Raw genomic sequence first — 57,332 nt, 5'->3', positions numbered from 1 at the left:
CCGTACACGCTGTTCATGACCGGCAAGCTGGGCGTGAGCCTGTGCCCGGAGCACGCCACCGGTGTCTCGCGCCTGCTCGACCACGCCGAAGACGCGCTGTACCAGGCCGCCCGCGAAGGCGGCAATGCGGTGCGCATCCACGCCGTGGATACGCCGTCCAGCGCGCACAGCGAGAGCATCATCGCGCGCCAGATTGTCGACGCGATCCCCAATGGCGAGCTCAAGCTGCGTTACCAGCCGCTGGTCAGCGCCCGCGACGGCCACGTGGTCGGCATGGAAGCACTGCTGCGCTGGCAATCGCCCACGCTGGGCATGCTGGTGCCGGAGCGCTTCATGCGCACCGCCGAACGCCTGGGCATCATCGTGCAGATCGGCACGTGGGTGCTGGAAGGCGCCTTGAAGCAGGCCAAGCTGTGGCGCGACCAGGGCTTCGACGATTTCACCATCGCGGTCAACGTCTCCACGCTGCAGCTGCTGCGCCCGAACTTCTTCGCCGAGGTGATGTCGCTGCTGCAGGCCGCCGGCGTGCCGGCGCACATGCTCACGCTGGAGATCAACGAAAGCGCGCTGACCAACAACGTCAACTTCGTCCACGAGACGCTGGTCAACCTGCGCAACGAAGGCATCAGCCTGAGCCTGGACAACTTCGGCACCGGTGATTCCAGCCTCAGCGCGCTGGTCCGCTACCCGGTGGACAAGCTCAAGATCGACCGCAGCTTCATCAAGAGCGCGCCGGCCGGCAACCGCGAGGCCGCTATCGCCCGCGCGATCATCGCCATGGGCCACCAACTGGGCATGACCGTGATCGCCAACGGCGTGGAATCGCAGGCCCAGCTCGGCTTCCTGCGCCGCAACGACTGCGATGTGTTCCAGGGCTATCTGTTCGGTGAGCCGATGTCGGCCGATGCAGCCGGCATGACCCTGCGCCGCCGTTACCTGCGTCCGGAGGCCTTCGCAGAAACCCGTCCGGACCGCACGCTGCTGCTGCTGGACGACGAAGAAAACGTGCTGCGTTCGCTGGTGCGCCTGTTCCGCCGCGACGGTTACCGCATCCTGGCTGCCGGCAACGTGCGCGATGCCTTTGATCTACTGGCCATCAACGACGTGCAGGTGATCCTGTCCGATCAGCGCATGAGCGACATGAGCGGCACCGAGTTCCTGGGCCGGGTGAAGATGCTCTACCCGGATACGATCCGCCTGGTGCTGTCCGGCTACACCGACCTCAACACCGTGACCGACGCGATCAACCGTGGCGCGATCTACCGGTTCCTGACCAAGCCGTGGAACGATGATGAGCTGCGCAAGCACATCCACCAGGCATTCCGCACGCATGAGGAGCAGCGCCGGGCGAACACGGCACCGGCGCCAGCGCTGCCGGCAGTCGACGCGGATTGAGGCTGCCTGAAAGCCCGCGACTGCGGGCCAGCGGCCGGCGCGACCGCTGCCGGCTCAGCGCGGCTGCTTGATCGGCAGCACCAGCCGGAACTTGGAGCCCACGCCCGGCGTGCTCTCCAGATCGATGCGGCCATGGTGCTTGTTGATGATGCTGTAGGAGATCGACAGCCCCAGCCCGGTGCCGCTGCCGACCGGCTTGGTGGTGAAGAACGGATCGAAGATGCGCTGGCGCAGGTCCGGCGAGATGCCGCCGCCGGTGTCTTCGAACTCCACCCAGACCGTGTCGCCGTCCACGCCGGTGCGCACATGGATCGTGCCGCGGTCGGCAATGGCGTGGCCGGCGTTGAGCAGCAGGTTCATGTACACCTGGTTCAACTCCGACGGCAGGCACTCCACCAGCGGCAGCTGGCCGAACTCGCGGTGCAGGGTCACCTTGTATTTGAGCTCGTTCCAGATGATGTTGATCGTGGATTCCAGGCCCGCGTGCAGGTCCACCAGCTTCCACGACTCATCCCGGCCGGAATACGAGAAGTCCTTCAGATCGCGCACGATCCGGGTCACCCGCTCGATGCCCTCGCGTGATTCGGCCATCAGCTGCGGCAGATCACGGCTGATGAAATCGATGTCGAAGCGTTGGCGGATGTCATCGATTTCCGGGATCAACGCCTTCGGATCTGGTGCCCGCAGGGCGCGCTCGTAGGCTTCGATCACGGTGAACAGGCTGCGCAGGTATTCCTGCAGGCTGCCGAGGTTGGAGTGCACATAACCGATCGGGTTGTTGATCTCGTGCGCCACACCAGCGGCGAGCTGACCGATCGAGGCCATCTTCTCCGACTGCAGCAGCTTTTCCTGGGTGCCGTTGAGGCGCAGGTACGCCTGGCGCAGTTCGGCATGTCGCTGCTGCAGCTCGCGCTCGTAATCCTCTTGGCCTTCGATGCGGCGGAACAAGGCCAGATAGTGTCGCTGGCCGCCATCGTCGTGATGGTAGACATGGGCGATGACCATGCGCTCGCCGACCGGCAGGCTGCCGTTCCAGTGGCCGTTGAGGCGCGCCTGTTCCAGCGCATCCGGTGGCAGCAACTGGCGCAGCCATTGCGCTGGGGTCAGTTCGGCATCGCGCTCGGCCTGGCCGAGGATCTCGCTGACGGCGGCATTGGCCAGGGCCACGCTGCCATCCTCGCGGAACAGCAGCACGCCCTCCTTGATCCGTTCAAACAGGGCAAGCAGGACCGGATGCGGGGGCAACGGGGCGGTGACAAGGGCGGAAGTTACGGTCACGGTCACATCGAGGCGGCGGGAAACAGGCGCTCAATATACGCGGTGACGTTCACATCGGCAGCCTGGGGCCGCCAGATGGGGAGATCAGGCGACCGCGAGCGGCCGCCGGGTGTTGAGCGTGTGCGACTGGCCCTTGGCATCGTACGACGCGGCATCTTCGCTGCGGCCGAGCTGGCGCAATGCCCAGTTGACCTCGCGGCGGCGCCGTGAAAGCAGTACACCATTGGCACGGTTGCGCTCTGCCAGTTCCTGCACACGCTCGGCCTGGCCAAGCGGCAGCGCGGCTTCGAGTGCCCGCAACGCCTCCAGCTTGGCGCCGGTCGCGCGGATCAGGGCCTGCACGTCATGCTCGACCAATGCCTGGCGTTCGACGTCCAAGGCATCGCTGAGGCGCTGCAGCGGCTCGCTCATCGCCAGCTTCATCCCTGCAGCTGCTGGTCCAGCTCAAGCATGCGCGAGGCGATCGCGTCGGGATTGATCTTGTAGGTGCCGTTCTGCAGCGAGTCGCGCACGGCCTGGACACGGGCCGCGTCGATCGCCGGAGCCGTGGACAGTTCGCGCTGCATCGCCTGCAGGCTGGTGGCTTCGCCGGTCAGGCGCAGGCTGTCAGCGGCTTCCACCGGGCGGGCCGGGGCATCGGTGCTGACGCTCGGCTTGTTGCCGGGAGCGACGCTGCGCAGATGGGCGGTGGCCTGCAGGTTGCCGTCGATTTTCTGGCTCATGGAGTTGTCCTGGGAATGCGGTTCACAAGGGATAACGGCCGGTCGGGCGCCATCTTTAGGGGAATATTGCAGGTTTTACGGGAAATGTGGCCCGTATTCACAATCGTGTTCAGCGCGTCACTAAAACGTCACCGCTGGCTGCGACGGTGCCTTGCACGATCTTGCGGGACGACAGGTTCTCGACCGAGACCCGCTCATTCTCGCCGGCATCGGCCATGGCGCGCCCGGCCACCCGGACCTCCACCCCGCCCCGCCGCGACACCAGCGCGACACTGTCGCCCCGGCGCACCAGCCGCTGCGCGACCAGGTCATTGGCCGAGATCAGACTGCCAGCACTGAGGGTCCTGCGCGCCACGCGGCCGACGGCGGCGGCCGGATCGGCCAATGCAGCGCCGGCGATCCGGGCCGCATCACGCTGGCCAGTAGTGATATCGGCCGCCGACAGGGTTTCTCCAGCGGCCACGCCCCGATTGAGGATCAGCACGGTCTGGTTGCGACGCACCTTTACCGGCACGAACAGGCGCCAGCCGCCTGCATCCGGGCAGCTGACTTCCACGGTACTGGTGCCGGTCGGCTGGGCCGCCAGCGGCTGACCGCAGGCAGGCAGGCGCAGCGCCGAATCCAGGGTGGTGTCGCCCTCGCTGCCGGCCGGCAAGGTGCCGAGCGCGGCCTGGCGGATGCTATCCACCGGCTGCCAACCACCGGCCGCCCAGGCGGGCGCCGCCAGCAGCAGCGCGGCAAAGACAAGAGATCGCATGGGCACTCCATGGGCAAGGAACATGCGCAGCACGATGCAAGCCCCATGCCGAACCGCCCTCTACGCGGCGCTCAAGTCACCGCGGCTCCCGCCGATACCAAGCCCATGTCTCATGACCTGCTCAACCGCATCGACCAGCGTACGCGCCTGGCCGGCCACAATCGTCTGGCCCTGCTGCTGTTCCGGCTGGGGGGACGTCAGCTTTTTGGCGTGAATGTGTTCAAGGTGCAGGAAGTCCTGCGGCGCCCGGATCTGTTCCAGGTGCCCGGGCTGCCCAGCCAGTTCGCCGGTGTGGCCGATGTGCGTGGCCGCTCGGTGCCGGTGCTGGACCTGGGCCTGGCGATCGGACATCCCGAGCGTGAGCCCGATGCCGACAAGGCGCCGGGCTACCTGGTGGTGACCGAGTTCAACCGCTCCATCCAGGGCTTCCTGGTCAGCGGTGTGGAACGCATCGTCAACATCGCGGTGGAAGACATCCACCCGCCACCGGAACTGGGCGCCGAATCGAGCTACCTGACGGCGGTGACCCGCTTCCAGGGTGAGCTTATCCAGGTGATCGACGTGGAAAGCGTGCTGGCCGACATCGCCGAGATCCGTGGCGAAGCGGTGCTGGACCCCTCCATGGCCTTGCCTCCCGATGCCCCGCCGATGCAGGTGCTGGTGGTGGACGATTCGCGCGTGGCCCGCCAGCAGATCCGCAGCGTGCTGGACCAGCTGGGGGTCGGGGCGACCCTGCTTTCAGACGGCAAGCAGGCGCTGGACCACCTGCTGCAGATCCACGCCTCGGGCGAAAACCCGGCCGAGCGCTACGCCATGGTGATCTCCGATATCGAGATGCCGGCGATGGACGGCTACACCCTGACGACGGAAATCCGGCGTCACCCGGGCCTGGCCGGCCTGTACGTGCTGCTGCACACGTCCTTGTCGGGCGTGTTCAACAACGCGATGGTCGAACGGGTCGGCGCGAACGCCTTCGTGGCCAAGTACTCCCCGCATGAGCTGGCGGACTTCCTGCTGGACCGCCTGCGCAAGGTCGCAATGGCGGCGTAAGGGGCGGCCGGCCCTGGTGTCGGCGCCCTTCCTCCGGTGGGTTGACGGCATCCACGCATGGCGTCGATCTACCCGGCCCTGCGGGTCGGTGGATTTTCCCGGCGTGAATGATGCCGCCGGGCACCGGCTCCTCCCCTCTGGCGCCCCTCTGGCACGCCGCTTGCACTGCCCCAGGCATCGTCCCGTGGGAGTGCGTCATGCCCAATCTGATTTCGAACTATCTGGGTGTCCATGCCCAGGCCATGCCGTTGCGCGAGCAGCGGATGAAGCTGATCGCCAGCAACCTGAGCAATGCCGACACCCCCGGGTACAAGGCCCAGGACCTGGACTTCGATGCCGCCCTGCGCAATGCCCAGGGGCTGGATGGCAACGGCCTGCTGAAGACCACCAGTGAAAAGCACTATGAGATCGGCGGCGGGTTGAACCCGTTCCAGATCGCCAAGGAAGGCGTGCAGCCGAGCATCGACGGCAACACCGTCGACCCGGATGCCGAACGTGCCGCCTACGGCCGCGCCGCGCTGGAGTACCGCGCCTCGCTGAGCTTCGTCGAATCCAAGGTGCGCTCCATGCTCACCGCGATCACGGGGCAATAAGCCATGAGCAATCTGCCCATTTTCGATATCGCCGGTTCCGCGCTGCAGGCGCAGTCCGTGCGCATGAGCACCATCGCCTCCAACCTCTCCAACGCCGACACCGTCGCCGGTTCGGCCGATGCGGTCTACAAGCCGCTGGAGCCGATCTTCCAGTCGGTGACCAGCCGCACCGACCCGAACATCACCACGGTGCAGGTCAAGGAAATCAGCCAGAGCAACGCCGCGCCGATCCAGCGCTACGAGCCGGGCCACCCGCTGGCCGATGCCGATGGCTACATCTACCAGCCCGACGTGGACCCGGTCGCGCAGATGGTCAACCTGATCTCGACCTCGCGCAATTACCAGGCCGGCGTGGAGATGCTGACCACCGCCAAGGAACTGGCGCTGGCCACGCTGACCATGGGTCGCTGACCCTCTTACCGCAGGAATCCTCTCCCATGAGCAGCACCAACGGCGTTGGCCAGAACAGCAGCGACATCTACAGCGCGCTGGGCCTGAACGCGCCCAACAGCGACACCAGCAAGAAAAAGAGCACCCTGGACCAGGCCGATTTCATGCGCCTGATGACCGAGCAGCTGCGTCACCAGGATCCGCTCAAGCCGATGGACAACACCCAGATGGTCGCGCAGATGGCGCAGCTGTCGCAGGTCCAGGGCATCACCGACCTCAACAACACGGTCAAGGGCTTCCAGGATTCGATGTCCAGCGACCAGATCCTGCGCGGCGCGGCCCTGGTCGGCCACGAAGTGCTGGTGCCGTCGGAGAAGCTCGCGCTGGAGAAGGACGGCGATGTCACCGGCATGGTCGCCGCCCCCGGCGCCGGCTTCGTGACGGTGGACATCACCGATGCCAACGGCGTCAAGGTCAACCAGATCAGCGTGGAAGCCAAGGCCTCCGGCGAAGTCACCTTCGACTGGGACGGCAAGGACGCCAACGGCAACCGCATGGCCGAAGGCACCTACACCATCGCCGCCTCGCATACCGATACCGCCGGCACCAAGACCAAGCTCAACACCTACGTGCAGGCCCCGGTGGAGAGCGTCACGGTCGGCACGGACGGCCTGTACCTCAACCTCAAGGGTCTGGGCACGGCCCCGATCGACTACGTGCTCCGCATCAGCTGAGCCGCCTTACCCGCATCCACAGGAGCATCCCATGGGCTTCAACGTCTCGTTGTCCGGCATCAACGCAGCCAATGCCGATCTGAACGTCACGGCGAACAACATCACCAACGTCAACACCACCGGCTTCAAGCAGTCGCGCGCCGAGTTCGCCGATCTGTTCTCGGCCACCAGCTATGGCCTGTCCAAGAACGCGGTCGGCTCGGGCGTGCGCCTGACCAACGTCGCCCAGCAGTTCTCGCAGGGCAACAACGAACAGACCGGGCGCAGCCTGGATATGGCCATTTCCGGCGAGGGCTTCTTCACCCTGACCATGAACGGTGCCCGCGTGTACTCGCGCGCCGGCAACTTCCAGACCGACCAGGCCGGCTACGTGACCAACCCGCAGGGCGCGCGCCTGCAGGTGTTCGCGCCCAATGCCGACGGCACCAACTTCGATGCCGGCCGCCTGACCGATCTGCAGCTGCTGACCACCGACAGCCCGCCCAAACAGACCGGCAAGGTCGATGTCAGCTTCACCCTGCCGGCCAACGCCAAGGAACCGACGGTTGGTACCTTCGACCCGACCGATTCGAACAGCTACAGCCACTCCACCGGCGGCATCACCGTGTACGACTCGCTGGGCGTGAGCCACACCCAGACCTCGTACTTCGTGAAGACCGAAAACCCGAACGAATGGCAGGTCTACAACTACGTGGACGGCAAGGCCGCCGGTACGCCGACGCTGCTGAAGTTCTCCGACAGCGGCGCGCTGACCGAGCCGACCAACGGCCAGATCGTCATGGATCCGTTCACCCCGACCACCGGCGCCGGCGTGCTGTCGATGTCGCTGAACCTCAGCGGCTCCACCCAGTACGGCGAGAAGTTCGCGCTGCGCAACACCCAGCAGGACGGCTACGCGGCCGGCAAGCTCAACGAGATCACCGTCTCCGAGGAAGGCATCGTCTACGCGCGCTACTCCAACGGCGATGACAAGCCGCTGGGCCAGGTCGCACTGACCACCTTCAACAACGCACAGGGCCTGGAAGCCAAGGGCAACAACCTGTGGGTGGAGAGTTTCGCCTCCGGCACCCCGCGTACCGGTTCGCCGGACAGCTCCAACCTGGGCAAGATCCAGGCCGGTTCGCTGGAAGCCTCCACGGTCGACCTGACCGAGCAGCTGGTCAACATGATCACTGCCCAGCGCAACTTCCAGGCCAACTCGCAGATGGTCTCCACGCAGGACCAGATCACCCAGACCATCATCAACCTGCGTTGATGAGCCACTGACCGCAACACGGGATTACACCGATGGACAAGGCACTCTACGTCGCGATGACCGGTGCACGCGCTTCCCTGCAGGCGCAGGGCACGCTCTCGCACAACCTGGCCAACACCGACACCCCCGGCTTCAAGGAGGCGCTCGCCAACACCGAGGCCTTCCCGATCAAGGGGACCGGCTACGCCTCGCGCGTGGATGCCCTGCACGTGGACGCCGGCTTCAACCGGCGCATGGGCGCCCAGCAGATCACCGGCAACCCGCTGGATCTGTCGCTGCAGGCCGGCAACTGGCTGGCCGTGCAGGCACCAGGCGCCAATGCCGGTGAGGCGTATACCCGGGGTGCGGCGCTCTCGATCACGCCCAATGGCCAGCTGGTGACCGCCGGCGGCCATCCGGTGCTGGATGAGAACAGCAATCCGATCGCGATCCCTCCGCACCAGGCGATGGACATCGGCAACGACGGCACGATCTCGATCATTCCGTTGGGCGAAGGCCCGCAGACGATGGCCAACGTTGGTCGCATCCGCGTGGTGCAGGCCGACGACGCACGGCTGGAGCGTGGCCTGGACGGGCTGATGCGCAACACCGATCCGCAGCAGCCGTTCGTGCAGGCCCAGGGCAAGTCGCTGGAAAGCGGCCAGCTGGAAGGCAGCAATGTGGATGCCGCCGGTGCGCTGGTGCAGATGATCCAGCTGCAGCGCCAGTACGAAATGCAGGTGAAGGTGATCAAGCACGGCGACGACAACGCCCGCAGCGCCAACAGCCTGCTGCGCCTGGGCGGCTGACCATCGCCGGTGACGTAATCCCGGCGCGGTTCTGGCACGCGCCATGCATTGCCCTTCGCAAGGGCCGCACCACGCGGCCATCCGCTACAACACAGGAATGACGCCATGAACCAGGCATTGTGGATCGCCAAGACCGGACTGGATGCGCAGCAGACGCGCATGTCGGTGGTTTCCAACAACCTCGCCAACACCAACACCACCGGTTTCAAGCAGGACCGTGCCAGCTTTGAAGATCTGCTGTACCAGCAGGTCCGCCAGCCCGGCGGCGCTTCCTCGGCGCAGACGCAGTTGCCCTCGGGCCTGCAGCTGGGCACCGGTGTGCGCGTGGTCGCCACCTCCAAGAACTTCGAGCAGGGCAGCCAGCAGCAGACCGGCCGCGCGCTGGATGTGATGGTCAACGGCCGCGGCTTCTTTGAAGTGCAGATGCCGGATGGTTCTTCGGCCTATACCCGCGATGGCTCGTTCCAGCGCAACCAGGATGGCGAGCTGGTCACCAACAGCGGCTACCCGGTGCAGCCGGGCATCCAGATTCCGGAAGGCGCGCAGTCGCTCACCATCGGCACCGACGGCACCATCAGCGTGAAGATGGCCGACGACGCCGCCTCGGTGGAAATCGGCGCGCTGACCCTGACCGACTTCGTCAATCCGGCGGGCCTGCAGGCCCGCGGTGAAAACCTGTTCCTGGAAACCACCGCCTCCGGCCCGGCGCAGAACGGCAACCCCGGCCTCAACGGCCTGGGCACCGTGGTGCAGGGTGCGCTGGAAGGCAGCAACGTCAACGTGGTGGAAGAACTGGTCTCGATGATCGAAACCCAGCGCGCGTACGAAATGAACGCCAAGGCGATCTCCACCACCGACGCGATGCTCGGCTACCTCAACCAGAACGTCTGATCGGTCGATCCGGAAACCTGCCATGTCGCGTCTTGCTCCTACCCTCCGCCTGCTCGCCGCCGCCGTCATCGTCGCCACCCTGAGTGGCTGCGTGATCGCCGGCGATGTCCGGCCCTACCCGGCCATGGCGCCGGTCGAACCGATCATGCCGCCCTCGGCCCAGGCCACCGCCGGGGCGATCTACGCTGCCGGCCCGGGCCTTCAGCTGTACTCGGACCGGCGCGCCCGCGATGTCGGTGACCTGCTCACGATCACCCTGACCGAGAGCACCACCGCGCAGACCACCGCCAACACCTCCACCTCGAAAGAGTCGGAGCTGAGCATCGGCACGCCGACGATCTTCGGCGCCCCGGTCACGCTGGGCGGCAAGGACATCCTCAGTGCCAGCGCCGCCGGCTCGCGCGATTTCACCGGCAAGGGCACCAGCGCGCAGAGCAACCGCCTGCAGGGCAGCGTGACCGTCACGGTGATCCAGCGCCTGCCCAACGGCAACCTGGTGGTACAGGGTGCCAAGAACCTGCGCTTGAACCGCGGCGATGAGCTGGTGCAGGTGCAGGGCATCGTACGCGCGGCGGACATCTTCCCGGACAACACCATTCCTTCCAGCCGTGTTGCCGATGCCCGCATCGTTTACGGCGGCCGCGGTGCGATCGCCCAATCCAATGCGATGGGCTGGTTGAGCCGCTTCTTCAACTCGGCGCTGGCGCCGTACTGAGCCTGACATGACTTTCTTCCTCTCCCTCATTTGCCGTCAGCGAAGCGCCGAAGCGTGCCCAGAGGCGGCGCGGTCAGATCCGGGCGCGTGGCGACGCCTCGAGCCGACCGGCGCCCTCTGGTCATGGGGCGCGGCGTCGCGCTACACGACACGCGCTATCGTGGCGCTGCTGGCCGTGTTCGCGCTGGCTGCGCCTGCTTCCGCCGAGCGCATCAAGGACCTGGCCCAGGTCGGCGGCGTGCGCGGCAATGCGCTGGTCGGCTACGGCCTGGTGGTTGGCCTGGATGGAAGCGGCGACCGCACCAGCCAGGCCCCCTTCACCGTGCAGAGCCTGAAGAATCTGCTCGGCGAACTCGGCGTGAACGTGCCCGCGAACGTCAACCCGCAGCTGAAGAACGTGGCGGCCGTGGCGATCCATGCCGAACTGCCGCCGTTCGCCAAGCCCGGCCAGCCGATCGACATCACCGTTTCCTCGGTGGGCAACGCGGTCTCGCTGCGCGGCGGCTCGCTGCTGATGGCGCCGCTGCGCGGTGCCGATGGGCAGGTCTATGCGATTGCCCAGGGCAACCTGATCGTGGGTGGCTTCGGCGTGCAGGGCAAGGATGGCTCGCGCGTCTCGGTCAACGTGCCCAGCGTCGGCCGCATTCCGAACGGCGCGACCGTCGAACGTGCCCTGCCGGACGTGTTCAGCGGTGGTGGCGACATCACCCTGAACCTGCACAAGAACGACTTCACCACGGTCTCGCGGATGGTGGCGGCATTGAACAACGCCTTCGGCGAAGGCGCTGCCCGCGCGATCGACGGCGTCACCGTGTCGGTGCAGTCGCCGTCCGATCCCGGCGCACGCATCGGCCTGCTGGCGCGCATCGAGAACCTGGAACTCACCCCCGGCAGCGCGCCGGCCAAGGTAGTGGTCAACTCGCGCACGGGCACCGTGGTGATCGGTTCACAGGTGCGCGTAGGTGCGGCGGCGATCTCGCATGGCTCGCTGACCGTGACCATCAACGAGAACCTCAATGTCAGCCAGCCGGGCGCCTTCAGCGGCGGCCAGACGGCGGTCACGCCCCAGTCGACCATCACCGCGACCAACGATGGCAGCCGCATGTTCAAGTTCAGCGGCGGCACCACGCTGGATGAAATCGTGCACGCGGTGAACGCCGTGGGCGCCGCCCCGGGCGATCTCATCGCCATCCTGGAAGCCCTCAAGCAGGCCGGCGCGCTCAGCGCCGAACTCGAGGTGATCTGACATGCGTATTCAACCGGCCCTGGAACTCAATCCCGCCCAGCCCAACAGCCCCGCCAAGGTCGACAAGGTCGCCCGGCAGCTGGAAGGCCAGTTCGCGCAGATGCTGATCAAGAGCATGCGTGATGCGAGCTTCGGCGATTCGCTGTTCCCCGGCGAAAACACCATGTTCCGCGAAATGTACGACCAGAAGATCGCCGATGCGATGACCCGCGGCCGTGGCCTGGGGCTGTCGAGCATGATCGCGCGCCAGCTGGGTGGCGCCGAGGGCGAGACGGCCAAGCCGGTCGATACCACGCTCAACCCGGCGGCCGCCCTGCGTGCCTATCAACTCAATGCACCGGCCGCCGCCATGCCGCTGCCGGCCAGCACCGCACCGGCCGCGCCGCGCGAGGTTGACCTGCTGCAGCAGCTCGGCGGTGGTGAGCCGTCGGCCGTGCTGCAGCCGATGGAGCGTGCCCTGGACCTGATTGCCGGCCGTGAAAGCAGCCAGATGCATGAGGCGATCGGCCGCAGCGATCCCTACGCGGCAGTCGCCGATACCGATCCGGCCAGCGCCCACTGGGCCATGGCCGATGACCGCTGGACCGGCGTCAACCGCACTGCGGCCACCGGCCCGAGCGCCGCCGATACCCTGGCGGCCAACACGGCTGCCGCCGAGCTCGGCCCGCACACGCCGGAAGGCTTCGTGGCCAGCATCTGGGGCCATGCCCAGCAGGCCGCACGCGAACTCGGCGTGGATGCCAAGGCGCTGGTCGCCCAGGCCGCGCTGGAAACCGGCTGGGGCCGCAAGCTGGTCCGGCGCAGTGGTGGCGACAGCTCGCACAATCTGTTCGGGATCAAGGCCAACGGCTGGCAGGGCGAACGTGCCACCAGCGGCACCCATGAATACGTCAACGGCGTCCGCCGTAACGAAACGGCGAGTTTCCGCGCCTACAACTCGGTCGGCGAGAGCTTCGCCGACTACGTGCGCCTGCTGAAGACCAGCCCGCGCTACCAGAACGCCCTCCAGGCCGGCAGCAACGTGCGCAGCTTCGCGCAGGGGCTGCAGCGCGCCGGCTACGCCACCGACCCGACCTACGCGGCCAAGATCGCCGCGATCGCCGGCGGCCCGACCATCGAGCGCGCCGTCGCGGCGGTGAGCGATGCCGGCGAGCGCCTGGGCCGCACCTTTGCCAGCACCGCCAGCCCGACCGGGCTGGGTGTCATCCGTCGTTGAGGTAATCCATGTCCAGCGTACTCTCCACCGGCACCAGCGCCCTGCTCGCTTTCCAGCGGGCCCTGGCGACCACCAGCCACAACGTCGCCAACATCAAGACCCCGGGCTACAGCCGGCAGAAGGTGGACTTCGCCACGGCCGACCCGCAGAACTACGGGTACGGCGACGTGGGCAATGGCACCCGCATCACCGACGTCCGCCGGGTGGCGGACCAGCTGGCGATCTCGCGGCTGCTCGATGGCAGCGGTGAACTGGCGCGCCTGAAGCAGCTCTCGACCATGGCCGATCGCGTGGATGCGATGTTCTCCGACACGGCGACCAACGTCGCCGGGGTGTGGTCCAACTTCTTCGATTCGGTCAGCGGGCTGTCCTCCAATGCCTCCGGCAGTGCCGACCGGCAGAACATGCTGGACAGCGGCAAGACCCTGGCCAACCGCTTCCAGCAGCTCAACACCCAGCTCAACAACCTCAATGGCGAGGTCAACAACGGCCTGATCGCCGGCGCCACCGAGATCAACCGGTTGGCCCAGGAGATTGCCCAGCTCAATGGGTCGATCGGCGGCAATGCCGCGACCGCCGCGCCGGATCTGCTCGACCGCCGCGACCAGCTGATCGCCAATCTGGTCGGCTACACCGGCGGCACCGCGGTGATGCAGGACGGCGGGCTGATGAACGTCTACACCGCCGGCGGCCAGGCGCTGGTGGTCGGCACCACGGCCTCCAAGGTCACCACCGTCACCGATCCCTATCAGCCCGAGCGGCTGCAGCTGGCGCTGGAAAGCCAGGGCCAGAAGATCACCATCGAGGGCAAGACGCTCGGTGGCCAGATCGGTGGCCTGCTGGAGTTCCGCGACACCGTGCTGACCCCGGCCCAGGCCGAACTGGGCAAGCTGGCGATCGGCATGGCCAGCAGCTTCAACGACGTCCACCGCCAGGGCGCGGATCTGTACGGCAACATGGGCGGTGACTTCTTCACCATCGGCAACCCACGCATCACCGCCAACAGCGCCAACGTCGGCACCGCCAGCATGAGCGCCAGCTTCGGCGACCTCTCCAAGCTGGACGGCCAGAACATCGTGATGAAGTTCGATGGCACCCAGTGGCAGGCCACCCGCGCCGACACCGGCGCCGCCATCCCGATGACCGGCGCCGGCACCGCAGCCGACCCGCTGGTACTCAACGGCGTAGCGCTGGTCATGAGCGGCACGCCGGCCAAGGACGACCGCTTCCTGCTGCAGCCCACCGCAGGCGTGGCCGGCAGCATGGCCGTGGCGATCACCGATACCTCGCGCATCGCCGCCGCCGCCCCGATCAAGGGCACCGCCGCGATGGCGAACACCGGCACCGGCAAGCTCACCGGGGTCAAGGTGACCGACCCGGACAACGCCGCCCTGCGTAATCCGGCGGCGATCGTGTTCATCAGTGCCACCGAATACACCATCGATGGCGGCCCCCCCAGCACCTACACCGCCGGCCAGACCATCACCGCCAACGGCTGGAGCTTTGTCCTCGACGGCGCGCCCAAGACCGGCGACACCTTCAACATCGGGCCGACCCCGGCCGGTTCCTCGGACAACAGCAATGCCCTGCTGCTGGCCAAGGTCGAGCAGGCCAAGACCTTCAATGCGGGCACGGTCACGCTCAGCGGCGCGCTCGGCGGCCTGACCACCCAGGTCGGCGCGGCCGCACGCTCTGCGGAGTACTCGCTGATGGCGCAACAGGTGATCACCGACCAGGCCCAGGCCGCGCGCGACTCGATCTCCGGCGTGAACCTGGATGAGGAGGCCTCGGACATGCTCCGCCTGCAGCAGGCCTACCAGGCCGCCTCGCAGCTGATCTCCACTGCCGACAACATGTTCCAGACCATCCTCGGAGCCGTCTCGCGATGAACAACCGCATTTCCACCGGGATGATGTTCAATCAGTCGGTGTCCCTGATGCTCGCCTCGCAGGCGAAGATGAACCATCTGGAGCGCCAGATCGCCACCGGCAGCAAGATCGTGTCGGCCAAGGACGATCCGGTCTCGGCCGGCAGCGCGGTCGGCCTGGACCGCACCCTGGCCTCGCTGGACCGCATGCAGCTCAACGCCGGCAACGTGCAGAACCGGCTGGGGCTGCAGGAAAACGCGCTGGCCCAGGTGGGCGACATGATGGGCCGCATCACCGAGTTGACCATCTACGCCAACAACCCGGGCCTGGCCGCCGCCGACAAGCAATCGATGGTCACGGAAATCGAGGCGATCCGCGGCAATCTGCTCGCGGTGGCCAACAGTACCGACGGTACCGGCCGCTATCTCTTCGGTGGTACGGATGACGGCAGCCCGCCCTTCAGCCAGGTGGATGGCCGCATCGTCTACAACGGCGACCAGAACCAGCGCGAGGTGGAGGTTGGCCCGGACACCTACGTGAAGGACGCCCTGCCCGGCAGCGAGATCTTCATGCGCATCGTCACCGGCGACGGGCATGTGGATGGCAAGGCCAGCCCCGGCAATACCGGCAGCGCCGTGCTGACCAACATCACCCGCGACAGCGACGGCAGCTGGAATGGAGAAGGCTTCAGCGTGCGCTTCACTGGCGCCGACAGCTATGACCTGCTGGATGCCGGTGGCGCCGTGGTGTCCAGCGGCACGCTCAAGACCGGCGACGACCTGGTGGTCAACGGCGTGCGCCTTCACATCGAAGGTGCGCCCGCCGCGGGCGATATCGTCGAGGTCAGCCCCGCGTCCAGCCGCGACATCTTCGGCACCCTGGATTCGCTGATCGGCGCACTGAAGATGGATACCGGTACCCCCGCCCAGCAGGCAGCCCAGCAGAACCTGCTGCAGAGCGGCCTGCGCGACGTGGCCCGCGCCTCGGAGCGGATGATCGACTCCCGCGCCGCCGGCGGCGCCCAGCTCAAGGCGCTGGACAACGCCTCGGACATGCGGGAATCGAACGTCGTCACGCTCAAGACCACCCTCTCGCAGATGCGCGACCTGGACTACGCCGATGCACTGAGCCAGTACCAGCTGGAGAAGACCGCCCTGCAGGCGGCCCAGACGCTGTTCTCGCAGATGCAGTCGATGTCGCTGTTCAACATGATCCGCTGACCCCCCTGCAACCCGGGTTGGCCTGAAGGCCGCGATGCTTTGAGCATCGCGGCCTTTTTCGTTTTGGGGCGTGAAATCGGGCCGCCTCCGCCTCCCCTGCAGATCCGCGTGAATCTCCGCCTAAAGGTTGTTGACAAAGCGCCGTTATTGATTTGGCAACAGCGAAGCACACAGCCAAAAACAAAAAAACGGCGGCGCTTCGTTCCATTCACCACCGGGATTCCAATAAGGGAGACGACCCATGGCACAGGTAATCAACACCAATACGATGTCGCTCAACGCTCAGCGCAACCTGAGCACCAGCGGCAGCTCGCTCGCTACCACCATCCAGCGCCTGTCGTCGGGCCTGCGCATCAACAGCGCAAAAGACGACGCCGCTGGCCTGGCAATCTCCGAGCGCTTCGGCACCCAGATCCGCGGCACCGATGTCGCGATCCGCAACGCCAATGACGGCATCTCGCTGGCCCAGGTCGCCGAAGGTTCGCTGAGCGAAGTCGGCAACAACCTGCAGCGCATCCGTGAGCTGGCCGTGCAGGCCTCCAATGCCACCAACTCCTCCAGCGACCGTAAAGCGCTGCAGGCCGAAGTGACCCAGCTGGTCAGCGAAATCGACCGCGTCGCCAAGCAGTCCGACTTCAACGGCACCAAGCTGCTCGACGGCAGTTTCACCAGCCAGCTGTTCCAGGTGGGTGCGAACGCAGGGCAGTCGATCGCGATCAACAGCGTGGTCAATGCCAAGGCAGACTCGCTCGGTGCGGCAACCTTCGCCAATGTTTACACCGGTACCAGCCTCGCTGCGAACGACAAGGCCACCGTCGATTCTGTCTATTCTCAGCTGCAGATCGAAGTCACCCCCCCGGGCGGCACTGCCGTCAAGGTCAACATCGGCGACATCACGGTGAAAGCGGGCGAGTCGATCTCCGCGGCGACGGCAGCTGCCATTAACAGCAAGATCGGCGAAACAGGTGTGTTGGCAAAGGTCGATGCAGGTGTGATCAGCCTCAGCTCGGTCAAAGCGGGTCAGACCTTCGAACTCGCTGCAGCCGGTCCGGTATCGACGGTTCCCGGCGCGGTCCCGGTGGCAGCCACCTTCGCAAATGTCGGACTGGCGGACTCCACCGGTGGAGATGGCGGCGGCCTGAACGGCGCAACCGCCAGCTTCGTCAAGGATTTGAATGTGAACACGGCCGAAGGCGCCCAGCAGGCCCTGGAAATCGTTGACAAGGCGCTGGAATCCGTCAACAGCGTCCGCGCCGACCTCGGCGCGATCCAGAACCGATTCACCTCGGTGGTGGCCAACCTGCAGACCTCCTCGGAGAACCTGTCGGCCTCGCGGAGCCGGATCCGCGACACCGATTTCGCCAAGGAAACCGCGGAACTGACCCGTACCCAGATCCTGCAGCAGGCCGGCACCGCCATGCTGGCCCAGGCCAACCAGGTTCCCCAGAACGTGCTCAGCCTGTTGCAGCGCTGACATGCGACGCCCCTGAAGCACGTCAGGGGCGGCTAACCCAACTCACGTGCAACTGCTCAAGGACCCTTCCTCATGGCACAAGTCATCAACACCAACACGATGTCGTTGAATGCTCAGCGTAACCTGAGCACCAGCGGCAGCTCCCTGGCCACCACCATCCAGCGCCTGTCGTCGGGTTCGCGCATCAACAGCGCCAAGGACGACGCCGCTGGTCTGGCGATCTCCGAGCGTTTCGGCACGCAGATCCGCGGCACTGATGTGGCCATCCGCAACGCCAACGACGGCATCTCGCTGGCCCAGGTCGCCGAAGGTTCGCTGAGCGAAATCGGCAACAACCTGCAGCGCGTCCGCGAACTGGCTGTGCAGGCCTCCAATGCGACCAACTCCGCCAGCGATCGCAAGGCCCTGCAGGCCGAAGTGACCCAGCTGGTCAGCGAAATCGACCGCGTTGCCAAGCAGTCGGAGTTCAACGGCACCAAGCTGCTTGATGGTTCGTTCTCGAGCCAGCTGTTCCAGGTGGGTGCCAACGCCGGCCAGTCGATTGCCATCGATAAAGTCGTAGATGCAAAGTCTGACGCGCTTGGTGCTGCCAAGTTCGCCACGGACTTCGTCGGGACGGCTGCTACCGCCGACGCCGCGACAGAAGACATGATCATGTCTAAGTTGCAGATCACGATCACTCCCGAAGGTGGTACCGCGCAGAAGATTGCCATCGGTGACATCAGCGTCAAGAACGGCGAGTCGATCTCCACCGCAACTGCCGCAGCGATCAACAACAAACTCGGAGAAACTGGAGTCTACGCCACGGTTAAGGACGGCGCGATTACGTTGGCCTCGGTCAAAGCGGGACAAGTATTTGCGGTAGACGCTACCGCCGCTGACTCGACGAACGCGGATGCAACCGCGATCGACCTGGATGACGTTGGTCTGGCAGGCAACGGCGGCGCCGGTGCCGGTACCATCCCGACCACAACGACTGACAGCGTGCTGAAGGGCCTCTCGATCGAATCCGTGACGGGTGCGCAACGTGCGCTCGAAGTGGTCGATAAGGCGCTGGAATCGATCAACAGCACCCGTGCTGACTTGGGTGCGATCCAGAACCGCTTCACCTCGGTGGTTGCAAACCTGCAGACCTCGACTGAAAACCTGTCGGCGTCGCGCAGCCGCATCAAGGACACGGATTTCGCCAAGGAAACCGCAGAACTGACCCGCACCCAGATTCTGCAGCAGGCCGGCACGGCCATGCTGGCCCAGGCCAATCAGGTGCCACAGAACGTTCTCAGCCTGCTGCGCTAAGCCGGACTCCAAACACCTGCGCCGAAACACTCGGCGCAGGTGTAACGATCGATTCATGATCCACCGCCAAAGGAAACCACCATGGCACAAGTCATCAACACCAACACGATGTCGTTGAATGCGCAGCGTAACCTGAGCACCAGCGGCAGCTCCCTGGCCACCACCATCCAGCGCCTGTCGTCGGGTTCGCGCATCAACAGCGCCAAGGACGACGCCGCGGGTCTGGCGATCTCCGAGCGTTTCGGCACGCAGATCCGCGGCACTGATGTGGCCATCCGCAACGCCAACGACGGCATCTCGCTGGCCCAGGTCGCCGAAGGTTCGCTGAGCGAAATCGGCAACAACCTGCAGCGCGTCCGCGAACTGGCTGTGCAGGCCTCCAATGCGACCAACTCCGCCAGCGATCGCAAGGCCCTGCAGGCCGAAGTGACCCAGCTGGTCAGCGAAATCGACCGCGTTGCCAAGCAGTCGGAGTTCAACGGCACCAAGCTGCTTGATGGTTCGTTCTCGAGCCAGCTGTTCCAGGTGGGTGCGAATTCCGGCCAAGCCATTGCAATCGACAAGGTAGTCGACGCCAAGGCGAATGCTTTGGGCGGAAGCGTTTTCGACAGCGCCACCCTGACGCTCACCGCCGGCACGGCAGGCGTGGCGGGCCAGGAAGTGACCATCAAGGGTCCCACGCTCACGGGCGGCGGCCTGCCGACCGCAGGCGTGGCAATCGGTGACATCACGTTCGTCAGCACTGGCGTTGCTGCAGATGACTTGGCAGCAGCCAACAAGGCAACCATCGCCGCAATCAACGGCAAGATCGGCGAGACGGGCATCTATGCTGAGCTCTTGCCGGCAGACGCCGCCGCGACTCCGGCCCGACCGACTGACTCGATCAAGCTCACCTCGGTGAAGGAGAGCGTGGACAGCGATGGCAAGTTCAGCGCGATCAAGGCAGCCGTAACGACTGGGGGTAACTTCACCACCAGCGCCATCGCCGGCACCGCAACTGCGCCTGCTGCTAAGCAGCTCAGCGATGTCAACATCAGTGACGTCGACAGTGCTCAGCAGGCCATCACAATCGTTGATAAGGCTCTTGGTTCCATCAACAGCACCCGTGCAGACCTCGGCGCCATCCAGAACCGCTTCACCTCGGTGGTGGCCAACCTGCAGACCTCGACCGAAAACCTGTCCGCGTCGCGCAGCCGCATCAAGGACACGGATTTCGCCAAGGAAACCGCAGAGCTGACCCGCACCCAGATCCTGCAGCAGGCCGGTACGGCCATGCTGGCCCAGGCCAACCAGGTGCCGCAGAACGTGCTCAGCCTGCTGCGCTGATCCACGGCTGCATCGTCCCGCCGCCGGCTCCGGCCGGCGGCGCGGGCAACACGAGGCATCGCAAAGCATGCGCAGGAACGGGCCATGGCCATGGACCGGACTCTCTCTCCCGGTCGCCACATCGTCGTGGCCATGGCCCGCCCCTGCGGCAGAACTGTTATCAGCGCTGTTTGTTTGACTGAACACCCCGGGTGGCTTCGTCTCCCCCCGCTTTTCAGTAGCCTGACCCCTCCTCTGCATTGGAGGAGGGTTTTTTACAGACCACCTATCAGAGGCGCGGACCGCCGCCCCTGCCCCAGGGCTCCTGCAACCGGCGTGCCAAACCCGCCCTTGCCCTGGCTGGCACAACTCCTGCATCAACGTGGTTCTAAAGACCCGGCGGCTACGGCCGCTACTTTCGTTGATGGCATCGCCCTGCGACTTCACGGCAGCGGCTACAAACAGGAGATACAACGTGGCGGACTTCGGTTACGGCGGCATCGGTTCAGGACTGGATATTTCCGGCATGGTCAGCAGCCTGGTGGCGGCCGATCGCAAGCCGGCGGACAACGCACTGAACCTGCAGCAGTCCAAGGCCAAGATGCAGCTCTCGGCAATCGGCACGGTCAAATCCGCGTTCGACACGCTGAATACGGCACTGAAGGCACTGAAGGCCAATACGGCGTTCGACGCACGCACGTTCACGGCCAGCAAAGCCGGTACCGACGAGATCTTGACGGTCAGCGGCACCAACTCCGCTGCGGCTGGCACGCACCTGATCAATGTGGAAAAGCTTGCTACCGCACACAAGCTGATTTCGGACACCGCGATACCGAAGACAGACACCTTCGGCGCCGGAACCCTGACGCTCACCGTAGGCGTCGGCGACAAGCAGAAGACGCTGGACATCAACGTCGAAGCCGACGACACGCTCAGCTCGATCCGGACGAAGATCGAGAAAGCCGGCCGCGCCTCGGGCGTACAGGCCACGCTCATCGCGTCGGGCGATAACCAGATTCTGTCCCTCTCGCAGGAGAAGTCGGGCGCCGCCAACGCCATTACGCTGACTGCCTCACCAGGCAACACCAAGCTGGCCGACCTCGCTGCCAGCCTGAAGGAGCGTACACCGGCCGCAGACGCCAAGCTGACCATCGACGGCGTGGCCATCACCAGCAGCGAAAACACCGTCACTGACGTGGTGCCCGGCCTCACCCTGAACCTGAAAAAGGAAGGCGAAAGCACCGTCACCATCACCACCGACGTTGCCGCGGCACGCAAGGTGATGCAGGACTTCGTCACGGCGTACAACGGCGCGATCGCGGCAATCAACACCGCGACCAAGTACGACATCGAGAACAAGGAGCCCTCCTCGCTGACCGGCGATGCGCAGATGCGCGGCGCCTCCAGCCAGCTGCGCAGCATGATGGGCGGCATTCTCAAGGACCTCTCGGCCGCCGGCCTGGATCCCAAGAAGATCGGTCTGCAGACCCGTGCCTATCCCAACGCTGATGGCAGCCTGGTGCTGGATACCGCCAAGTTCGACGCGGCCCTGGTCAATCAGGGCGGCGCCGTGCGTGAGGCGTTCACCGGCGATGACGGTGCGGCGGCGAAGTTGTTTGCGATGGTGGATGGCTACGTCAGCACCACCGTCGGCAAGGAAGGCGCGTTCGTTTCGCGCACCAAGAGCATCAACACCACGCTGACCGATATCGACAAGCGCCGCAAGGCGCTGGATGTCCGCATGGAAGGCGTGTCCGAACGTTACAAAAAGCAGTTCCTCGCGCTCGATGCCCTGATGAGCAAGATGAGCCAGACCATGAGCAGCCTCACCTCGCAGCTCTCCCAGCTCAGCGGCTGATGCATGCCGGCCGCGGACTCAAGTTGAACCGGTCCGCGGCCGATATCACTGGCAGGACACCCCGCAGGCTCCACCCGGTGCCGACGATGTCGCGAACCTCGCGGCCCCGCATGAAGGAGACATGATTGATGTACGGTTCCAACCGTCAATTCACCGAGCAGTACCGCAAGGTCGGCGTGCAGAGTTCGGTTACCGATGCCGACCCGCACAAGCTGGTCGCGTTGCTGCTGGCCGGTGCCTGCGAACGCCTTCGGCTTGCCCTGGCCTGCATGGAACGCGGCGACCAGGCACGCAAAGGCAAGGCGATCGGCGAGGTCTGCGCGATCGTCGGCCACCTCAATGGCTCGCTGGACCATGAGGCCGGCGGCGAGATCGCCGGCAACCTGTCCTCGCTGTATGACTACGTGATGCAACGGTTGACCGAAGCCAATCTGCACAACGATCCGGCCGCATTGTCCGAAGCCCTTGAACTGCTGGGCGAGATCGATGCGGCCTGGAATGCCATCCCGCAGCAGCAGCGCCAGACCGCGCAGGTCGCCCCGTGACCTCGCTTGGCGCGCTGAACGCCCGTCTGGATGCGCTGGAAACCGCGCTGCACGCCGAGAACTTCGACGAAGCGGGCCTGCAGCTGGATGCGCTCGACGCGGCCCAGCGTGACTACCTGGCCGGCCCCTCTGCCGGCTTCGATGTTCCTGGTCTGTCCTCGCTGCAGGCACGCCAGCAGCGCATCATGCTGTTCATGATGCGGCAGCGCGAAGAGGCCAGCCGGCACATCCACAACGGCCACCAGTCCCTTCGCGCCGCGCAGGCGTACCTGACCGCAGAATCCCTGTCATGACCGAGCTTCGCACCAGCGCCATCCATCACCCGGCCGAAAGCGAGCTGTTCGATGAGACGCTGAGCTGCGAACTGGCGCTGCCGGCCGAATTCCGCATCGGCAGCGCGGTGATCCGCCCCGGCACCGCCGAAACCCTGCTGCGCAGTGTGGCGCTGGTTGAAGACGCCCGCGGCGACGACGGCCATGACGACCGCAGCGATGCCACGCTGCAGGTGCAGCGGCTGGAGGCCAAGCTGGATCTGGTCACGGTGCTGCTGGGCCGGCTGGTGCGGCAAAGCAGCCAGGACCTGCCGCTGCGCCCCCTGCGCTGGTCGCGCCGTGGCATCCGCCTGGAACAGGGCGCGCGCAGTGGCGCCGCACCAGGCAGCATGGGCGTGATCCGCCTGCAGCCCTGCGACTGGCTGCCCGACGACATCGACCTGCCCGTGGTGATCGTGGCCGAAGCCGCCAATGGCGCCGGCGCGCATTACCTGTGGCTGCGTTTTGAAGGGCTCAGCGATGCGCTGGAGATGGCCCTGGAGCGGCATCTGTTCCGCCTGCACCGCCGCCAGATCGCCGAAGCACGACGATTGCGCTGACCGTACGCTCGCGACTGTGACGCATTCGGCTTGGCGGTGGGCCTTCACTCCGTTAAGGTGACGGCCTCCCCGCTCCCCTAGCAGCCTGTGCGCGTTCTCATCGTCGATGATCACACCCTGGTCCGTGCCGGCCTCAGCCGCCTGCTGCAGGGCTTTGCCGACGTCGAGGTCATCGCCGAGGCCAGCAACGCCGAACAGGCGCTGCAACTGAGCGTGCAGCATTCCCCGGACGTCGTCCTGATGGACCTGTCCCTGCCGGGCCGCACCGGCCTGGAAGCCCTGAGCGACATCCTGCTGCGTACGCCCGGCTCGCGCGTGGTGATGATGACCATGCACGACGACGCGGTGCACGTGCGTGATGCGCTGGACCGGGGCGCGGTCGGTTTCGTGGTCAAGGATGCCGCCCCGCAGGAGCTCGAACTGGCGCTGCGCGCCGCGCATGCCGGCCAGGTGTTCCTGAGCCCGCAGATCTCGGCCAAGATGCTTGCCCCGATGCTGGGCAGGGAAAAGCCGGTGGGCGTGGCAGCCCTCTCGCCGCGCCAGCGCGAGATCCTGCGCCAGATCGGCAAGGGCGAGAGCAACAAGGAAATCGCCGCGGACCTGGGCATCAGCGTCAAGACGGTGGAGACCCATCGCGCCCGCATGATGGAGTCGCTGGGCTGCCGCCGTGCCAATGATCTGGTGCTGCTCGCCGCCCGTCACCAGCACGAGCTGGAGTGATCTGCGCCGGTTCTCCGGCACACAGGCCTTGCCCGCCGCGCATGGCGACGGATTTTTGAAGCCCGACCCGACCGGCGGCACGGAAGGACAAGGTCTCGCCCCCGGACACCCGTCAAAATACCGCGCCGATGTAGGGGTTCCCCCTACACACTGTCAGGGATTTGACGACCCGACTCAGGAACCCCCTGATTCCCGGCGTACGGGAAGAGAAGCAAGATGTGTTCCATAACGCACCGGGGAGTCGGTGCGAACGGGACATCACTTTGAAAGCCTCCATGTCGACCCAGATGGGTCAGCAGCTTCACCTCACCCCGCAACTGCTGCAGTCGATCCGGCTGCTCCAGCTCGACGGCATGCAGCTGGAGCTGGAAATCCGCCGCGCGCTTGAGACCAACCCGCTGCTCGAGATTGAAGAAGCCCCGGAGCCGGCGGCCGCCGAGACTGCCGAAGCCACCACCACCCAGGACGTGGCCGCCTTCGACGAACTGCCCGAAAGCACTATGTGGGATGTGGCCGGTGCCGGTTGGCAGGACGGTGACGATGACCGCATGCAGCGCGTGGCGGCCGGGGAATCCTCCGATCCGCAGCTGCGTGCCCTGCAGCGCCTGGCGATGGAGCTGGATGACCGCGAACTGACCGTGGCCGGTTTCTGGCTGGAGCACTGCGACGACGCCGGCTATCTGGATGCCCCGCTTGCCCAGCTGACCCTGCTCGCCAGTGCGCGCTGCGATGTGGACGCTGCCGGTGTGGAAGCGGTCCGCCAGCAGATCCTGCACGGCGATCCAATCGGCCTGGCCGCGCAGGACCTGTACGAATGCCTGAGCGTGCAGCTGCGCGCCCTGCCCGGCCGCGTGCCGGCCCGCCACCTCGCCCAGCGTGTGCTCGACGACGGCCTGACCGCGCTGGCCGCACACGATTACCCGGCCCTGGCCCAGCAGCTGGACGCCGAGGTCGCCGACATCCATGAGGCCGTCCGGCTGATCCTGTCGCTGCAGCCGCGCCCGGGCGAGAGCCTGTTGCCGGACAGCAATGGCGTGGTGATTCCGGACGTGGTCGCCTGGCATGCCGATGGCCAGTGGCGCGTCGCGCTGAATCCGGCCACCAGCCGCCGCCTCAGCATCAACCCGCAGTACGAACAGGCCCTGGCCGAGACCAGCGAAGCTGCACAGCCACTGCGCGACATGCTGCAGGAAGCGCGCTGGCTGACCCGCGGCCTGTCGATGCGTTACGACACGCTGCTGCGCACGGCCCGCGTGATCATCGAACGCCAGGCCGGCTTCCTGACCCGTGGCGAAGAAGCCATGGCGCCGCTCACCCTGAAGGAAGTGGCCGACGAGATCGGCATGCACGAGTCCACCGTTTCGCGCATCACCACCGGCAAGTACCTGCAGACCCCGCGCGGCACGCTGGAGCTGAAGCACTTCTTCGCGGTGCGCCTGGAAGGTGCCAGCGTCTCCGGCCAGGCCGTCAAGGCCATGGTGCGCCGTCTCATCGAATCCGAACCGGCGGCGCGCCCGCTCGCCGATGAAGCCATCGCCGGCCTGCTTTCGCGCCAAGGGGTGAACATCGCCCGCCGTACCGTTGCAAAATACCGCGAACAACTGGACATCGCCCCGGCGCGCGAACGCCGCCGCAGCCATGCCAGCACCCCGCACCTCCTGGCCCGGGTGGGCTGAAGGAAATGGAAGACATGAACAAGCTCACCGTCCTGCTGGTCGACGACCACGAGGGTTTCATCAACGCCGCCATGCGCCACTTCCGCAAGGTCGATTGGCTCGATGTGATCGGCAGCGCCGCCAATGGCCTGGAAGCGATCGAACGCTCCGAGTCGCTGCGCCCGAAGGTGGTGCTGATGGATCTGGCCATGCCGGAGATGGGCGGCCTGCAGGCGACCCGCCTGATCAAATCCCAGGATGACGCGCCGTACATCGTCATCGCCAGCCACTTCGATGACGCCGAACACCGCGAGCATGCCCTGCGCGCCGGGGCCGACAACTTCGTCAGCAAGCTGTCCTACATCCAGGAAGTGATGCCGATCCTGGAAGGCCTGAAGGGGAACGGATCATGAGCGAATCACGCATCCTGGTACTGGACAACGACGCCGTCCGCGCCGAGCGCACCGTCGCCCTGCTGGAGTTCATGGATTTCAACCCGCGCTGGGTGGCCGATGCCAACGATTTCGACATCACCCGCCACCGCCCGAACGACTGGATGGCCGCGATCATCGGTGGGCTGGACACTTCCGAGCGCAGCGACGCGCTGTTTGCCTGGCTGGGCAAGGGTGCCCTGCCCCCGCCGGTGATGCTGATCGACGGCGACACCACTGCCTTCGCCCAGCAGTTCGGCCTGCACGAGGCCAATGTGTGGCCATTGGAAGCGCCGCTGCGCCACGCGCAGATGGAAGGCCTGCTGCGCCGTGCCAGCCTCAAGCGCCTGGATGCCGAGCACCAGGCCGGCGCCGTGCAGGACCAGGGGCCAACCGGCGATGGCGCGGCCGTCACCCAGCTGCGCCGGATGATCGAACAGGTCGCCGCGTTCGACACCACCGTGCTGGTGCTGGGCGAATCGGGCACCGGCAAAGAAGTGGTCTCGCGCTCGATCCACCAGCGCTCGCCGCGCCGCGACGGCCCGTTCGTGGCGATCAACTGCGGCGCCATTCCGGCCGACCTGCTGGAAAGCGAATTGTTCGGTCACGAAAAGGGCGCCTTCACCGGCGCACTGAGCGCCCGCAAGGGTCGTTTCGAAATGGCCGAGGGCGGCACCCTGCTGCTGGATGAAATCGGCGACATGAGCCTGCCGATGCAGGTCAAGCTGCTGCGCGTGCTGCAGGAGCGCAGCTTCGAGCGCGTCGGTGGCAACCAGACCATCCGTTGCAACGTGCGCGTGATCGCCGCCACCCACCGCGATCTCGAATCGCGCATCGCCGACGGAAAGTTCCGCGAGGATCTGTTCTATCGCCTCAACGTGTTCCCGATCGATGTGCCGGCCCTGCGCGAGCGCAGCGAAGACCTGCCTGCACTGGTCACCACCATCGCCGGCCAGCTGGCCCGTACCGGGCGTGGCGAAGTGCGGTTCACCGGCGAAGCGCTGCAGGCCCTGGCCGCCTACGAGTGGCCCGGCAACGTGCGCGAGCTGACCAACCTGGTCGAGCGCCTCGCCGTGCTGCACCCCAGTGGCAACGTGCGCGTGCAGGACCTGCCGGCCCGCTACCGCGGTGACTTCGCTGCCGCCGCGCCGGTGGCCGTCGCTGCGCCAGCCGCCGTGGCCGACGAACGCCTCGACCTGCGCAGCTTCTCCTTCCACACTCCGGGCGCCCAGAGCACCCCGGCCCTGGACAGCGGCATCGGCCCCGTCAGCCGCGCGCCGGCCCTGCCCGACGATGGCCTGGACCTGCGCAACCACATGGCCAACATCGAGTTGAACCTGATCAACGAAGCGCTGGAACGCACCCAGGGCGTCGTCGCCCACGCCGCCCAGCTGCTCGGCCTGCGCCGCACCACCCTGGTGGAAAAGCTGCGCAAGTACGGCATCGAACGCGACCAGACCGAACTGGCTGGCTGAGCCGATCAACACATGGAAACCAGACGCCCGGGCATGTCCCGGGCTTTTTTGTGGTTCTGCTCGCACGTATCGCGCAACCTCCGCCGGTTTTCCGGCGTCGACTCTCCGGCACGCCAGCGCGTCACACCGCCGCTCGGCCGCTCCCCGGCGCCTCACGAACATCACGGCCGCGCCTGCAGGCGCCGCTGAATACGCAAACCCGCGCCACCCCTACAAAACTGAACCACTCATCCGTTTCGGCACAGCACTTGCAACGTATTCCCGTGTAACCCACCCCTGCTTCGGAACGTTCCAGATGTCGCACTCCGTCACCTCGATCCTTTCTCAGATCCGCACCTTCCAGACCCAGATGGGCCAGCCCACCGTCAGCCCGCTGACGGAGGTGCCGCGCAGCAATGCCATCCAGGGCCTGGTATCCCCCCAGGAGATCCAGGGCCCCAGCTTCACCGAAACCCTGCGGGGCGCCATCGCCGGCGTCAACGATGCGCAACAGAAATCCGGCGCCCTGGCCAAGTCCTTCGAACTGGGTGAACCCGGTGCGGACCTGGCCAAGGTCATGGTCGCCTCGCAGCAGTCCCAGATCGCCTTCCGCGCCACCGTGGAAGTCCGTAACCGTCTCGTCCAGGCTTATCAGGACGTGATGAACATGCCGCTGTAAGGATAGAAACGCATGGCCCTGTCGCTCTCCAAAGAATCGCTGAACACCGAAAAGGCTGGGCAGTGGTTCGACCGGCTGCAAAGCCTGCAGATCACCCGTCGGCTCGGCCTGATGGCGATGATCGCCGTGGCCGTGGCGGCAGGGCTGTTCGTGTTCTTCTGGTCGCAGAAGCCGGGCATGGTGCCCCTGTACACCGGTCTGGACCAGAAGGCCACGGCCGAGGCCACCGACCTGCTGCGCGCGGCACAGATTCCCTTCCAGCTGGATCCCGCCACCGGCGGCATCACCGTGCCGGAAAAGAACCTGCACGATGCCCGCCTGAAGCTGGCCGGCTCCGGCCTGACCGACAGCGGCCGCCTGGGCTTTGAACTGATGGAGCGTGACCCCGGCTTCGGCGTCAGCCAGTTCATGGAAAACGCCCGCTACCAGCACTCGCTGGAAACCGAGCTTTCCCGCACCATCAACACGCTGCGCCCGGTCCGCGATTCGCGCGTGCATCTGGCCATTCCCAAGCCCAGCGCCTTCACCCGCCAGCGTGACGTGGCCAGCGCCTCGGTGGTGCTGGAGCTGCGCGGTGGCCAGCAGCTTGAACGCGGCCAGATCGATGCGATCGTGCACATGGTCGCGGCCAGCATTCCGGACCTGGCGCCCGAGCGCGTCACCGTGGTCGACCAGAGCGGGCGCATGCTCAGCGTCTCCGACCCGAACAGCGAAGCGGCCATGAACGCCGCGCAGTTCGAGCAGGTGCGCCGCCAGGAAACCTCGTTCAACCAGCGCATCCGCGAGCTGCTCGAGCCGATGACCGGTCCCGGCCGCGTCAACCCGGAAGTCAGCGTGGACATGGACTTCTCGGTGATGGAAGAAGCCCGTGAGCTCTACAACGGCGAGCCGCAGAAGCTGCGCAGCGAGCAGATGAGCGAAAACAGCAGCAACGTGCCCGGTCCGCAGGGCGTGCCCGGCGCGGCCAGCAATACCCCGCCCGGCCCGGCCGCCGCGCCGGCCACGGCGCAGGCGCCGACGGAATCCTCCAAGAGCGCGACCCGCAACTACGAGCTGGACCGCACCCTGCAGCACACCCGCCAGCCAGCCGGCCGCATCAAGCGCGTCTCGGTGGCGGTACTGGTGGACAACGTGCCGCGCGCCGGTGCCAACGGCAAGATGGCCGACCAGGCCCTCTCGGCGGCCGAGCTGACCCGCATCGAAGCGCTGGTCAAGCAGGCGGTCGGCTTCGATGCCGAGCGTGGCGACACGGTCTCGGTCATGAATGCCCCGTTCGTGCGCGAAGTCACCCCGGTCGAAGGGCCGAAGTGGTGGGAGCTGCCGCAGGTGCAGGACGCATTGCGCCTGCTGCTCGGCGCGATCGTGGTGCTGGCCCTGGTGTTCGGTGTGCTGCGCCCGGCGCTGCGCTCGATCACCGGCCAGACCAAGTCCAACGATGACGAGCTGGAACCCCATAGTGCCGATGTGCAGCTGGTCGACGATGGCGAAGGGCTGCCGGCGATCGGCAGCGAGCGCCTGCACGCGGCCGGACATGAACCGCTGGCGCTGCCGGTGGACTCTTACGAGGAACGACTGCGCATGGCGCGTGAAGCTGTAAAGACCGATTCCAAGCGCGTGGCCCAGGTGGTCAAGGGCTGGGTGGCCAATGATTGATGCACCTCCCCCGCTGACCGGCGTTCAGCGCGCCGCCGTCCTGCTGCTTTCGCTGGGTGAACTGGACGCGGCCGAAGTGCTGCGCCACATGGAGCCCAAGGAAGTCCAGAAGATCGGCATCGCCATGGCGACCATGACCGACATCACCCGCGAGCAGGTCGAGCGGGTCATGGACCAGTTCGGCAGCGAGCTGGGCTCCAAGACCTCGCTGGGCGTGGGCTCGGACGACTACATCCGCAACATGCTGGTGCAGGCGCTGGGCACCGAAAAAGCCGGCAGCCTGATCGACCGCATCCTGCTGGGGCGCAACACCACCGGCCTGGACGCGCTGAAGTGGATGGATCCGCGTGCCGTGGCTGACCTGGTGCGCAACGAGCACCCGCAGATCATCGCCATCGTGATGGCCCACCTGGAAACCGACCAGGCCGCCGACGCGCTCAAGCTGCTGCCCGAACGCACCCGCGTGGACGTGCTGCTGCGTATCGCCACGCTGGATGGCATTCCGCCGAACGCGCTCAATGAGCTCAACGAGATCATGGAGCGCCAGTTCGCCGGCAACCAGAACCTGAAGTCATCCAACGTGGGCGGCGTGCAGTGTGCGGCCAACATCCTGAACTTCATGGACAGCGGCCAGGACCAGGCAATCCTCGGTGAGATCGCCCGCATCGATGCCCCGCTGAGCGGCCGCATCCAGGACCTGATGTTCGTGTTCGACGATCTGGTGGACCTGGACGACCGCGAACTGCAGCTGGTGCTGCGCGAAGTCAGCGGCGAGCGCCTCGGCCTGGCCCTGCGCGGCGCCGACATCAAGGTGCGCGACAAGATCACCCGCAACATGTCCCAGCGTGCCGCTGAAATCCTGCTCGAAGACATGGAGGCCCGCGGCCCGGTGCGCCTGTCCGATGTGGAAGTGGCGCAGCGCGAGATCCTGGCGATCGTCAAGCGGATGGCCGATGAAGGCACCGTCACCATTGGCGGCAACGCGGAGGCCATGCTGTGAACAACGCCGTGCGCTGGCTTGCCCCGGACCTGCTGGCGGTGCCCGAGCCGCCGCCGGAACAGCAGTTCGAACTCACCGAACCGGATCCGGACCACGAGCCGGAACCGCTGCTGCAGCTGCCGACCCTGGAAGAAATCCAGGCGATCCAGGACAACGCCGAGAAAGACGGCTTTGATCACGGTCACGCCGAAGGCCTGGCCCAGGGCCAAGCGGAAGTGCGCCGGCTGATCGCCCAGATCGAAGGCATCCTGGACAACTTCAGCCGGCCACTGGTGCGGCTGGAGAACGAGGTGGTCGCCGCACTGGGCGAGCTGGCGGTGCGGGTGGCCGGCAACCTGGTCGGGCGTGCCTACGAGGCCGAACCGGAACTGCTGGCGCAGCTGGTCAACGAGGCCCTGGATGCCGTCGGTGGCGCGAGCCGCGACGTGGAAGTCCGCCTGCATCCGGACGACATCGCTGCGCTGGCGCCGGTGCTCAACCTGGCCCCGAACCAGCGCCTGACGCCGGATCTGAGCCTGAGCCGCGGCGACCTGCGCGTGCATGCCGAGGCCGTGCGCATCGACGGCACGCTCGACGCTCGCCTGCGCGGCGCCCTGGATGCGGTCATCCGCAAAGCCGGAACCACCCCATGAACACCGAGACCCTGCCCCCGCCCGCCGATTGGACTGCCGCACGCAACCTGCGGCTGGCTTCGCGGCTGGACAACATCCGCCCGGACACCGCCCATGGCCGCGGCCTGATCCGCGAAGGCGTGCTGCGCCGTGCGGTCGGCCTGACGCTGGAAGCAGTCGGCTGTGAAGCGCCGATGGGCGCCAGCTGCAAGGTCGAAGTGGCCGACGGTGGCTGGGTCGATGCCGAAGTGGTCGGCTTCGCCGGCGAACGCACCTACCTGATGCCCAGCGCCGAACTGCACGGCCTGCTGCCCAATGCGCGGGTGGTGCCCTCGCTCGGCCGTGGCGGCGTGGAAGTGGGCGAAGGCCTGCTTGGGCGCGTGATCGACAGCGACGGCGTGCCGCTGGATGGCAAGGGCCCGATCCGCGCCGAAGGTACCGTCGGCATGGCCGGCGTCTCGATCAACCCGCTCGCACGCGAGCCGATCACCCAGCCGCTGGACGTGGGCGTGCGCGCGATCAACGCCCTGCTGCCGATTGGCCGTGGCCAGCGCGTCGGCCTGTTCGCAGGCTCCGGTGTCGGTAAATCGACCCTGCTGGGCATGATGACCCGCTACACCGCCGCCGATGTCATCGTGGTCGGCCTGATCGGTGAACGTGGCCGCGAAGTCCGCGATTTCGTGGAAAGCACGCTGGGCGAAGAAGGCCTGCGCCGCGCCGTGGTGGTGGCCAGCCCGGCCGACCGCCCGCCCTTGGCCCGCCTGCACGGTGCCTACCGCGCGACCGCGATCGCCGAGTGGTTCCGCGACCAGGGCTTGAACGTCCTGCTGCTGATGGATTCGCTGACCCGCTTCGCGCAGGCCCAGCGCGAAATCGGCCTGTCGGTCGGTGAGCCGCCGACCACGCGCGGCTATCCGCCGTCCGTGTTCGCCAAGCTGCCGGCCCTGGTCGAGCGAGCCGGCAACGGTGCCAAGGGCCGCGGCTCGATCACCGCGTTCTACACCGTGCTGACCGAAGGCGATGATCCGCAGGATCCGATCGCCGATGCCGCACGCGCGATTCTTGACGGCCACATCCTGCTCTCGCGCCGCGTCGCCGACAGCGGTCTGTACCCGGCCATCGACGTGGAATCCTCGGTCAGCCGCGTGGTCACGGAAATCGCCGACGAGCCGTGGCGGCTGCGCATCCGCAAGCTCAAGCGGCTGGTCTCGGCGTATTCGTCCAACCGCGACCTGATCGCGATCGGTGCGTATCAGCGCGGCAACGACCCGGCGACCGACGAGGCGCTGGAGCGCTGGTCGGACATTGTTGAATTCCTCGGCCAGGACGTCGGCAAAGCCGCCGACCTGCCGCACAGTCAGGCCGCCCTCAAGCGGCTGGTGGAACCAGAGAGTTAAGCCATGATCCAATCCAAGCGCTTCGACCCCTTGCTGAAACGAGCCCAGGACCACGAAGACGAGGTCGCCCGCGACCTGGCCGAGCGCCAGCGTGCGCTCGACACGCATGTGTCGCGCCTGGATGAGCTGCGCCGTTATGCCGAGGAGTACGCCGGTGCCCAGATGTCGGCCACCAGCCCGGCCCAGCTGATGAACCGCCGCGCCTTCCTGGATCGCCTGGACAGTGCGGTCGCCCAGCAGCGCCAGACCGTGGACAACAACCGCGAGAAGGTGGACGCCGAGCGCGCCCGCCTGTTGCTGGCCAGCCGTGACAAGCAGGTGCTGGAACAGCTCGCCGCCAGCTACCGCGCGCAGGAGAAGGTGGTCACCGACCGCCGCGACCAGCGCGAGATGGACGACCTCGGCGCCCGCCGCTCGCGCCAGGCGCAGCGCGAAGACAGCGAGAACGGAGGCACCCCGTGATGCCCCCCGCCCTGCTCGGCGGCGCCGCATCCGCACAGAATGCGGGCGGCACCTCGGCCAGCCCCCGCGCGGACAGCGCCAGCGGCACCGACCGTCGGGACTTTGACGCGCTGCTCAAGCCGGGCAATGAGGCACCGCGCAACGACACGCCGCGCAGGTCGGGCAGCAGCCGCGATGCGGCCAAGAGCACCACCACTACCACCACTCCGCCCGGCCAGGACAAGGACGCAGCGACGCGCCCCTCCACGCCCGGCGCCAAGAAGGCCGACGACAAGGTCGCCACCACCGATGCCACTGCCACAGCACCGGCCACGGCGGAGAAGCCGGCCGCCGAACCGGCCGACGACACCGAAGCCGCATGGCCACCGCTGGGGCTGGCCGGGCTCGCATTGAACGGTCTGCCGGTACCGGCGCCCCCGCCGGTCATGCCCGTCACACCCGTGGCGACCGGCGCCGCCGCGGGCGCCAATGCGGCCCAGCCGGCCTTGGCCACCGCAGCCCCGGACGCCAACACCACCACCCCGGCGCTGGCCGCCGCGCCATCCACCGACGGCAGCATCGCCCTGCCCGCCTTGGCCACCGACGCCGCGCCGGCCGACGATGCCCCGCTGCTCAAGACCTTCACGGACGCCTTGAACGCGGCCACCAACGACGTCCCCGATGCCCCTGCCAGCCCGCTGCTGCATGCGCTGCAGGGCATGACCGAGGCCAAGCCCACGGTGGCGAGCCTGTTCACCGGCTCACCTACCGCCACCCCGCACCTGGGGGGTGAGGATTTCGACGATGCCGTCGGCGCGCGCGTCGGTTGGCTGGCGGACCAGAAGATCGGCCACGCCCACATCAAGATCACCCCGAACGACCTCGGTCCGATCGAGGTGCGCCTGCAGCTGGACGGCGACAAGGTCCATGCGACCTTCACCAGCGCCCACGCCGACGTGCGCCATGCACTGGAAAGCAGCCTGCCGCGCCTGCGCGACCTGCTTGGCGAGCAGGGCTTCCAGCTTGGCAATGCCGATGTAGGCCACGAGCAGAACGCGCCCGATGGCGGACGTGGCGATGGCCGCGGCGGAATGAACGGCGACGACGGAGAACCGGCGCTGGCCGACACCACGCTGTCGCCTTCGCAGTTGATCCGCCAGCGCGGCCTGGTCGACGCCTACGCGTGATCGCACGCGGCGGCGCGGGCCCAACCGCGCCGCCAGAAACCCGACACGCGTCATCTTCAGCATTCAGGCACGACCTTTGCATGTAGGCAGGAAGCAATCCTCTGGAGCTTCCCCTCGTGGCCGCAGCCGCCGATAAAACCAAGAAATCCGCCGACAAGGACAAGACCGCCAAGCCGCGCAGTCCGCTCCTGGTCACCGCCCTGGTCGCGGTGCTCGCCGCTGGCGCCGCCGGCGGCGGGGTCTGGTACTTCACCCAGTCCAAGCACGATGACAAGGCCGCCAAGCCGGCCGCCAGCAAATCCGCGGTGCCTGCCCCGGCCCAGTACTTCGGCCTTGAGCCACCGTTCGTGGTCAACCTCAACAGCAGCTTCGACGGCCCGCGCTACCTGCAGGTCGAAGTGCAGCTGATGAGCCGCGACCCGGCCGCGATGGAGGCGATCAAGCTGCATGCGCCGGCCATCCGCGCCAAGCTGCTGATGCTGTTCTCCCAGGTCGAGCCGAGCGACATCGCCGACCGCGCCGGCAAAGAGCGCCTGCAGGCCAGCTCGCTGGCTGAAGTGCAGAAGCTGCTCAAGGCCGAGACCGGCAAGCCCGGTGCCGACGAATTGCTGTTCACCAGTTTCGTGACCCAGTAAGGGCGACCATGAATGACCTGCTTTCCCAGGACGAGATCGATGCCCTGCTGCATGGCGTGGACTCCGGTGCGGTCGAGACCGACATCGATGCGCCCACGCCCGGCGAGGCGCGCTCGTACGATTTCGCCAGTCAGGACCGCATCATCCGCGGCCGCATGCCGACCCTGGAAATGGTCAATGAGCGCTTCGCGCGCCTGTGGCGCATCGGCCTGTTCAACCTGATCCGCCGCTCGGCCGAGCTCTCCGTGCGGGGCATCGAGCTGATCAAGTTCAACGACTACATGCACTCGCTGTACGTGCCGACCAACCTCAACCTGATCCGCTTCAAGCCCCTGCGCGGGACCGGGCTGATCGTGTTCGAGCCGACGCTGGTGTTCGCGATCGTGGACAACTTCTTCGGCGGTGATGGGCGCTACCCGACCCGCATCGAAGGCCGCGAGTTCACCGCCACCGAGATGCGCGTGATTCACCTGCTGCTCAAGCAGACCTTCGCCGATCTGCAGGAAGCCTGGGCGCCGGTGATGGATGTGGAGCTGGAGTACATCAACTCCGAGATCAATCCGCACTTCGCCAACATCGTGACGCCGCGCGAGTACGTGGTGGTGTGCCGCCTGCATGTCGAGCTTGACGGGGGTGGCGGCGACATCCACGTCACCCTGCCCTACTCGATGCTCGAGCCGATCCGTGAGCTGCTTGACGCGGGCATCCAGAGCGACCGCAACGACCGCGACGCCAGCTGGGGCGTGATGCTGCGCGAGCAACTCAACATCGCCGAGGTCACGCTCTCCACCGTCCTGGCCACCAAACGCATGAGCCTGCGCGACCTGACCAAGCTGAAGATCGGCGACGTGCTGCCCATCGAGCTGCCCAAGCAGGTGCCGGTGTGCGTGGAAAACGTGCCGGTGTTCACCGGCGAGTTCGGCGTCGCCAACGGCTTCAACGCGGTGAAGATCACCGCCACCCATCCCCCGGGCACCCGCCCACGCGTTCCCGTACTGCAGGAAGACCCGCAATGAACGATATCGAATCCAACGCGCCGGCACCGGCGCAGTTCACCCAGCTGCAGTCCGATGACACCACGGTCGGCGACGAGCTCAACCTGGATGTGATCCTGGATGTGCCAGTGACGCTGTCGCTGGAAGTGGGCCGCGCCCGCCTGCCGATCCGCAACCTGCTGCAGCTCAACCAGGGCTCGGTGGTGGAACTGGAGCGCGGTGCCGGCGAATCGCTTGACGTGTTCGTCAACGGCACCCTGATCGCCCATGGCGAGGTGGTGGTGATCAACGACCGCTTCGGCGTGCGCCTGACCGACGTGGTCAGCCCGAGCGAACGGATCCGGAGACTGCGTTGAGTGCCGGGCTGCTGATCGCGGCCGGCGCCTCGACCGTCAAGGTCGGCCAGCATGCCGCCGCTGCACCGGGCATGTTCGGTGCGGTGCTGGCACTGCTCGGCGTGCTGGCGTTGATCATCGGGCTGGGCTGGCTGCTCAAGCGCATGCCCGGCAGCGGCTTCCGCCCGGCCGAAGGGCTGCGCGTGGTCGCCAGCCTGACCGTCGGCGCGAAAGAGCGCGTGGTGGTGGTCGAGGTCAATGGCACCCAGCTGCTGCTGGGTGTCACTGCCGGCGGCATCAACACGTTGCATCAGCTGCCCGAACCCCTGCCGGCCCCGACGCCGGCGCGCCTTCCCGATTTCAAACACCTCCCGAATTTCGCCCAGCTGCTGCAACAGCGGCTGCGCAAGGAACCCTGACCATGCGTGGCCCCCGTACTTCCTGGACCCGATACCTGCCGCTGTTGCTCACTGCCCTGCTGTGCGCGCTGCCGGCCCTGGCCTGGGCCGCACCCGGCGTACCGGGTGTGCCGGCGCTGCCGGATGTGAATGTCGGCAAGATCGGCGGGCAGCCGGTCAGCCTGCCGCTGCAGACGTTGCTGCTGATGACGGCGATCACCCTGATTCCGTCGATGCTGCTGGTGCTGACCGCGTTCACCCGCATCATCATCGTGCTGGGCCTGCTGCGCCAGGCGCTGGGCACCGGCCAGACCCCGTCCAACCAGGTGCTGCTCGGCCTGGCGCTGTTCCTCACCGCGATGGTGATGCTGCCGGTGTGGCAGAAGGCGTGGGGCAGCGGCATGGCGCCGTACCTCAATGGCGAGATCGATTTCCAGACCGCCTGGACCCTGACTACCCAGCCGCTGCGCGCCTTCATGCTGGCGCAGATCCGCGAGACCGATCTGATGACCTTTGCCGGCATGGCCGGCCACGGCACCTACGACAGCCCGGATGCCATCCCGTTCCCGATCCTGGTCGCCTCGTTCGTCACCAGCGAGCTCAAGACCGCCTTCGAAATCGGCTTCCTGATCTTCATTCCGTTCGTGATCATCGATCTGGTCGTGGCCAGCGTACTGATGTCGATGGGCATGATGATGCTCTCGCCGATGCTGGTCTCCGCCCCGTTCAAGATCCTGTTGTTCGTGCTGGTGGATGGCTGGGTTCTGGTGGTGGGCACGTTGGCCGCCAGCTTCAATGCGGTCTGACCGCCCCGCCCTGTTGATCGATACGGACCCGAGACTGACATGACGCCCGAACTTGCCCTGACCGAACTGCGTGGTGGCCTGATCACCGTGCTGTGGGTTGCCGGCCCGCTGCTGCTCACCGTGCTGATCGTCGGCGTGGTGGTTGGCGTGGTCCAGGCCGCGACCCAGCTCAACGAACCCACCATCGCCTTCGTCGCCAAGGCCGCGGCATTGACCGTGGTGCTGTTCGCCCTCGGCAGCCTGCTGATCGGCCACCTGGTCGAATACACCACGCTGCTGTTCCAGCGCATTCCGCATCTGATCGGCTGAGGCAGCCGCCGTGGATTCCGCGACCCAGATGGCCGCCGATGGCCTGCAGGCCTTCGGCATGATCGGCACGATCCTGTGGACCATGCTGCGCATCGGCGCGATGCTGATGGCCATGCCGCTGATCGGTACGCGCGCGGTGCCGTCACGGATCCGGGTGCTGCTTGCCGGCGCATTGGCGATCGCGCTGTCGCCGATGCTGCCGCCGGTGCCCGAATGGACCGGCTTCGATGCGGCTACGGTGCTGACCATTGCCCGCGAACTGGCGATCGGTGTCTCGATCGGCTTCGTGCTGCGCCTGGTCTTCGAGGCCGGTGCCATGGCCGGCGAACTGGTCGCCCAGGGCACCGGCCTGGCCTTTGCACAGATGAGCGATCCGCTGCGCGGCGGCAGTTCCGGCGTGATCGGGCAGTGGTTCTATCTGCTGTTCGGCCTGCTGTTCTTCACCGTCAACGGCCACCTGGCGCTGATCTCGCTGTTGATGGACAGCTACAAGGCCTTGCCGATCGGCACCTCGCTGCCCGATCCGCAGGCGTTCCTGAGCATCGCCCCGACGTTCCTGCTGCAGGTGTTCCGTGGCGCGCTCACGCTGGCACTGCCGCTGACCGTGGCGATGCTCGCGATCAACCTGGCCTTCGGCGTGCTGGCCCGTGCAGCGCCTGCGTTGAACCCTATCCAGCTCGGCCTGCCGGTCGCACTGCTGTTGGGCCTGTTCCTGCTGACCGTGCTGGCCGGCGAGATGGGGCCGCCGGTGCAACGCCTGTTCGATGCGGCGTTCGATGCCGCCGACAGTGTCAGCCGTTGACCCGGGACACGCGGCGGGACACCGCGTGCCGCCATGGGTTGGGGGCACCAACGCCACTTGCGGGGCACCGGGGGCCTGACGGTAGTCTTGACCGCTCGGCCGCACATGCCTTTGCAACGCAATGACAGAATCTTCACCGTGTCTTTGCGGTGATGGCCGGGTGTCCTGTCGTATCGCTCAGATGTTGACCAGGGAGAGTGTCTTCCATGCTGATCGGCAGCTATACCCCGTGGTTGGTGGTGATTTCGTTTCTCGTCGCAGTACTGGCCTCCTTCACCGCACTGGATATGTCCAGCCGGGTGACGACCGCCACCACGCGCCGCACCACCTGGTTGTGGTTGGTCGGCGGCGGCTGCGCGATGGGGCTGGGCATCTGGTCGATGCACTTCATCGGCATGCTCGCCTTCCAGTTGCCGATCCCGCTCGGCTATGCGCTTGGCCTGACCACCGTCTCGCTGCTGGCCGCCATGGCCTCCTCCATCTTCGCCCTGTGGCTGGTCTCGCAGCCGACCCTGCCGCACGGGCGGCTGGCGCTTGGCGCCGTGCTGATGGGCAGTGGCATCGCCTCGATGCATTACCTGGGCATGGCCGCGCTGCACATGCAGCCCGGGATCGACTACCACGCCGGCTGGGTGGCGCTGTCGCTGCTGATCGCAGTGGCGGCCTCGTGGACGGCCCTGTTCATTGCCTTCCGCCTGCGCAGCACCCACCGGCGCCTGCGCGACCGCGCCGCACCTGCACTGGTGCTGGGCACCGCGATCGTGGGCATGCATTACACCGGCATGGCCGCCGCCCGCTTTCCGGCGGGCAGCATCTGCGGTGCTGCGGCCGGTGACGGCCTGCAGGCGCAATGGCTGGCACTGGTGGTGCTGGCCCTGACCATCGCGATCCTGGCGGTGGTCTTGATCGTGTCCTGGCTGGACCAGCGCATGGAAGCGCAGCTGCTGCGGCTGCGCAATACCGACCTGAGCAGCTCGCTGGATGATGCGCAGGCGGAGTTGACCCAGGCCGCCCTGCACGATCCCCTGACCCGCCTGCCGAACCGCCGGCTGCTGCAGCAGCGCATCGAGCAGGCCCTGGCCGAGGCCGAACAGCGCGGCAGCCGCTTCGCGGTCATGTTCATGGATCTGGACGGCTTCAAACAGGTCAACGATGCCTACGGCCACCAGACCGGCGATGCGCTGCTGGTGGCCGTCGCCGACCGCACCCGCAAGCTGCTGCGGCCGGCGGACATGCTGGCGCGGCTGGGCGGCGATGAGTTCGTGCTGGTGGTGCCGATCGAGAACGACGAGGACGTGGCGACACTGGCCAGTCGGCTCATCCAGACCGTCGGCAACGAGCCACTGCTGCCGCGCCACGACCTGCAGGTGACCGCCAGCATCGGCATCGCGATCTGCCCGGACCACGCCGCCAGCGAGCGCCAGCTGATGGCCTTCGCCGATGCGGCGATGTACCAGGCCAAGGAAGCCGGTCGCAACGCCTACGTGCTGTTTGCGGACTGGATGAATGACAGCGCCGAGCAGCAGTTCCAGCTGCTGGCCGACCTGCGCCGCGCCATCGGCAGCGAGCAGCTGTTCCTGCACTACCAGCCCAAGACCCGCGTCGCCGGGCAATCCATCAGCGGCGCCGAAGCGTTGATCCGCTGGCGGCATCCGCAACAGGGCCTGATTCCGCCGGACCGTTTCATCCGGCTGGCCGAGCGCAGTGGCGTGATCAACGAGATCGGGCGCTGGGCACTGGATGAAGCCTGCCGCCAGCTGCGCGTGTGGCACGACGCCGGGCATGACGGCTGGACGGTGTCGGTGAATCTCTCGCCGGTCCAGTTCGCCTCGCCCAACCTGCTGAAGGAAGTGCGCGAGGCGCTGCAGACCCATCGTATCGAGCCGCGCCGGCTGATCCTGGAGATCACCGAAAACACGGTGATGCGCGATACCGAGGCCAGCCTGACCCTGTTGCAGGCCATGGCGGCGTTGGGGGTGGGCATCTCCATCGATGACTTCGGTACCGGCTACTCCAGCCTGTTGTATCTCAAGCGCCTGCCCGCCACCGAGATCAAGATCGACCATGCGTTCGTGCGCGACCTGGAAAACAGCTCCGAGGATGTGGTGATCGTCTCGGCGATCGTGGCCCTGGGGCATGCGCTGGACATGGATATCGTCGCCGAGGGGGTCGAGACCGCCGGTCAGCGCGCTTACCTGGAACGGTTGGGCTGCGATTACCTGCAGGGCTATCTGCTGGGTAGACCGGTAGACGCCCAGCGCTTCATGCAGCTGCATGATCTGCCCCGCCCACGGGTGGAAGTGGCGGCAGGCTGGAAGGCGCCCCAACGGCCGGACGCCGCAGCCGGGTGATGCCGGCCCGGTAACCGGCTGGTCACGGAACGGTTCTTGCACGGACCCGGGTATCTCCTCCCGTGTCGTGCCCTGATGTCCGAGAACGAACAAGCCGGCGAAAAGACCGAATTACCCACCGAGAAACGCCTGCGCGATGCCCGGGAACAGGGCAACATCCCGCGCTCGCGGGAGCTGGCGACGGCGGCCGTGTTCGGTGCCGGCGTGCTGGCGCTGATGGCGTTCTCCGGCACCATCGCCCGCAACGCCAAGACCTGGATGCAGTTCGCGCTCAGCCCCGAGCCGGGCCTGCGCCTGCATCGCCAGGCGCTGTTCGGCCACTTCGGCGAGCTGCTGCTGCGCCTGCTGCTGGGCATGTGGCCGCTCGTGGTGATCTGCCTGTTGGCCAGTTTCCTGTCGCCGGTGGTGATGGGCGGGCTGCGCTGGTCGAACAAGTCGCTGATGCCCGATTTCAAGCGGCTCAGCCCGATGGCCGGCATGAAGCGCCTCTACGGGCCTGAAGCGATCGCCGAGTTCACCAAGTCGCTGCTGCGCATCGCCTTCGTCGGCACCGCGGCGGGGCTGGTGGTGTGGCACGGCGTGCGACCGCTGCGCGACCTGCTCAACCAGCCCCTGGAAGCGGCGATGGTGCACGGCCTGGGCTTCACCCTGAAGCTGATGCTGGCCACCGGCGGCGCGATGATGCTGCTGGCCGCCATCGATGCGCCGTACCAGCGCTGGAACTGGATGCGCAAGCTGAAGATGACCCGTGAAGAGCTGCGCCGGGAAATGAAGGAAAGCGAGGGCAGCCCCGAGGTCAAGGGCCGTATCCGCCAGCTGCAGCAGCAGATGTCCAACCGCCGGATGATGGAAGCGGTGCCCACGGCCGATGTCGTGGTGGTCAACCCCACCCACTACGCGGTCGCCCTGAAGTACGAAGGCGGAAAGATGGGCGCGCCTACCGTGGTCGCCCTGGGCGTGGATGAAACCGCCCTGCGCATCCGTGAAGTGGCCGACGGCAACAAGGTCGCCATCGTCTCCGCCCCGCCTTTGGCACGCGCCTTGTATCGGGAAGGTCAACTTGGAAAGGAAATTCCCGTGAGACTGTATTCGGCCGTGGCCCAGGTGCTCTCCTACGTCTACCAGCTGCGCAGTTGGGGGACCGGCCCGATGCCGGCGGCACCGAGCATCGACATCGATGAATTCGGCAAGGGAGGCCGCCCATGAGCGCGCAACCTGCCGGGATGAACGTGCGCCGCGCGCTGGACATGATCCGCCACGGGCTGGGTGCCCCGCTGATCGTGCTGGCCCTGCTGGCCATGGTGGTGGTGCCGCTGGCACCGCCGGTGCTCGATGCGCTGTTCACCTTCAACATCGCCATCTCGCTGATGGTGCTGCTGGCGGTGGTCTACGTGAAGCGCCCGCTGGACTTCACCATCTTCCCGATCGTGCTGCTGGTCACCACGATGCTGCGGCTGGCCTTGAACGTGGCCTCCACCCGTGTGATCCTGCTCAATGGTCAGAACGGCCACGAAGCGGCCGGCAAGGTGATCGCCTCGTTCGGTGAGTTCGTGATCGGCGGCAACTACGCGGTCGGCATCGTGGTGTTCGCGATCCTGACCATCATCAACTTCGTGGTGATCACCAAGGGGGCCGGGCGCGTCTCCGAAGTGACCGCACGCTTCATCCTCGATGCCATGCCCGGCAAGCAGATGGCGATCGACGCCGATCTCAACGCCGGTTTGCTGACGCGTGAAGAGGCCAAGGCCCGTCGTGAGGAGGTCCGCGAGGAAGCCGACTTCTACGGTGCGATGGACGGTGCCAGCAAGTTCATCCGCGGCGATGCGATCGCCGGCATCCTGATCCTGTTCATCAACCTGGTCGGTGGCCTGGCGGTCGGCGTGCTCCAGCACGGCATGCCGTTCGGTGATGCCGCCGCGACCTACACCCTGCTCTCCATCGGTGACGGCCTGGTCGCCCAGCTCCCGGCGCTGCTGGTGTCCTCGGCGGTCGCCATGCTGGTCACCCGCGCCTCGCGCTCGCAGGACATGGCCCAGGCCATGATGGGCCAGGTGTTCGGCCAGTACCGCGCGCTGACCATCGCCGCCGCGATTCTGGCGGTGGTCGGCCTGGTGCCGGGCATGCCCAACGTCGCCTTCTTGACGCTGGCCGCGATCCTCTTCTTCATCGCCTGGAAGGCCTGGAAGAAGAGCACGGCCGAAGCCCGCGCCGCCGAATCTCCCGCCGCCAACCGTTCCGATACCCTCGGCCTGCCCGGCGCGGCGCCCTCGCCCACCGCCGAGCTGACCTGGGATGAGCTGCGCCCGGTCGATCCGCTCGGCCTGGAAGTCGGCTACCGGTTGATTCCGCTGGTGGACAAGAACCAGGGCGGCGAGCTGATGGCGCGGATCAAGGGCGTGCGCCGCAAGCTCACCCACGACATCGGCTTCCTGATTCCCTCCGTGCATATCCGCGACAACCTGGAACTGCCGGCCACCGCGTATCGCCTGCTGATCCACGGCGTGCCGGTGGCCACCGCCGAGATCCACCCCGACCGCGAACTCGCGTTGGACCCGGGCAGCGCCCTGGGCACGCTGGAGGGCATCGCCGGCAAGGATCCTGCCTTCGGGCTGGATGCGACCTGGATCCAGCCACACCAGCGTGCCAATGCCGAATCGATGGGCTACACCGTGGTCGACCCGGCCACCGTGGTCGCCACCCATCTGTCGCACCTGATCCGCGAGCACGCCCCGGAGCTGCTTGGCCATGAAGAAGTGCAGCAGTTGCTGGCCAACCTGGCCAAGAGCGCGCCGAAGCTGGTCGAAGATCTGACACCCAAGTCGCTGCCGCTGTCGGCCGTGGTGCGCGTGCTGCAGAACCTGCTGATCGAGCGCATTCCGATCCGCCAGCTGCGCAAGATCGTTGAATCGCTGGTGGAAAGCGCGCCGACCAGCCAGGACCCGGCCGTGCTCACCGCTGCCGTGCGCAATGCGCTGGGCCGTTTCATCGTGCAGGAGATCGCCGGGATGTCGCCGGAGCTGCCGGTCTTCACCCTCAACCCGCAACTGGAACGCGTCTTGCAGGAGTCCACACAGGGCAACGGCGCCGCGCTGGAACCCGGACTCGCCGAGCGACTGCATCAAAGCCTGGCCGAATGTGTCGGCAAGCAGGAAGCGAAGAACGAGCCGGCGGTCGTGCTGGTGCCCGGCCCGGTACGTGCCGCGCTGGCACGGCTGGTACGCCACAGCGTCCCCTCGCTGTCCGTACTCGCCTACAGCGAGGTGCCCGAGGACAAACGGTTGAAGCTGGTCGGCACGATCAGTTGAGCCGGACACCCGACGGCACCGCGACAGAAAACAGACACCTCATTCGATTTCACCGCAGCAGGAAATAAAGGGACTCCCTGACCGTGCAGACCACCGACAACCAGCGTTTCCCTTCCACCACTCCGCCGCCCCAGTCCCGGTACCACAGCATGAAAATCAAACGCTTCGTCGCCTCCGATATGCGCTCGGCCATGAACCTGGTGCGCAAGGAACACGGGCCGGACGCAGTGATCCTGTCCAACCGCCGGATCGCCGAAGGTGTCGAAATCGTGGCGGCGGCCAACTACGACGAAAGCGCCGTGCAGCGTGCGCTGGAAGCGGCCCGCAAGGATGTCGCGCCGCCGGCACCGCGCCCGCGCAGCGCCGCCGATGCCGTGATTGCCGCGGTGACCCGCCGCAAGGCCCCGGTCGCCACGCCCGAGCCGGTGGCCGCAACCACCTCGGCCGTGGCCGCACTGGCCCGCGCCGCCGTCGGCGCGACCGGTCGCACCCTGGATACCGCCAACGAAATCGTGCCGCCGCCGGGCAGCGACGGTTTCGCTGCCACCCTGGCCCGCGCCAGCGTCAGCCCTGCCGTCAATGAACCGTCGCTGCCGGAGCAGATCTTCGCGCCGTTCAACGTCGAGCAGGCCGCCGCCGCCTCGCCTGCCGCACCGGTAGAGGCCATCGCCGCACCCGCCCCGATCAACCGCGCCCGCTTCGTGATCGATCCGCCACTGGAGGAGACGGACGAGACCGTGCTGCCGGTCGCCGCTGCGCTCGCGCCCTTGCCGATCGTCGCTGCTGCCCTGCCGCCGGCCCTCCCGTTGCCGATCGCCGAGACCGTCATCGCCGCCGCCAATGAACCGGCACCGGTCGTGGCCAGCGTGCCGGAACTGACGGTCATCCAGCGCGATGACGAAGAAATCCGCCAGCTGCGCCATGAAGTGGCCGGCATGCGCCATGTCATCGAGCGCGAGATGCACCGCTTCACCGATGAGCGCCTGCGCGGCTCGCCGGTGCGCGCCGCCGCACTGGACCTGATGGACGAATACGGCTTCGACGCCGGCATCAGCCGCGACGTGGCCATGCAGATTCCGCTGGATACCGAGGCCCACCGTGGCCGCGGCCTGATGCTCGGCCTGCTCTCCAAGAAGCTGCCGATCGCCCCGGTCGATCCGCTGGAAGCCGGCGGCGTGATCGCCCTGGTCGGCCCCACCGGCGCCGGCAAGACCACCACCATCGCCAAGCTGGCCTCGCGTTTCGCCGAGGCGCATGCCGCCCGCGATGTCGCCCTGGTCACCACCGATACCGGCCGCATCGGCGCCCGCGAGCAGCTGTACGGCTTCGGCCGCCAGCTCGGCATCGCCGTCCACGAGGCCAGCAGCGGCAGCGATCTGAACCAGCTGCTGGAACGCCTGAAGGACTACAAGCTGGTCCTGATCGACACCGCCGGCCTGGGCCCGCGCGACCGCGCCCTGGCGGCCCAGCTGCAGTGGCTGCGTGCCGCCGAGCAGATCCGCACCCTGCTGGTGCTGCCGGCCAACACCAGCTTCGGCGACATGGACGAGGTGGTCCGCCGCTTCAGCGCCGCCAACCCGCAGGGCGTGGTGCTGAGCAAGCTGGACGAAACCGGCCGCTTCGGTACCGCCCTGTCGGTGGCCGTGGATCACCGCCTGCCGATCACCTGGGTCACCGATGGCCAGGACGTTCCTGAAGACCTGCACCGTGCCAGTGCGGCCAATCTTGTACTTCGCCTTGAAGATTTGCGCCGCGCGGCCGATATGCCCTGCAACCCGGAGTTGAACCATGCCGTCGCGTGAGTACGCCAAGCTGACCAAGACCTTCCCGTTGTCGGCTACCCGAAGCCAGCCGCTGGGCCCGGTCCGCACCATCGCCGTCACCGGCGGCAAGGGCGGCGTGGGCAAAACGAACGTTTCGGCCAATCTGGCCGTGGCGCTGGCGGACATGGGCAAGCGCACGCTGCTGCTGGATGCCGACCTCGGCCTGGCCAACATCGACGTGATCCTCGGCCTGCAGCCGAAGGTGACCCTGGCCGACCTCGTCGCCGGGCGCTGCACGCTGGAAGAAGTGATCATGGAAGGCCCCGGCGGCGTGCTGGTGGTCCCGGCCGCCTCCGGTCGCCGCCACATGGCCGAGCTGCAGCCGGCCGAGCACGTCGGCCTGGTCAACGTGTTCTCCGAGCTCGAGCGCGAGCTGGACATCATGATCGTGGATACCGCCGCCGGCATCACCGATGGCGTGCTGACCTTCTGCCAGGCCGCACAGGACACCGTGGTGGTGGTCTGCGATGAGCCGGCCTCGATCACCGACGCCTACGCGCTGATCAAGGTCCTCTCGCGCGAGCGCGGCGTGGACCGGATCCAGGTGGTGGCCAACATGGTGCGCGACCCGAACGAAGGCCGCGTGCTGTACGAAAAGCTGAGCCGCGTCTGCGAGAAGTTCCTCGCCGATGTCTCGCTGAACTACCTGGGCTGCGTGCCGCAGGATGACTGGCTGCGCCTGTCGGTGCAGCGCCAGCAGCCGGTGGTGAAGGCCTACCCGTCCAGCCCGGCCGCCCTGGCGCTGACCGAGATCGCGCGCCGCACCGCCCGCTGGCAGGCCCCGACCGAGCCGCGTGGCGGGGTCGAATTCTTCCTGGAACGCATCCTCAAGCAACGCGGGGTGACGGTATGAAGGGCGCAGCACAATACAAAGAAGTCCAGCGGACCGCGGCCAACGAGTGCATTGCCCAGCACTCGGATCTGGTCCGCCGCATCGCCCATCATCTGGCAGCACGTCTGCCAGCCAGCGTGGAGGTCGACGACCTGATCCAGGCCGGCATGATGGGCCTGATCGAGGCCTCGCGCAGCTACGACGCCGACCAGGGCGCCTCGTTCGAAACCTACGCCTCGATCCGCATCCGCGGTTCGATGATCGATGAAATCCGCCGTGGCGACTGGGTGCCGCGCTCGGTGCACCGCCGCGCCCGGGATGCCGCCGCGACCATCCGTCGCCTGGAGCAGAGCACCGGCCGTGCCGCCAGCGCCACCGAAGTGGCCGCCGCGATGGACATGCCGCTGCCGGATTACCTGCGCCTGATGGAAGACGCCTCGCGGGGCCAGGTGCTGAGCCTGGAATCGCGGATCGAGGACCAGGGCGAGCTGGACACCGTCGCCCAGGGCGGCCCGACCCCGCAGCAGGTGCTGGAACGCGGCGAGTTCGGGCGTGAGCTGGGCAACGCGATCGGCCTGCTGCCCGAGCGCGAACAGCTGGTGCTGTCGCTGTACTACGAGCAGGAACTGAACCTGAAAGAGATCGGCGCCGTGTTGGGTGTCAGCGAATCGCGCGTGTGCCAGATCCATGGCCAGGCCGTGCTGCGCCTGCGGGGCCGGCTGAAGATCTTCGAGGCGGCAGACGCCGGCCTCGAGAACCATTGAAATCGAGGAAAGTGCTTTGAACAAGAACATGCGTATCCTGATCGTCGACGACTTCTCGACCATGCGTCGTATCGTCAAGAACCTGCTGGGCGATCTGGGCTTCACCAATACGGCCGAAGCCGAGGACGGGCATGCCGCGCTGGCGCTGTTGCAGAGCCAGCCGTTCGATTTCGTGGTCACCGACTGGAACATGCCGGTCATGACCGGCATCGACCTGCTCAAGGCCGTGCGTGCCGACGCCAAGCTCAAGACGCTGCCGGTGCTGATGGTGACCGCGGAAGCCAAGCGCGAGCAGATCATTGAAGCGGCGCAGGCCGGCGTGAACGGGTACATCATCAAGCCGTTCACCGCCCAGACCCTGGAAGAAAAGCTCGGCAAGATCTTCGAACGCCTGGCGGCGAGCGCCTGATGGAAACCCTGAGCGACAAATCCGCGCTGGTGCAGCGCCTGCAGGATGCCCTGGCCGCGCTGGAAAGCGGTGACGAAGCCGGTTGGCGCCGGGAAATCGACGCCCTCGCCGCGCTGCGCACGCAGCCGATGATGGCCGGCCTGAACCGCCTGGCCCGCGAGCTCGGCCAGGCCTTGGGCGAACTGCCCAGCCTGCCCAGCGAAGCCGGCGAGCTGGATGACGCCTGCGCGCGCCTGGACCACGTGGTGGCGATGACCGAACAGGCCACCCACCGCACGCTGGACCTGGCCGAAGAATGTCGCTCGCTCACCGAACAGCTGCGCGCCAACGGGTTGACGCCCGACCAGGGCCAGCAACTGGACCGGATCCGCCACAACCTCACCGAAATCGCGCTGACCCAGAGCTACCAGGACCTGACCGGGCAGATCATCCGCCGCGTGGTCGGGATCGTGCGTCGCGTGCATGAGGGCTTCGGTGCGCTCGGCCTGCCCCCGCAGGAAGACGAGAACAAGCGCGACAACAACGGCCTGGCCGGCCCGGCCCTGAAGGGCCTGGATCGCCATGCGGTGTCACAGAACGACGCCGACGACCTGCTCTCGGACCTGGGACTGTAACGATCATGAGTGCTGTGCCAGACGATATCGCTGCCGACTTCATCCTCGAGGCCCAGGAAATCCTGGATCGCCTCGGCGAACAGCTGGTGTCGCTGGAGCAGGCGCCCCAGGATGCCGACCAGCTCAACGCCGTGTTCCGTGGCTTCCACACGCTCAAGGGCGGTGCCGGCTTCCTCGGCATCCAGGCGATGGTCGAGCTGTGCCACGCCGCCGAGGAAACCCTCGGCATGGCCCGCTCCGGCCAGGCCACGCTGCAGGCCCACCACTTCGATGCGGCCCAGCAATCGCTGGATTACCTGCAGTCGATGCTGGATTCGGTCTCGGCCGGGACCGAGCCGGGCTACGCCCCGCCGGAGCTGATCGCCCAGTTCGACGTCAGCGGGCCGGCCACGCCGGCGCCGGCGGCTGCCACCACGGCCAGCGGCGGCGAGATGATCACCGATGATGAGTTCGAGGCGCTGCTCGACCAGTTGCATGGCGGTGCCGCACCGACCGCCATCGCGGCCCCGAAGAAAGATGACGGCCTGATCGGCGAGGACGAGTTCGAAGCCCTGCTGGACCAGCTGCACGGTGGCGCTGTTCCCGGCGCCAAGGCCGGTGCCGCCGCGCCGGTGGCTGCACCGCGCGCCGTGGCTGCGCCGGCCGCACCGGGCGCCAAGCCGGCCCCGGCCAAACCGGTCGCCGAAGCCGAACACACCGTGCGCGTGGACACCAAGCGCCTGGATGCGATCGTCAACCTGATCGGCGAGCTGGTGCTCTCACGCAACCGGCTCAAGACCCTGCGTGCGCGCCTGCACGATGAAGAGCTCGACCGTGCGGTCTCCACGTTGGACATCGCCACCGCCCGCCTGCAGTCGGCGGTCATGCGCACCCGCATGCAGCCGGTCGGCAAGGTGTTCTCGCGCTTCCCCAAGGTGGCGCGCGATGTCGCGCGCTCGCTGAAGAAGGAGGTCGAACTTGAGCTGATCGGTGCGGAAACCGAGCTGGACCGCAACCTGGTCGAAGCGCTGGCCGATCCTCTGGTCCATCTGGTCCGCAACGCGATCGACCACGGCGTGGAAATGCCGGACCTGCGCGAGGCCCAGGGCAAGCCGCGCAGTGGCCACGTGCGCCTGTCCGCGCAGCAGGAAGGCGACTACGTCAGCATCGAAGTGCAGGACGACGGCGCGGGTATCGACCCCGAACGCCTGCGCCAGAAGGCACGCGAGAAGGGCTTGATCGATCCGGAAGCCGCTGCCCGCCTGAGCAGCGAGGAATGCCTGCACCTGGTGTTCCTGCCCGGTTTCTCGACCAAGCAGCAGGTCACCGACATCTCCGGCCGCGGCGTGGGCATGGACGTGGTCCAGTCCCGCATCCGCGAGCTCAGCGGCCAGATCCAGATCCAATCCGAGCTGGGCCGCGGCAGCCGCTTCATGATCCGCGTGCCGCTGACCCTGGCGATCCTGCCGACCCTGCTGGTGCAGGCCGGCGAAGACGTCTACGCCCTGCCCCTGGCCCGCGTGATGGAGGTGCTGCATGCCCCCAACACCTCCCTGGGCTGGTTCGACGGCCGCGCCGTGCTGGACCGCAAATCGCACACGCTGGCGCTGGTCGATCTGCGCCACTGGCTCGATGTCGAGCCGATGCCGTCCTCGCTGCTGACCATCGTCGTACTGCAGGCCGGTGAAGCCCGCTTCGGCCTGGTGGTGGACCAGGTGCGCGGCCGCGAGGAGGTCGTGATCAAGCCGCTTCCGAAAGCCCTGCGCGGGTTGCGTGGCTATGCCGGCGCCACCCTCATCGGTGACGGCCGCATGGCGCTGATCCTGGACGTGGACGGGCTGCGTACCCACCACGATTGACCGCGTGAAAGTGTGACCGCCGCATCACTGGATTCCTTCGGCGTCTCAAGTCCCATTCACACAAGCCGATAACGGACCCATGGACAGACTCAGCCTCATTGGACTTTTCCTCGCGTTGGCCTCACTGGTCGGCGGCAGCATCCTCAAGGGGGCCGGTCTGGCGTCGCTGTGGTCGCCGGCCGCCTTCGTGATCGTCATCGTCGGTACCATCGCCTCGATCCTGCTGCATACCTCGCCGGCCGTGTTCAAGCACGCCTTCAAGATCGTGAAGTGGGTGATCCTGCCGCCGAGCAGCGACCGCCGCCACCTGATCCAGCAGATAGTGGAGTGGAGCAACATCGCCCGCCGCCAGGGCCTGCTCGGTCTGGAAGCGCAGGTCGACGCCCAGGACGATCCGTTCCTGCGCAAGGGGCTGCAGTTGCTGGTGGACGGCGTGGAGCCGGAGACCATCCGGCACATGATGGAGATCGAGCTGAGCAGCCAGGAGAGCCAGGACCTGGCCGCGTCCAAAGTGTTCGAGGGCATGGGCATCTATGCGCCGACGCTGGGCATCATCGGCGCGGTGCTCGGCCTGATCGCGGTGATGAAGAATCTTGCCGACCCGAGCAAGCTCGGCCACGGCATCGCGGCGGCGTTCACCGCCACCATCTACGGCATCGCCTCGGCCAACCTGCTGTTCCTGCCGGTCTCGGCCAAGCTCAAGAGCGTGATCCACCACAACAGCCGCGACCGCGAAATGATCATCGAAGGGCTGATCTCCATCGCCCAGGGTGAGAACCCGCGCAACATCGAAACCAACCTGTCCGGGTTCCTGCACTGACATGGCCCGCCGCAAGCACCACGAAGAACATGCCAACCATGAGGCCTGGGCGATCCCTTACGCCGACCTCATGACGCTGCTGCTCGCCTTCTTCGTGGTGATGTACGCCATCTCCTCGCTCAACGAGGGCAAATACCGGATCATGGCCGACGCGCTGACCACCGCCTTCGGTGGCGCGCCGCGCACCATCAACCCGGTGCAGGTCGGCAACCAGCAGGTCCAGGGGGGCGGCTGGGACAGCCCCTCGGTGATCAGGGCCGGGACCAAGATCGGCCCCTCCGCCCCCGCCCCCAGCAACGACCCGACCCTGCTGCCGGCGATGGCCTCGCAGATGCGCATGCCGGTCTCGATCCGCAACCAGGAACAGCTGCAGCGCGCCGAGCGCCAGCTCAACGGCATCGCCGACAAGCTCACCGCCACGCTGGCGCCGCTGATCGAACGCGGCATGATCACCGTGCGTCGCACCGAGCTGTGGATCGAAGTGGAGATCAACAGCGACATCCTGTTCCCGACCGGCTCGGCCACGCTGGATGTGCAAGCGCGCGACACCCTCTCCAAGCTGGCCGTAGTGCTGCGTGATGCACCCAACGGCGTGCGCGTGGAAGGCCACACCGACAACATCCCGATCGCCACCTCGCTGTTCCCCTCCAACTGGGAGCTGTCGGCTGGGCGCGCGGCCAGCGTGGTGCACCTGTTCGCCGATCAGGGCCTGCAGCCGGCACGGCTGGCGATGGTTGGCTATGGCCAGTTCCGCCCGCGCGAAGACAATGCCAGCGCCGAAGGCCGCAACCGCAACCGGCGGGTGATGGTGATCATCCTGGCCGATACCGCGCAGAGCATCGATCCGATCACCGACCGGCTCAGCGCCGATGCCGACGCCGCCGATGCGGCCAAGGCACCGGCCGCCAGCACCCCTGTTACCCCCATCGCACCGGTGCAGTTGCCACCGGTGCCGGCCGGCAGCCGCGTTGGCGCCGCCGTTCCGCCCGCAATGAAGGAGTGAACCGCATGCGTATCTGGGCTGTTGCCAATCAGAAAGGCGGGGTGGGCAAGACCACCACAACGCTCGCGCTCGGCCGCGGCTTGGCTACGCAGGGCCACCGCGTGCTGTTGATCGATCTGGATCCGCATTCGTCGCTGACCCGCGCCTTCGGCGTGCCGCTGGATCCGCCGCCGCAGGGCGTGCTGGAACTGTTCGCCGCGCCACCGGCCGAGCTCTCCACCCTCGCCCACCACAGCGACATCCCGGGCTTGGACTACGTCTGCGCGCAGGCCGCGCTGGCCACGCTGGAGCGCCGCAGCGCGAACCAGCCCGGCCTCGGCCTGGCCCTGCAGAATGCGTTGGGCCGCCATCAGGGACAGCACGATTACATCCTGCTCGACTGCGCGCCCACCCTGGGCCTGTTGATGATCAACGCACTGGCCGCAGCCGACCGCCTGATCATCCCCACCCAGGCCGAGCCGCTGGCCCTGCACGGCCTGGATGGCATGGTCCGCACCGGCGAAATGGTCGAGCGCTCGCGCCGCCGCCCGCTGCCGATGTCGATCCTGCCGACCCTGTTCGACCGGCGCACCCGCGCTGGCAACGAAACCGTCAAGCTGATGCAGGACAAGCACGGCCACCGCGTCTGGGAAGACGCGATCCCGGTCGACACCCGGATCTGCAACGCCGCCAGCCTCACCGTGCCACCGCAATCGGAGGACTACCCCGGGCGTGGCCTGGCCGCCTACCGCCGCGCCCTGGAATGGATCCTGGCCGACGATGCGCAGCAGATGGAGCGCGCGGCATGAACACCGCCGGCGTCCTGGACGACTACCTGGAGCAGCTGCTCGGCGACGCGATGCCGGCGCCGACAGAGGCGCCGGTGCCGGTCGCAGTGGCCGAGGTGGTGGATGCTCTCGCCGCAACCGAAGCCATCGAAGCAGGGGACGCCGGGTCTGCCACCGTCGACGTGGGCGTCACCGAAGCAGCTTCGGCGGCCGAATCAATTGCTGTCGCGCCGGGCTTCGACGACCTGCTCGATGAACTGCGCAACGACCCCCTCCTCAGCGGCGCGATGCCTGCACCCGTGGACGAAGCCCGCCCCAGCTGGGACGACCTGCCGCCCGAGGTCGTCTACGAAATAGATCCCGTGGCCACAGGTGCCGACGCGCCCGCAACAGCCCCCGCCCCGGCACCGATCGCGGCGGTGCCAAGCGCCCGCGCACCGATCGCCCGGCCGATGCCCTCCATGACGCCGATGCCGCCGATGCCGGCCGCCACCAGCGTCCGCGCCGGCAGCCCTTCGCTGGCACAGAGCCGCCCCGGCAGCTGGGAGGAACTACAACGCCAGGCACGTGACCCGGCCTCCAGCCCGCGCGAGAACCGTCGCGCCAGCGAACGCACCTCCCGCTGGCTGCGCCTGCGCTGCGGCGCCCAGGCCTACGCGCTGGAACTGCTCAAGGTCCAGGAAGTGGTCCTGCCGGTGCCGTTGCTGCCGCTGCGCGGCACCTCGCCGGCAATGCTGGGCATCATGAACCTGCGCGGCCAGGTGGTGCCGGTGATGGACCTGGGCATCCACCTGGGCAGCAGCGCCGCCGGTAACGACGCCAATACCCGCATCGTGGTGCTGGAAGAGAACGGCGAGACCATGGGCCTGCGCGTCTCGGCCGTGGAGGATGTCGCCAACCTCACCGATTCGCAGATCGAGCCCCCCGATACCGCCCGCATCTGCCAGATCTCCAACGACCTCTTCCGCGGCGTGGCCCGCGGTGGCGCCCAGCCGATGATCCTGCTGGATGCGACGCAGCTGCTGAACTGACCGCCGGAACGGCTAAAGCTTCCCGGGTTATTGCCGTTATAGACCACGGAACCGTTTGTCCGGAGCAATGATGAGCACTGTGGCCCTGGGTGATGATCTCGGCATCGAGACCAGCACCGAGCTGAAAACACGTTTGGCCCCCCTGGTGGATCAGGCCGGCGATCTGACGCTGGATGCCAGCCAGGTCGGCCGTATCCATACCGCCTCGGTGCAGGTGCTGTGCGCATTCGTCGAGGCCCGCCGCAAGGCCGGGCATCCCACCGGATTCCACGGTTGCACCGCAACCTTCCGTGATGCCGCGCGTCTGCTCGGCGTCACCCAGGCCCTCGGCCTGGATGCACCCCATGACAACCTGAAATCTGTGGAGAACGCTGCATGAGCGCACGTATCTTGGTGGTGGACGATTCGGCGTCGATGCGCCAGATGGTCTCTTTCGCCCTCACCTCGGCCGGCTTTTCCGTCGAGGAAGCCGAAGACGGCGCGGTCGCCCTCGGTCGTGCCAAGGGCCAACGCTTCAACGCGGTGGTCACCGACGTCAACATGCCCAACATGGATGGCATCGCGCTGATCCGTGAGCTGCGCCAGCTGCCGGACTACAAGTTCACGCCGATGCTGATGCTGACCACCGAATCGGCCGCGGACAAGAAGTCCGAAGGCAAGGCCGCCGGCGCGACCGGCTGGCTGGTCAAGCCGTTCAACCCGGAACAGCTGGTCGCCACCGTCCAGAAAGTCCTGGGCTGATCCCGCTTCACCCTTCCCTCCCCTCGCACCTGGACACCCCGCACCATGAGCATGGATCTGCAACGTTTCCACGCCACCTTCTTCGAAGAAAGCCGCGAGGGGCTGGATGCGATGGAAGCTGGCCTGCTGGCGCTCGAATCGGGCCAGCAGGACCCGGAGATCATCAACTCGGTGTTCCGTGCCGCGCATTCGATCAAGGGCGGCGCCGGCACCTTCGGCTTCGACGCGATCGCCGCGTTGACCCACGTACTGGAAACGCTGCTGGACGAACTGCGTGCCGGCAAGCGGGCGCTGGAGCCGGCCGCGGTTGATGCGATGCTGGCGTCGGTGGACGTGCTGCGCGCCCTGCTGCGCGAAGCCGAACACGGCCAGGCCGCAGATCCGCACGCGGTCGCCGAGGTCAAGGCGCGCCTGGAAGCGGTGCTGTCCGGCCAGGCCGCTGCTGCGGCACCGGTCGCCGCCGCCAAGGTCGATGACACCCCGGAGGCGTGGCAGATCGGTTTCGTGCCGGCGCCGTCGCTGTTCATGAGCGGCAACGACCCGCTGCGCATCATCCGCGAGCTCGAGCACCTGGGCTCGCTGCAGGTCGCCGCACGCCTGGATCGCCTGCCCGGCTTCGACCAGCTCGATCCGCTCGAAGCGCACCTGGCGTGGGACCTCGGCCTGGTCGGCAAGGTACCGCGCAGCAAGATCGAAGATACCTTCGCCTGGGTCGTGGACGACTGCGAACTGGACATCCGTCCGGCCGCACCGCCGAGCCTGGCCACCAGCGCGCCGGTCGAGGCCAAACCCGCCGTCGTCGCCCCCGCGGCTGCGGCCGCACCGCCCGCCGCCGCTCATGAAGCCGAGACCTCGATCCGCGTCAGCGTGGACAAGGTCGATGCGCTGATCAATCTGGTCGGCGAACTGGTCATCACCCAGGCCATGCTCAAGCAGGTCTCGCACGCGCTGGATCCGGCGCAGGCCGAGCAGCTGCTGACCGGCCTGGATCTGCTGGAACGCAATACACGCGATCTGCAGGAAGCGGTCATCGGCGTGCGCATGCTGCCGGTGGACGCGGTGTTCCGCCGCTTCCCGCGCCTGGTCCGCGATCTGTCCTCGCGCCTGGGCAAGCACGTGCGCCTGCGCACCATCGGCGAAGGCACCGAGCTGGACAAGGGCCTGATCGAGAAGATCGCCGATCCGCTCGTGCACCTGGTCCGCAACTCGATCGACCACGGCCTGGAGATGCCGGACGTGCGTCGCGAAGCGGGCAAGGACGAAACCGGTACGATCACCTTGGCGGCCTCGCATCAGGGCGGCCACATCGTGATCGAAGTCAGCGATGACGGCCGCGGCCTGAACCGCGACAAGATCCTGTCCAAGGCGCTCGAACGCGGCCTGAGCGTGCCGGACAACCCCACCGACGCGCAGGTCTGGGATCTCATCTTCCAGCCGGGCTTCTCCACCGCCGATGCCGTCACGGATCTGTCCGGTCGTGGCGTCGGCATGGATGTGGTCCGCCGCAACATCCAGGCGCTGGGTGGCGAAGTACAGCTGGAAAGCCAGGCCGGCAACGGCACCCGCGTGCTGATCCGCCTGCCGCTGACGTTGGCGATCCTGGATGGCATGACCGTCTCGGTGGCCGGCGAAACGTTGATCCTGCCCCTGGCCTATGTGCTCGAAGCCCTGCAGCCGCAGGCCGACGATGTGCGCACCATGGCTGGCGAAGGCCGGGTGCTGCGGGTGCGTGGCGAATACCTGCCGATCCTCTCGCTCAGCGAGTACTACGGCTACGGTGGCCGTGCCATGGACGATCCGCTGGTGGTGGTCGTCGAGGGCGACGGCCAGAAGATCGCGCTGGAAGTAGACGAACTGGTCGGCCAGCAGCAGGTCGTGGTCAAGAACATCGAGAACAACTACCGCCGTATCAGCGGGGTTTCCGGTGCGACCATCCTCGGCGACGGCCGGGTCGCGCTGATCGTCGACATCGGCGGCCTGGTGCGGTCGCTCAAGGTGCCACAGGCCGCATAACGCGCCTACAGCATGCTGTCCCCGACGCCGCCGCTCCCCCGGGAGC

Annotated in this window: 57 protein-coding genes and 1 pseudogene (1 of these 58 running past the window's edge); 54 read left to right on the top strand and 4 right to left on the bottom strand. The window is 67.0% G+C overall.

The features are described from left to right. Positions 1–1,395, top strand: the 3' portion of a protein-coding gene (locus QMX81_RS05695) for an EAL domain-containing protein (RefSeq protein ID WP_121036766.1). The gene continues 363 nt to the left of window position 1, outside the view; only the last 1,395 of its 1,758 coding nucleotides appear in the window; its start codon lies off the left edge, out of view; it ends in the stop codon at positions 1,393–1,395. Between the two features lie 54 nt (positions 1,396–1,449). Here the strand turns inward: QMX81_RS05695 and QMX81_RS05690 are convergent, their stop codons facing one another. From QMX81_RS05690 to flgA, 4 genes are all read right to left on the bottom strand, one after another. Continuing rightward, positions 1,450–2,673, bottom strand: coding sequence for an ATP-binding protein (locus QMX81_RS05690; protein WP_121041042.1), 1,224 nt, complete (start codon positions 2,671–2,673; stop codon positions 1,450–1,452). Between the two features lie 84 nt (positions 2,674–2,757). Then, positions 2,758–3,090: a flagellar protein FlgN gene (locus QMX81_RS05685; protein ID WP_183073736.1), complete on the bottom strand. Its 333-nt coding sequence runs from the start codon at positions 3,088–3,090 to the stop codon at positions 2,758–2,760. Positions 3,091–3,092: 2 nt separating this feature from the next. Further along, positions 3,093–3,395: a flagellar biosynthesis anti-sigma factor FlgM gene (gene flgM / locus QMX81_RS05680; protein WP_088435084.1), complete on the bottom strand. Its 303-nt coding sequence runs from the start codon at positions 3,393–3,395 to the stop codon at positions 3,093–3,095. A 109-nt stretch (positions 3,396–3,504) separates the two neighbouring features. Then, a complete protein-coding gene (flgA, locus tag QMX81_RS05675) occupies positions 3,505–4,152 on the bottom strand; it encodes a flagellar basal body P-ring formation chaperone FlgA (RefSeq protein WP_121036764.1) in 648 nt (215 codons plus the stop codon). Positions 4,153–4,257: 105 nt separating this feature from the next. Here flgA and QMX81_RS05670 point away from each other — a divergent pair, with 105 nt between their 5' ends. From QMX81_RS05670 to QMX81_RS05410, 53 genes and pseudogenes are all read left to right on the top strand, one after another. Then, complete coding sequence (locus QMX81_RS05670; RefSeq protein ID WP_070471614.1) at positions 4,258–5,202, top strand: chemotaxis protein; 945 nt, start codon at positions 4,258–4,260, stop codon at positions 5,200–5,202. Positions 5,203–5,399: 197 nt separating this feature from the next. Continuing rightward, positions 5,400–5,795 carry a flagellar basal body rod protein FlgB gene (gene flgB / locus QMX81_RS05665; RefSeq protein ID WP_152150781.1) on the top strand — a complete coding sequence of 132 codons (396 nt, stop codon included), beginning with the start codon at positions 5,400–5,402 and terminating at the stop codon, positions 5,793–5,795. A 3-nt stretch (positions 5,796–5,798) separates the two neighbouring features. After that, complete coding sequence (gene flgC, locus QMX81_RS05660; RefSeq protein WP_088435081.1) at positions 5,799–6,206, top strand: flagellar basal body rod protein FlgC; 408 nt, start codon at positions 5,799–5,801, stop codon at positions 6,204–6,206. Positions 6,207–6,232: 26 nt separating this feature from the next. Next, positions 6,233–6,919 (top strand): flagellar hook capping FlgD N-terminal domain-containing protein, encoded by a 687-nt coding sequence (locus QMX81_RS05655; protein ID WP_121036762.1) that lies wholly within the window; start codon positions 6,233–6,235, stop codon positions 6,917–6,919. A gap of 31 nt (positions 6,920–6,950) precedes the next feature. Beyond that, positions 6,951–8,174 carry a flagellar hook protein FlgE gene (flgE, locus tag QMX81_RS05650; protein WP_282259481.1) on the top strand — a complete coding sequence of 408 codons (1,224 nt, stop codon included), beginning with the start codon at positions 6,951–6,953 and terminating at the stop codon, positions 8,172–8,174. Between the two features lie 32 nt (positions 8,175–8,206). After that, complete coding sequence (locus QMX81_RS05645; protein ID WP_121036760.1) at positions 8,207–8,962, top strand: flagellar basal body rod protein FlgF; 756 nt, start codon at positions 8,207–8,209, stop codon at positions 8,960–8,962. Between the two features lie 105 nt (positions 8,963–9,067). Next, on the top strand, positions 9,068–9,853 hold the full coding sequence (flgG, locus tag QMX81_RS05640) for a flagellar basal-body rod protein FlgG (protein WP_102788470.1): 786 nt from the start codon (positions 9,068–9,070) through the stop codon (positions 9,851–9,853). Between the two features lie 22 nt (positions 9,854–9,875). Further along, the gene (gene flgH / locus QMX81_RS05635; RefSeq protein ID WP_070471594.1) at positions 9,876–10,568 is read left to right on the top strand and encodes a flagellar basal body L-ring protein FlgH; all 693 of its coding nucleotides are present in this window, start codon (positions 9,876–9,878) and stop codon (positions 10,566–10,568) included. A 160-nt stretch (positions 10,569–10,728) separates the two neighbouring features. Continuing rightward, complete coding sequence (locus QMX81_RS05630; protein ID WP_282259473.1) at positions 10,729–11,814, top strand: flagellar basal body P-ring protein FlgI; 1,086 nt, start codon at positions 10,729–10,731, stop codon at positions 11,812–11,814. A gap of 1 nt (position 11,815) precedes the next feature. Continuing rightward, entirely contained in the window at positions 11,816–13,030 is a 1,215-nt protein-coding gene (flgJ, locus tag QMX81_RS05625) for a flagellar assembly peptidoglycan hydrolase FlgJ (protein WP_282259471.1), read from the top strand. Between the two features lie 8 nt (positions 13,031–13,038). Continuing rightward, positions 13,039–14,919, top strand: coding sequence for a flagellar hook-associated protein FlgK (gene flgK, locus QMX81_RS05620; RefSeq protein ID WP_282259469.1), 1,881 nt, complete (start codon positions 13,039–13,041; stop codon positions 14,917–14,919). Next, a complete protein-coding gene (gene flgL / locus QMX81_RS05615; RefSeq protein WP_152150774.1) occupies positions 14,916–16,118 on the top strand; it encodes a flagellar hook-associated protein FlgL in 1,203 nt (400 codons plus the stop codon). Before flgK ends, flgL begins: the two co-directional genes overlap by 4 nt. A gap of 241 nt (positions 16,119–16,359) precedes the next feature. Further along, positions 16,360–17,592 (top strand): flagellin, encoded by a 1,233-nt coding sequence (locus tag QMX81_RS05610; protein WP_282259465.1) that lies wholly within the window; start codon positions 16,360–16,362, stop codon positions 17,590–17,592. Positions 17,593–17,664: 72 nt separating this feature from the next. Then, on the top strand, positions 17,665–18,888 hold the full coding sequence (locus tag QMX81_RS05605) for a flagellin (protein ID WP_282259463.1): 1,224 nt from the start codon (positions 17,665–17,667) through the stop codon (positions 18,886–18,888). Positions 18,889–18,969: 81 nt separating this feature from the next. Further along, positions 18,970–20,214, top strand: coding sequence for a flagellin (locus QMX81_RS05600; RefSeq protein ID WP_282259461.1), 1,245 nt, complete (start codon positions 18,970–18,972; stop codon positions 20,212–20,214). A gap of 454 nt (positions 20,215–20,668) precedes the next feature. Next, positions 20,669–22,051, top strand: a complete 1,383-nt coding sequence (gene fliD, locus QMX81_RS05595; RefSeq protein WP_121036753.1) for a flagellar filament capping protein FliD — start codon at positions 20,669–20,671, stop codon at positions 22,049–22,051. A gap of 128 nt (positions 22,052–22,179) precedes the next feature. Then, the gene (gene fliS / locus QMX81_RS05590) at positions 22,180–22,596 is read left to right on the top strand and encodes a flagellar export chaperone FliS (RefSeq protein WP_121036752.1); all 417 of its coding nucleotides are present in this window, start codon (positions 22,180–22,182) and stop codon (positions 22,594–22,596) included. After that, positions 22,593–22,889, top strand: coding sequence for a hypothetical protein (locus QMX81_RS05585; protein WP_121036751.1), 297 nt, complete (start codon positions 22,593–22,595; stop codon positions 22,887–22,889). Before fliS ends, QMX81_RS05585 begins: the two co-directional genes overlap by 4 nt. Continuing rightward, positions 22,886–23,467 carry a PilZ domain-containing protein gene (locus QMX81_RS05580; protein ID WP_282259455.1) on the top strand — a complete coding sequence of 194 codons (582 nt, stop codon included), beginning with the start codon at positions 22,886–22,888 and terminating at the stop codon, positions 23,465–23,467. Before QMX81_RS05585 ends, QMX81_RS05580 begins: the two co-directional genes overlap by 4 nt. Before the next feature lie 87 nt (positions 23,468–23,554). Beyond that, positions 23,555–24,187: a response regulator transcription factor gene (locus QMX81_RS05575; protein ID WP_121036749.1), complete on the top strand. Its 633-nt coding sequence runs from the start codon at positions 23,555–23,557 to the stop codon at positions 24,185–24,187. A gap of 263 nt (positions 24,188–24,450) precedes the next feature. Beyond that, on the top strand, positions 24,451–25,863 hold the full coding sequence (rpoN, locus tag QMX81_RS05570; RefSeq protein ID WP_121036748.1) for an RNA polymerase factor sigma-54: 1,413 nt from the start codon (positions 24,451–24,453) through the stop codon (positions 25,861–25,863). A 14-nt stretch (positions 25,864–25,877) separates the two neighbouring features. Then, positions 25,878–26,255, top strand: a complete 378-nt coding sequence (locus QMX81_RS05565) for a response regulator transcription factor (protein ID WP_026070040.1) — start codon at positions 25,878–25,880, stop codon at positions 26,253–26,255. Then, positions 26,252–27,748 carry a sigma-54 dependent transcriptional regulator gene (locus tag QMX81_RS05560; protein ID WP_121036747.1) on the top strand — a complete coding sequence of 499 codons (1,497 nt, stop codon included), beginning with the start codon at positions 26,252–26,254 and terminating at the stop codon, positions 27,746–27,748. The genes QMX81_RS05565 and QMX81_RS05560 overlap by 4 nt, the downstream gene beginning before the upstream one ends. A gap of 295 nt (positions 27,749–28,043) precedes the next feature. Beyond that, on the top strand, positions 28,044–28,406 hold the full coding sequence (gene fliE / locus QMX81_RS05555; protein ID WP_121036746.1) for a flagellar hook-basal body complex protein FliE: 363 nt from the start codon (positions 28,044–28,046) through the stop codon (positions 28,404–28,406). Between the two features lie 12 nt (positions 28,407–28,418). After that, positions 28,419–30,059: a flagellar basal-body MS-ring/collar protein FliF gene (fliF, locus tag QMX81_RS05550; RefSeq protein ID WP_282259448.1), complete on the top strand. Its 1,641-nt coding sequence runs from the start codon at positions 28,419–28,421 to the stop codon at positions 30,057–30,059. A gap of 13 nt (positions 30,060–30,072) precedes the next feature. Continuing rightward, a complete protein-coding gene (gene fliG, locus QMX81_RS05545) occupies positions 30,073–31,059 on the top strand; it encodes a flagellar motor switch protein FliG (protein ID WP_026070041.1) in 987 nt (328 codons plus the stop codon). After that, positions 31,056–31,691: a FliH/SctL family protein gene (locus QMX81_RS05540; RefSeq protein ID WP_282259446.1), complete on the top strand. Its 636-nt coding sequence runs from the start codon at positions 31,056–31,058 to the stop codon at positions 31,689–31,691. The genes fliG and QMX81_RS05540 overlap by 4 nt, the downstream gene beginning before the upstream one ends. Next, positions 31,688–33,067 (top strand): FliI/YscN family ATPase, encoded by a 1,380-nt coding sequence (locus QMX81_RS05535; protein ID WP_121036743.1) that lies wholly within the window; start codon positions 31,688–31,690, stop codon positions 33,065–33,067. Before QMX81_RS05540 ends, QMX81_RS05535 begins: the two co-directional genes overlap by 4 nt. A gap of 3 nt (positions 33,068–33,070) precedes the next feature. Beyond that, positions 33,071–33,529 (top strand): flagellar export protein FliJ, encoded by a 459-nt coding sequence (fliJ, locus tag QMX81_RS05530; RefSeq protein WP_179458999.1) that lies wholly within the window; start codon positions 33,071–33,073, stop codon positions 33,527–33,529. After that, positions 33,529–34,695, top strand: a complete 1,167-nt coding sequence (locus tag QMX81_RS05525; protein WP_282259518.1) for a flagellar hook-length control protein FliK — start codon at positions 33,529–33,531, stop codon at positions 34,693–34,695. The genes fliJ and QMX81_RS05525 overlap by 1 nt, the downstream gene beginning before the upstream one ends. A 116-nt stretch (positions 34,696–34,811) precedes the next feature. Then, positions 34,812–35,330, top strand: a complete 519-nt coding sequence (locus QMX81_RS05520; protein ID WP_121036740.1) for a flagellar basal body-associated FliL family protein — start codon at positions 34,812–34,814, stop codon at positions 35,328–35,330. Between the two features lie 8 nt (positions 35,331–35,338). Then, the gene (gene fliM, locus QMX81_RS05515) at positions 35,339–36,346 is read left to right on the top strand and encodes a flagellar motor switch protein FliM (protein ID WP_121036739.1); all 1,008 of its coding nucleotides are present in this window, start codon (positions 35,339–35,341) and stop codon (positions 36,344–36,346) included. Then, on the top strand, positions 36,343–36,681 hold the full coding sequence (fliN, locus tag QMX81_RS05510) for a flagellar motor switch protein FliN (protein ID WP_121036738.1): 339 nt from the start codon (positions 36,343–36,345) through the stop codon (positions 36,679–36,681). Before fliM ends, fliN begins: the two co-directional genes overlap by 4 nt. Continuing rightward, the gene (gene fliO / locus QMX81_RS05505; protein ID WP_121036737.1) at positions 36,678–37,079 is read left to right on the top strand and encodes a flagellar biosynthetic protein FliO; all 402 of its coding nucleotides are present in this window, start codon (positions 36,678–36,680) and stop codon (positions 37,077–37,079) included. Before fliN ends, fliO begins: the two co-directional genes overlap by 4 nt. A gap of 2 nt (positions 37,080–37,081) precedes the next feature. After that, the gene (gene fliP, locus QMX81_RS05500) at positions 37,082–37,864 is read left to right on the top strand and encodes a flagellar type III secretion system pore protein FliP (RefSeq protein WP_121036736.1); all 783 of its coding nucleotides are present in this window, start codon (positions 37,082–37,084) and stop codon (positions 37,862–37,864) included. A gap of 39 nt (positions 37,865–37,903) precedes the next feature. Then, positions 37,904–38,173: a flagellar biosynthetic protein FliQ gene (locus QMX81_RS05495; RefSeq protein ID WP_019184809.1), complete on the top strand. Its 270-nt coding sequence runs from the start codon at positions 37,904–37,906 to the stop codon at positions 38,171–38,173. A gap of 10 nt (positions 38,174–38,183) precedes the next feature. Beyond that, complete coding sequence (gene fliR / locus QMX81_RS05490) at positions 38,184–38,975, top strand: flagellar biosynthetic protein FliR (protein WP_121036735.1); 792 nt, start codon at positions 38,184–38,186, stop codon at positions 38,973–38,975. A 206-nt stretch (positions 38,976–39,181) separates the two neighbouring features. Beyond that, positions 39,182–41,326 (top strand): bifunctional diguanylate cyclase/phosphodiesterase, encoded by a 2,145-nt coding sequence (locus QMX81_RS05485; protein WP_282259516.1) that lies wholly within the window; start codon positions 39,182–39,184, stop codon positions 41,324–41,326. 75 nt (positions 41,327–41,401) lie between these two features. After that, positions 41,402–42,532 (top strand): flagellar biosynthesis protein FlhB, encoded by a 1,131-nt coding sequence (gene flhB / locus QMX81_RS05480; protein ID WP_282259434.1) that lies wholly within the window; start codon positions 41,402–41,404, stop codon positions 42,530–42,532. A gap of 17 nt (positions 42,533–42,549) precedes the next feature. Beyond that, a complete protein-coding gene (gene flhA / locus QMX81_RS05475; protein ID WP_282259514.1) occupies positions 42,550–44,631 on the top strand; it encodes a flagellar biosynthesis protein FlhA in 2,082 nt (693 codons plus the stop codon). 149 nt (positions 44,632–44,780) lie between these two features. Next, a complete protein-coding gene (gene flhF / locus QMX81_RS05470; RefSeq protein ID WP_282259433.1) occupies positions 44,781–46,433 on the top strand; it encodes a flagellar biosynthesis protein FlhF in 1,653 nt (550 codons plus the stop codon). Continuing rightward, positions 46,420–47,307, top strand: a complete 888-nt coding sequence (locus QMX81_RS05465) for a MinD/ParA family protein (RefSeq protein WP_019182906.1) — start codon at positions 46,420–46,422, stop codon at positions 47,305–47,307. Before flhF ends, QMX81_RS05465 begins: the two co-directional genes overlap by 14 nt. Beyond that, entirely contained in the window at positions 47,304–48,050 is a 747-nt protein-coding gene (locus tag QMX81_RS05460) for an RNA polymerase sigma factor FliA (RefSeq protein ID WP_019182907.1), read from the top strand. Before QMX81_RS05465 ends, QMX81_RS05460 begins: the two co-directional genes overlap by 4 nt. A gap of 16 nt (positions 48,051–48,066) precedes the next feature. After that, positions 48,067–48,459, top strand: a complete 393-nt coding sequence (gene cheY, locus QMX81_RS05455) for a chemotaxis response regulator CheY (protein ID WP_179459007.1) — start codon at positions 48,067–48,069, stop codon at positions 48,457–48,459. Next, positions 48,459–49,073: a protein phosphatase CheZ gene (locus QMX81_RS05450; protein ID WP_121036727.1), complete on the top strand. Its 615-nt coding sequence runs from the start codon at positions 48,459–48,461 to the stop codon at positions 49,071–49,073. Before cheY ends, QMX81_RS05450 begins: the two co-directional genes overlap by 1 nt. A gap of 5 nt (positions 49,074–49,078) precedes the next feature. After that, positions 49,079–50,911: a chemotaxis protein CheA gene (locus QMX81_RS05445; protein ID WP_121036726.1), complete on the top strand. Its 1,833-nt coding sequence runs from the start codon at positions 49,079–49,081 to the stop codon at positions 50,909–50,911. A 79-nt stretch (positions 50,912–50,990) separates the two neighbouring features. Further along, the gene (locus tag QMX81_RS05440) at positions 50,991–51,731 is read left to right on the top strand and encodes a flagellar motor protein (RefSeq protein WP_121036725.1); all 741 of its coding nucleotides are present in this window, start codon (positions 50,991–50,993) and stop codon (positions 51,729–51,731) included. A gap of 1 nt (position 51,732) precedes the next feature. After that, positions 51,733–52,578, top strand: a pseudogene (motD, locus tag QMX81_RS05435) (flagellar motor protein MotD); the annotation flags it as partial. Between the two features lie 161 nt (positions 52,579–52,739). Then, positions 52,740–53,522, top strand: coding sequence for a ParA family protein (locus tag QMX81_RS05430; protein WP_088435041.1), 783 nt, complete (start codon positions 52,740–52,742; stop codon positions 53,520–53,522). After that, the gene (locus QMX81_RS05425) at positions 53,519–54,532 is read left to right on the top strand and encodes a chemotaxis protein CheW (protein WP_282259425.1); all 1,014 of its coding nucleotides are present in this window, start codon (positions 53,519–53,521) and stop codon (positions 54,530–54,532) included. The genes QMX81_RS05430 and QMX81_RS05425 overlap by 4 nt, the downstream gene beginning before the upstream one ends. A gap of 70 nt (positions 54,533–54,602) precedes the next feature. Then, complete coding sequence (locus QMX81_RS05420) at positions 54,603–54,911, top strand: STAS domain-containing protein (RefSeq protein ID WP_121036722.1); 309 nt, start codon at positions 54,603–54,605, stop codon at positions 54,909–54,911. After that, the gene (locus QMX81_RS05415) at positions 54,908–55,273 is read left to right on the top strand and encodes a response regulator (RefSeq protein ID WP_088435039.1); all 366 of its coding nucleotides are present in this window, start codon (positions 54,908–54,910) and stop codon (positions 55,271–55,273) included. The genes QMX81_RS05420 and QMX81_RS05415 overlap by 4 nt, the downstream gene beginning before the upstream one ends. A gap of 45 nt (positions 55,274–55,318) precedes the next feature. Further along, positions 55,319–57,286: a chemotaxis protein CheA gene (locus tag QMX81_RS05410; protein ID WP_282259418.1), complete on the top strand. Its 1,968-nt coding sequence runs from the start codon at positions 55,319–55,321 to the stop codon at positions 57,284–57,286. Positions 57,287–57,332 lie beyond the last annotated feature (46 nt).

The organism is Stenotrophomonas sp. PS02301, assembly GCF_029959485.1.
Taxonomy (GTDB): Bacteria; Pseudomonadota; Gammaproteobacteria; order Xanthomonadales; family Xanthomonadaceae; genus Stenotrophomonas; species Stenotrophomonas maltophilia_Z.
The sequence above is the reverse complement of the archived record's forward strand: the minus strand, read 5'-3'. Positions and strand labels throughout refer to the sequence as shown.

What these genes read in the sequence shown, in the direction of transcription:
- QMX81_RS05655 (WP_121036762.1), top strand. Translation starts at nt 6,233, where the DNA reads ATGAGCAGCACCAACGGCGTTGGCCAGAACAGCAGCGACATCTACAGC.
- fliM (WP_121036739.1), top strand. Translation starts at nt 35,339, where the DNA reads ATGAATGACCTGCTTTCCCAGGACGAGATCGATGCCCTGCTGCATGGC.
- QMX81_RS05525 (WP_282259518.1), top strand. Translation starts at nt 33,529, where the DNA reads ATGCCCCCCGCCCTGCTCGGCGGCGCCGCATCCGCACAGAATGCGGGC.
- flgM (WP_088435084.1), bottom strand. Translation starts at nt 3,395, where the DNA reads ATGAGCCAGAAAATCGACGGCAACCTGCAGGCCACCGCCCATCTGCGC.
- flhA (WP_282259514.1), top strand. Translation starts at nt 42,550, where the DNA reads ATGAACGTGCGCCGCGCGCTGGACATGATCCGCCACGGGCTGGGTGCC.
- QMX81_RS05535 (WP_121036743.1), top strand. Translation starts at nt 31,688, where the DNA reads ATGAACACCGAGACCCTGCCCCCGCCCGCCGATTGGACTGCCGCACGC.
- QMX81_RS05580 (WP_282259455.1), top strand. Translation starts at nt 22,886, where the DNA reads ATGACCGAGCTTCGCACCAGCGCCATCCATCACCCGGCCGAAAGCGAG.
- QMX81_RS05430 (WP_088435041.1), top strand. Translation starts at nt 52,740, where the DNA reads ATGCGTATCTGGGCTGTTGCCAATCAGAAAGGCGGGGTGGGCAAGACC.
- QMX81_RS05415 (WP_088435039.1), top strand. Translation starts at nt 54,908, where the DNA reads ATGAGCGCACGTATCTTGGTGGTGGACGATTCGGCGTCGATGCGCCAG.
- fliP (WP_121036736.1), top strand. Translation starts at nt 37,082, where the DNA reads ATGCGTGGCCCCCGTACTTCCTGGACCCGATACCTGCCGCTGTTGCTC.
- QMX81_RS05600 (WP_282259461.1), top strand. Translation starts at nt 18,970, where the DNA reads ATGGCACAAGTCATCAACACCAACACGATGTCGTTGAATGCGCAGCGT.
- QMX81_RS05560 (WP_121036747.1), top strand. Translation starts at nt 26,252, where the DNA reads ATGAGCGAATCACGCATCCTGGTACTGGACAACGACGCCGTCCGCGCC.
- QMX81_RS05440 (WP_121036725.1), top strand. Translation starts at nt 50,991, where the DNA reads ATGGACAGACTCAGCCTCATTGGACTTTTCCTCGCGTTGGCCTCACTG.
- fliF (WP_282259448.1), top strand. Translation starts at nt 28,419, where the DNA reads ATGGCCCTGTCGCTCTCCAAAGAATCGCTGAACACCGAAAAGGCTGGG.
- QMX81_RS05410 (WP_282259418.1), top strand. Translation starts at nt 55,319, where the DNA reads ATGAGCATGGATCTGCAACGTTTCCACGCCACCTTCTTCGAAGAAAGC.
- QMX81_RS05565 (WP_026070040.1), top strand. Translation starts at nt 25,878, where the DNA reads ATGAACAAGCTCACCGTCCTGCTGGTCGACGACCACGAGGGTTTCATC.
- flgH (WP_070471594.1), top strand. Translation starts at nt 9,876, where the DNA reads ATGTCGCGTCTTGCTCCTACCCTCCGCCTGCTCGCCGCCGCCGTCATC.
- flgJ (WP_282259471.1), top strand. Translation starts at nt 11,816, where the DNA reads ATGCGTATTCAACCGGCCCTGGAACTCAATCCCGCCCAGCCCAACAGC.
- QMX81_RS05465 (WP_019182906.1), top strand. Translation starts at nt 46,420, where the DNA reads ATGCCGTCGCGTGAGTACGCCAAGCTGACCAAGACCTTCCCGTTGTCG.
- QMX81_RS05450 (WP_121036727.1), top strand. Translation starts at nt 48,459, where the DNA reads ATGGAAACCCTGAGCGACAAATCCGCGCTGGTGCAGCGCCTGCAGGAT.
- flhB (WP_282259434.1), top strand. Translation starts at nt 41,402, where the DNA reads ATGTCCGAGAACGAACAAGCCGGCGAAAAGACCGAATTACCCACCGAG.
- QMX81_RS05420 (WP_121036722.1), top strand. Translation starts at nt 54,603, where the DNA reads ATGAGCACTGTGGCCCTGGGTGATGATCTCGGCATCGAGACCAGCACC.
- flgE (WP_282259481.1), top strand. Translation starts at nt 6,951, where the DNA reads ATGGGCTTCAACGTCTCGTTGTCCGGCATCAACGCAGCCAATGCCGAT.
- fliE (WP_121036746.1), top strand. Translation starts at nt 28,044, where the DNA reads ATGTCGCACTCCGTCACCTCGATCCTTTCTCAGATCCGCACCTTCCAG.
- flgA (WP_121036764.1), bottom strand. Translation starts at nt 4,152, where the DNA reads ATGCGATCTCTTGTCTTTGCCGCGCTGCTGCTGGCGGCGCCCGCCTGG.
- flgL (WP_152150774.1), top strand. Translation starts at nt 14,916, where the DNA reads ATGAACAACCGCATTTCCACCGGGATGATGTTCAATCAGTCGGTGTCC.
- QMX81_RS05605 (WP_282259463.1), top strand. Translation starts at nt 17,665, where the DNA reads ATGGCACAAGTCATCAACACCAACACGATGTCGTTGAATGCTCAGCGT.
- fliN (WP_121036738.1), top strand. Translation starts at nt 36,343, where the DNA reads ATGAACGATATCGAATCCAACGCGCCGGCACCGGCGCAGTTCACCCAG.
- QMX81_RS05645 (WP_121036760.1), top strand. Translation starts at nt 8,207, where the DNA reads ATGGACAAGGCACTCTACGTCGCGATGACCGGTGCACGCGCTTCCCTG.
- QMX81_RS05610 (WP_282259465.1), top strand. Translation starts at nt 16,360, where the DNA reads ATGGCACAGGTAATCAACACCAATACGATGTCGCTCAACGCTCAGCGC.
- flgG (WP_102788470.1), top strand. Translation starts at nt 9,068, where the DNA reads ATGAACCAGGCATTGTGGATCGCCAAGACCGGACTGGATGCGCAGCAG.
- QMX81_RS05460 (WP_019182907.1), top strand. Translation starts at nt 47,304, where the DNA reads ATGAAGGGCGCAGCACAATACAAAGAAGTCCAGCGGACCGCGGCCAAC.
- flgC (WP_088435081.1), top strand. Translation starts at nt 5,799, where the DNA reads ATGAGCAATCTGCCCATTTTCGATATCGCCGGTTCCGCGCTGCAGGCG.
- QMX81_RS05670 (WP_070471614.1), top strand. Translation starts at nt 4,258, where the DNA reads ATGTCTCATGACCTGCTCAACCGCATCGACCAGCGTACGCGCCTGGCC.
- flgB (WP_152150781.1), top strand. Translation starts at nt 5,400, where the DNA reads ATGCCCAATCTGATTTCGAACTATCTGGGTGTCCATGCCCAGGCCATG.
- QMX81_RS05485 (WP_282259516.1), top strand. Translation starts at nt 39,182, where the DNA reads ATGCTGATCGGCAGCTATACCCCGTGGTTGGTGGTGATTTCGTTTCTC.
- QMX81_RS05495 (WP_019184809.1), top strand. Translation starts at nt 37,904, where the DNA reads ATGACGCCCGAACTTGCCCTGACCGAACTGCGTGGTGGCCTGATCACC.
- fliJ (WP_179458999.1), top strand. Translation starts at nt 33,071, where the DNA reads ATGATCCAATCCAAGCGCTTCGACCCCTTGCTGAAACGAGCCCAGGAC.
- flhF (WP_282259433.1), top strand. Translation starts at nt 44,781, where the DNA reads ATGAAAATCAAACGCTTCGTCGCCTCCGATATGCGCTCGGCCATGAAC.
- QMX81_RS05425 (WP_282259425.1), top strand. Translation starts at nt 53,519, where the DNA reads ATGAACACCGCCGGCGTCCTGGACGACTACCTGGAGCAGCTGCTCGGC.
- QMX81_RS05445 (WP_121036726.1), top strand. Translation starts at nt 49,079, where the DNA reads ATGAGTGCTGTGCCAGACGATATCGCTGCCGACTTCATCCTCGAGGCC.
- flgK (WP_282259469.1), top strand. Translation starts at nt 13,039, where the DNA reads ATGTCCAGCGTACTCTCCACCGGCACCAGCGCCCTGCTCGCTTTCCAG.
- fliS (WP_121036752.1), top strand. Translation starts at nt 22,180, where the DNA reads ATGTACGGTTCCAACCGTCAATTCACCGAGCAGTACCGCAAGGTCGGC.